This window comes from Microvirga sp., assembly GCF_014699075.1.
Taxonomy (GTDB): Bacteria; Pseudomonadota; Alphaproteobacteria; order Rhizobiales; family Beijerinckiaceae; genus Microvirga.
Window position 1 is genome coordinate 1 of record NZ_JACXAB010000007.1, and the last position, 55,597, is coordinate 55,597.

At 64.8% G+C, this 55,597-nt stretch carries 57 protein-coding genes (1 of these 57 cut by a window edge); 30 read left to right on the plus strand and 27 right to left on the minus strand.

Features of this window, described 5'->3' with window-relative positions:
- Both IC232_RS12935 and IC232_RS12940 read left to right on the plus strand, forming a co-directional pair.
- The coding region (locus IC232_RS12935) for an SDR family oxidoreductase (protein ID WP_190845399.1) at nt 1-276 on the plus strand (276 nt) is incomplete at its 5' end.
- 134 nt (nt 277-410) lie between these two features.
- The gene (locus IC232_RS12940) at nt 411-1,286 is read left to right on the plus strand and encodes a DMT family transporter (protein ID WP_190845400.1); all 876 of its coding nucleotides are present in this window, start codon (nt 411-413) and stop codon (nt 1,284-1,286) included.
- On the opposite strand, the gene IC232_RS12945 is transcribed toward IC232_RS12940, so the two are convergent.
- Nucleotides 1,258-2,022 (minus strand): GNAT family N-acetyltransferase, encoded by a 765-nt coding sequence (locus tag IC232_RS12945; RefSeq protein ID WP_190845401.1) that lies wholly within the window; start codon nt 2,020-2,022, stop codon nt 1,258-1,260. The two genes, IC232_RS12940 and IC232_RS12945, sit on opposite strands and share 29 nt — an antisense overlap.
- 87 nt (nt 2,023-2,109) lie before the next feature.
- The gene (gene gloB / locus IC232_RS12950) at nt 2,110-2,877 is read right to left on the minus strand and encodes a hydroxyacylglutathione hydrolase (protein WP_190845402.1); all 768 of its coding nucleotides are present in this window, start codon (nt 2,875-2,877) and stop codon (nt 2,110-2,112) included.
- A gap of 117 nt (nt 2,878-2,994) precedes the next feature.
- Here gloB and IC232_RS12955 point away from each other — a divergent pair, with 117 nt between their 5' ends.
- From IC232_RS12955 to IC232_RS12965, 3 genes are all read left to right on the plus strand, one after another.
- Complete coding sequence (locus IC232_RS12955; RefSeq protein ID WP_190845403.1) at nt 2,995-3,729, plus strand: class I SAM-dependent methyltransferase; 735 nt, start codon at nt 2,995-2,997, stop codon at nt 3,727-3,729.
- Nucleotides 3,730-3,978: 249 nt separating this feature from the next.
- Entirely contained in the window at nt 3,979-4,932 is a 954-nt protein-coding gene (locus IC232_RS12960) for an acetyl-CoA carboxylase carboxyltransferase subunit alpha (RefSeq protein WP_190845404.1), read from the plus strand.
- Nucleotides 4,933-5,191: 259 nt separating this feature from the next.
- Nucleotides 5,192-6,466 carry a murein L,D-transpeptidase family protein gene (locus IC232_RS12965; RefSeq protein ID WP_190845405.1) on the plus strand — a complete coding sequence of 425 codons (1,275 nt, stop codon included), beginning with the start codon at nt 5,192-5,194 and terminating at the stop codon, nt 6,464-6,466.
- A gap of 168 nt (nt 6,467-6,634) precedes the next feature.
- Here the strand turns inward: IC232_RS12965 and IC232_RS12970 are convergent, their stop codons facing one another.
- From IC232_RS12970 to secA, 4 genes are all read right to left on the minus strand, one after another.
- Nucleotides 6,635-7,342: a protein phosphatase CheZ gene (locus IC232_RS12970; RefSeq protein WP_190845406.1), complete on the minus strand. Its 708-nt coding sequence runs from the start codon at nt 7,340-7,342 to the stop codon at nt 6,635-6,637.
- Between the two features lie 5 nt (nt 7,343-7,347).
- A complete protein-coding gene (locus IC232_RS12975) occupies nt 7,348-7,731 on the minus strand; it encodes a response regulator (protein WP_036358554.1) in 384 nt (127 codons plus the stop codon).
- A 181-nt stretch (nt 7,732-7,912) separates the two neighbouring features.
- Nucleotides 7,913-9,535 (minus strand): ribosomal protection-like ABC-F family protein, encoded by a 1,623-nt coding sequence (abc-f, locus tag IC232_RS12980; protein WP_190845407.1) that lies wholly within the window; start codon nt 9,533-9,535, stop codon nt 7,913-7,915.
- A 91-nt stretch (nt 9,536-9,626) separates the two neighbouring features.
- Nucleotides 9,627-12,437, minus strand: a complete 2,811-nt coding sequence (secA, locus tag IC232_RS12985) for a preprotein translocase subunit SecA (RefSeq protein ID WP_190845408.1) — start codon at nt 12,435-12,437, stop codon at nt 9,627-9,629.
- Nucleotides 12,438-12,686: 249 nt separating this feature from the next.
- Between secA and IC232_RS12990 the strand changes: the two genes are divergently transcribed.
- Both IC232_RS12990 and argJ read left to right on the plus strand, forming a co-directional pair.
- A complete protein-coding gene (locus tag IC232_RS12990; RefSeq protein ID WP_190845409.1) occupies nt 12,687-13,580 on the plus strand; it encodes a peptidylprolyl isomerase in 894 nt (297 codons plus the stop codon).
- A gap of 187 nt (nt 13,581-13,767) precedes the next feature.
- Nucleotides 13,768-15,009 (plus strand): bifunctional glutamate N-acetyltransferase/amino-acid acetyltransferase ArgJ, encoded by a 1,242-nt coding sequence (gene argJ, locus IC232_RS12995; protein WP_190845410.1) that lies wholly within the window; start codon nt 13,768-13,770, stop codon nt 15,007-15,009.
- Here the strand turns inward: argJ and IC232_RS13000 are convergent, their stop codons facing one another.
- A complete protein-coding gene (locus IC232_RS13000; RefSeq protein ID WP_190845411.1) occupies nt 15,010-15,387 on the minus strand; it encodes a hypothetical protein in 378 nt (125 codons plus the stop codon).
- A 103-nt stretch (nt 15,388-15,490) separates the two neighbouring features.
- Between IC232_RS13000 and mutT the strand changes: the two genes are divergently transcribed.
- Nucleotides 15,491-15,913: an 8-oxo-dGTP diphosphatase MutT gene (mutT, locus tag IC232_RS13005; RefSeq protein WP_190845412.1), complete on the plus strand. Its 423-nt coding sequence runs from the start codon at nt 15,491-15,493 to the stop codon at nt 15,911-15,913.
- A gap of 8 nt (nt 15,914-15,921) precedes the next feature.
- Nucleotides 15,922-16,848, plus strand: a complete 927-nt coding sequence (locus tag IC232_RS13010) for a DMT family transporter (protein ID WP_190845413.1) — start codon at nt 15,922-15,924, stop codon at nt 16,846-16,848.
- Here the strand turns inward: IC232_RS13010 and IC232_RS13015 are convergent.
- The 4 genes from IC232_RS13015 to IC232_RS13030 form a co-directional block, all read right to left on the minus strand.
- On the minus strand, nt 16,832-17,266 hold the full coding sequence (locus tag IC232_RS13015; RefSeq protein WP_190845414.1) for an acyl-CoA thioesterase: 435 nt from the start codon (nt 17,264-17,266) through the stop codon (nt 16,832-16,834). The two genes, IC232_RS13010 and IC232_RS13015, sit on opposite strands and share 17 nt — an antisense overlap.
- A gap of 8 nt (nt 17,267-17,274) precedes the next feature.
- Complete coding sequence (locus IC232_RS13020) at nt 17,275-18,423, minus strand: iron-containing alcohol dehydrogenase (RefSeq protein ID WP_190845415.1); 1,149 nt, start codon at nt 18,421-18,423, stop codon at nt 17,275-17,277.
- Nucleotides 18,424-18,625: 202 nt separating this feature from the next.
- Complete coding sequence (locus tag IC232_RS13025; protein ID WP_190845416.1) at nt 18,626-18,991, minus strand: DUF427 domain-containing protein; 366 nt, start codon at nt 18,989-18,991, stop codon at nt 18,626-18,628.
- Nucleotides 18,992-19,072: 81 nt separating this feature from the next.
- Entirely contained in the window at nt 19,073-19,951 is an 879-nt protein-coding gene (locus IC232_RS13030; protein ID WP_190845625.1) for a methyltransferase domain-containing protein, read from the minus strand.
- A 346-nt stretch (nt 19,952-20,297) separates the two neighbouring features.
- Between IC232_RS13030 and IC232_RS13035 the strand changes: the two genes are divergently transcribed.
- The 4 genes from IC232_RS13035 (at nt 20,298) to IC232_RS13050 (ending at nt 23,366) form a co-directional block, all read left to right on the plus strand.
- Nucleotides 20,298-21,080, plus strand: a complete 783-nt coding sequence (locus IC232_RS13035; RefSeq protein ID WP_190845417.1) for a ComF family protein — start codon at nt 20,298-20,300, stop codon at nt 21,078-21,080.
- 51 nt (nt 21,081-21,131) lie between these two features.
- Nucleotides 21,132-21,389, plus strand: a complete 258-nt coding sequence (grxC, locus tag IC232_RS13040) for a glutaredoxin 3 (protein WP_190845418.1) — start codon at nt 21,132-21,134, stop codon at nt 21,387-21,389.
- Between the two features lie 624 nt (nt 21,390-22,013).
- On the plus strand, nt 22,014-22,877 hold the full coding sequence (locus IC232_RS13045; protein ID WP_190845419.1) for a carbon-nitrogen hydrolase family protein: 864 nt from the start codon (nt 22,014-22,016) through the stop codon (nt 22,875-22,877).
- 42 nt (nt 22,878-22,919) lie between these two features.
- A complete protein-coding gene (locus tag IC232_RS13050) occupies nt 22,920-23,366 on the plus strand; it encodes a DUF1178 family protein (RefSeq protein WP_190845420.1) in 447 nt (148 codons plus the stop codon).
- Nucleotides 23,367-23,405: 39 nt separating this feature from the next.
- On the opposite strand, the gene IC232_RS13055 is transcribed toward IC232_RS13050, so the two are convergent.
- Nucleotides 23,406-23,783 carry a hypothetical protein gene (locus IC232_RS13055; protein ID WP_190845421.1) on the minus strand — a complete coding sequence of 126 codons (378 nt, stop codon included), beginning with the start codon at nt 23,781-23,783 and terminating at the stop codon, nt 23,406-23,408.
- Nucleotides 23,784-23,820: 37 nt separating this feature from the next.
- A complete protein-coding gene (locus IC232_RS13060; protein ID WP_246812195.1) occupies nt 23,821-24,150 on the minus strand; it encodes a hypothetical protein in 330 nt (109 codons plus the stop codon).
- Between the two features lie 256 nt (nt 24,151-24,406).
- Between IC232_RS13060 and IC232_RS13065 the strand changes: the two genes are divergently transcribed.
- Both IC232_RS13065 and nhaA read left to right on the plus strand, forming a co-directional pair.
- Entirely contained in the window at nt 24,407-24,928 is a 522-nt protein-coding gene (locus IC232_RS13065) for a metallophosphoesterase family protein (RefSeq protein WP_190845422.1), read from the plus strand.
- A gap of 103 nt (nt 24,929-25,031) precedes the next feature.
- The gene (gene nhaA, locus IC232_RS13070) at nt 25,032-26,252 is read left to right on the plus strand and encodes a Na+/H+ antiporter NhaA (protein WP_190845423.1); all 1,221 of its coding nucleotides are present in this window, start codon (nt 25,032-25,034) and stop codon (nt 26,250-26,252) included.
- On the opposite strand, the gene ubiG is transcribed toward nhaA, so the two are convergent.
- Nucleotides 26,221-26,964 carry a bifunctional 2-polyprenyl-6-hydroxyphenol methylase/3-demethylubiquinol 3-O-methyltransferase UbiG gene (gene ubiG / locus IC232_RS13075; RefSeq protein ID WP_190845424.1) on the minus strand — a complete coding sequence of 248 codons (744 nt, stop codon included), beginning with the start codon at nt 26,962-26,964 and terminating at the stop codon, nt 26,221-26,223. The two genes, nhaA and ubiG, sit on opposite strands and share 32 nt — an antisense overlap.
- Before the next feature lie 133 nt (nt 26,965-27,097).
- Between ubiG and IC232_RS13080 the strand changes: the two genes are divergently transcribed.
- The 6 genes from IC232_RS13080 to IC232_RS13105 all read left to right on the plus strand — a co-directional run bounded on the left by IC232_RS13080 (nt 27,098) and on the right by IC232_RS13105 (nt 34,522).
- A complete protein-coding gene (locus IC232_RS13080) occupies nt 27,098-28,336 on the plus strand; it encodes an aspartate kinase (RefSeq protein WP_190845425.1) in 1,239 nt (412 codons plus the stop codon).
- Nucleotides 28,337-28,425: 89 nt separating this feature from the next.
- Nucleotides 28,426-30,693 carry a phosphoenolpyruvate--protein phosphotransferase gene (gene ptsP / locus IC232_RS13085; protein WP_190845426.1) on the plus strand — a complete coding sequence of 756 codons (2,268 nt, stop codon included), beginning with the start codon at nt 28,426-28,428 and terminating at the stop codon, nt 30,691-30,693.
- On the plus strand, nt 30,693-31,781 hold the full coding sequence (prfA, locus tag IC232_RS13090; protein ID WP_190845427.1) for a peptide chain release factor 1: 1,089 nt from the start codon (nt 30,693-30,695) through the stop codon (nt 31,779-31,781). The genes ptsP and prfA overlap by 1 nt, the downstream gene beginning before the upstream one ends.
- Nucleotides 31,778-32,203 carry a FosX/FosE/FosI family fosfomycin resistance hydrolase gene (fosX, locus tag IC232_RS13095; protein WP_190845428.1) on the plus strand — a complete coding sequence of 142 codons (426 nt, stop codon included), beginning with the start codon at nt 31,778-31,780 and terminating at the stop codon, nt 32,201-32,203. The genes prfA and fosX overlap by 4 nt, the downstream gene beginning before the upstream one ends.
- Nucleotides 32,200-33,048, plus strand: coding sequence for a peptide chain release factor N(5)-glutamine methyltransferase (gene prmC, locus IC232_RS13100; protein WP_190845429.1), 849 nt, complete (start codon nt 32,200-32,202; stop codon nt 33,046-33,048). The genes fosX and prmC overlap by 4 nt, the downstream gene beginning before the upstream one ends.
- A 382-nt stretch (nt 33,049-33,430) precedes the next feature.
- Nucleotides 33,431-34,522, plus strand: coding sequence for a DUF4167 domain-containing protein (locus IC232_RS13105; protein WP_246812196.1), 1,092 nt, complete (start codon nt 33,431-33,433; stop codon nt 34,520-34,522).
- Between the two features lie 221 nt (nt 34,523-34,743).
- On the opposite strand, the gene IC232_RS13110 is transcribed toward IC232_RS13105, so the two are convergent.
- Complete coding sequence (locus tag IC232_RS13110) at nt 34,744-35,526, minus strand: MOSC domain-containing protein (RefSeq protein WP_190845431.1); 783 nt, start codon at nt 35,524-35,526, stop codon at nt 34,744-34,746.
- A gap of 164 nt (nt 35,527-35,690) precedes the next feature.
- Between IC232_RS13110 and IC232_RS13115 the strand changes: the two genes are divergently transcribed.
- On the plus strand, nt 35,691-36,422 hold the full coding sequence (locus IC232_RS13115; RefSeq protein ID WP_190845432.1) for a Crp/Fnr family transcriptional regulator: 732 nt from the start codon (nt 35,691-35,693) through the stop codon (nt 36,420-36,422).
- A 115-nt stretch (nt 36,423-36,537) separates the two neighbouring features.
- Here the strand turns inward: IC232_RS13115 and IC232_RS13120 are convergent, their stop codons facing one another.
- A complete protein-coding gene (locus tag IC232_RS13120; RefSeq protein WP_190845433.1) occupies nt 36,538-36,801 on the minus strand; it encodes a hypothetical protein in 264 nt (87 codons plus the stop codon).
- A gap of 6 nt (nt 36,802-36,807) precedes the next feature.
- Nucleotides 36,808-37,131, minus strand: a complete 324-nt coding sequence (locus tag IC232_RS13125; RefSeq protein WP_190845434.1) for a hypothetical protein — start codon at nt 37,129-37,131, stop codon at nt 36,808-36,810.
- A 180-nt stretch (nt 37,132-37,311) separates the two neighbouring features.
- On the opposite strand from IC232_RS13125, the gene clpB reads away from it, so the two are divergent.
- Nucleotides 37,312-39,933 (plus strand): ATP-dependent chaperone ClpB, encoded by a 2,622-nt coding sequence (clpB, locus tag IC232_RS13130; protein ID WP_190845435.1) that lies wholly within the window; start codon nt 37,312-37,314, stop codon nt 39,931-39,933.
- A 62-nt stretch (nt 39,934-39,995) separates the two neighbouring features.
- On the opposite strand, the gene IC232_RS13135 is transcribed toward clpB, so the two are convergent.
- The 4 genes from IC232_RS13135 to IC232_RS13150 form a co-directional block, all read right to left on the minus strand.
- Complete coding sequence (locus tag IC232_RS13135) at nt 39,996-40,457, minus strand: Rrf2 family transcriptional regulator (protein ID WP_190845436.1); 462 nt, start codon at nt 40,455-40,457, stop codon at nt 39,996-39,998.
- A gap of 91 nt (nt 40,458-40,548) precedes the next feature.
- Complete coding sequence (locus IC232_RS13140) at nt 40,549-41,442, minus strand: NAD(P)/FAD-dependent oxidoreductase (RefSeq protein ID WP_190845437.1); 894 nt, start codon at nt 41,440-41,442, stop codon at nt 40,549-40,551.
- Nucleotides 41,443-41,625: 183 nt separating this feature from the next.
- Nucleotides 41,626-42,066 carry a ribosome hibernation-promoting factor, HPF/YfiA family gene (hpf, locus tag IC232_RS13145; protein WP_190845438.1) on the minus strand — a complete coding sequence of 147 codons (441 nt, stop codon included), beginning with the start codon at nt 42,064-42,066 and terminating at the stop codon, nt 41,626-41,628.
- A 99-nt stretch (nt 42,067-42,165) separates the two neighbouring features.
- A complete protein-coding gene (locus tag IC232_RS13150) occupies nt 42,166-43,284 on the minus strand; it encodes a S1C family serine protease (RefSeq protein WP_190845439.1) in 1,119 nt (372 codons plus the stop codon).
- Between the two features lie 182 nt (nt 43,285-43,466).
- On the opposite strand from IC232_RS13150, the gene IC232_RS13155 reads away from it, so the two are divergent.
- From IC232_RS13155 to IC232_RS13175, 5 genes are all read left to right on the plus strand, one after another.
- Nucleotides 43,467-44,741: a glycoside hydrolase gene (locus IC232_RS13155; protein WP_210335352.1), complete on the plus strand. Its 1,275-nt coding sequence runs from the start codon at nt 43,467-43,469 to the stop codon at nt 44,739-44,741.
- Nucleotides 44,742-44,820: 79 nt separating this feature from the next.
- The gene (locus IC232_RS13160; protein WP_190845440.1) at nt 44,821-45,546 is read left to right on the plus strand and encodes a DUF4142 domain-containing protein; all 726 of its coding nucleotides are present in this window, start codon (nt 44,821-44,823) and stop codon (nt 45,544-45,546) included.
- Nucleotides 45,547-45,667: 121 nt separating this feature from the next.
- Nucleotides 45,668-46,282 (plus strand): hypothetical protein, encoded by a 615-nt coding sequence (locus tag IC232_RS13165; RefSeq protein ID WP_190845441.1) that lies wholly within the window; start codon nt 45,668-45,670, stop codon nt 46,280-46,282.
- Between the two features lie 361 nt (nt 46,283-46,643).
- Nucleotides 46,644-47,735: a TRAP transporter substrate-binding protein gene (locus IC232_RS13170; RefSeq protein ID WP_190845442.1), complete on the plus strand. Its 1,092-nt coding sequence runs from the start codon at nt 46,644-46,646 to the stop codon at nt 47,733-47,735.
- Between the two features lie 129 nt (nt 47,736-47,864).
- On the plus strand, nt 47,865-48,029 hold the full coding sequence (locus tag IC232_RS13175) for a hypothetical protein (RefSeq protein ID WP_190845443.1): 165 nt from the start codon (nt 47,865-47,867) through the stop codon (nt 48,027-48,029).
- 257 nt (nt 48,030-48,286) lie between these two features.
- Here IC232_RS13175 and IC232_RS13180 read toward each other — a convergent pair whose 3' ends face one another.
- Complete coding sequence (locus IC232_RS13180) at nt 48,287-49,153, minus strand: DMT family transporter (protein WP_190845628.1); 867 nt, start codon at nt 49,151-49,153, stop codon at nt 48,287-48,289.
- Nucleotides 49,154-49,361: 208 nt separating this feature from the next.
- Between IC232_RS13180 and IC232_RS13185 the strand changes: the two genes are divergently transcribed.
- On the plus strand, nt 49,362-50,252 hold the full coding sequence (locus IC232_RS13185; RefSeq protein WP_190845444.1) for a YihY/virulence factor BrkB family protein: 891 nt from the start codon (nt 49,362-49,364) through the stop codon (nt 50,250-50,252).
- A gap of 137 nt (nt 50,253-50,389) precedes the next feature.
- Here IC232_RS13185 and IC232_RS13190 read toward each other — a convergent pair whose 3' ends face one another.
- The 4 genes from IC232_RS13190 to IC232_RS13205 form a co-directional block, all read right to left on the minus strand.
- Nucleotides 50,390-50,533 (minus strand): hypothetical protein, encoded by a 144-nt coding sequence (locus IC232_RS13190; RefSeq protein WP_190845445.1) that lies wholly within the window; start codon nt 50,531-50,533, stop codon nt 50,390-50,392.
- A gap of 159 nt (nt 50,534-50,692) precedes the next feature.
- Complete coding sequence (locus IC232_RS13195) at nt 50,693-50,917, minus strand: hypothetical protein (protein ID WP_190845446.1); 225 nt, start codon at nt 50,915-50,917, stop codon at nt 50,693-50,695.
- A 145-nt stretch (nt 50,918-51,062) separates the two neighbouring features.
- Complete coding sequence (locus tag IC232_RS13200; protein ID WP_190845447.1) at nt 51,063-53,006, minus strand: bifunctional 2',3'-cyclic-nucleotide 2'-phosphodiesterase/3'-nucleotidase; 1,944 nt, start codon at nt 53,004-53,006, stop codon at nt 51,063-51,065.
- A 267-nt stretch (nt 53,007-53,273) separates the two neighbouring features.
- The gene (locus IC232_RS13205; RefSeq protein WP_190845448.1) at nt 53,274-54,425 is read right to left on the minus strand and encodes a trans-sulfuration enzyme family protein; all 1,152 of its coding nucleotides are present in this window, start codon (nt 54,423-54,425) and stop codon (nt 53,274-53,276) included.
- Between the two features lie 73 nt (nt 54,426-54,498).
- On the opposite strand from IC232_RS13205, the gene IC232_RS13210 reads away from it, so the two are divergent.
- Entirely contained in the window at nt 54,499-55,008 is a 510-nt protein-coding gene (locus IC232_RS13210) for a TspO/MBR family protein (RefSeq protein WP_190845449.1), read from the plus strand.
- A 135-nt stretch (nt 55,009-55,143) separates the two neighbouring features.
- Here the strand turns inward: IC232_RS13210 and hpt are convergent, their stop codons facing one another.
- On the minus strand, nt 55,144-55,597 hold the 3' portion of the coding sequence (gene hpt / locus IC232_RS13215) for a hypoxanthine phosphoribosyltransferase (RefSeq protein WP_190845450.1). The gene runs 122 nt beyond the window's last position; only the last 454 of its 576 coding nucleotides appear in the window; its start codon lies off the right edge, out of view; its stop codon occupies nt 55,144-55,146.

The window sequence follows — 55,597 nt, forward strand, 5'->3', positions numbered from 1 at the left end:
AAAGCCGGCGTAATCGGCTTTGCCAAGGCGCTGGCCCAGGAGAACGCCAACAAGGGCGTCACCGTCAACGTGATCGCCCCGGGCTACATCGCCACCGAGATGGTGAAGGCGGTGCCGGAAGAGGTGCTGAAAGCCAAGATCCTGCCGCTCATTCCGGTGGGCCGTCTCGGCGAGGCGGAGGAGATCGCCCGCACCGTGCTCTTCCTGGCAGCGGACGACGCCGGCTTCGTCACCGGCTCGACCCTGTCGGTGAACGGCGGCCAGTACATGGCCTAATCGGGTAGCGTCATCCCGGACGCAGCTTCGAGCTGCGATCCGGGATCGATTAGAGATAAAGGCGCTTTCCTCGTCGGACGATCCCGGTTCTACGCTTCGCTTCGACCGGGATGACGTGTTAGGTGGCGGTCATCATGACGACTCGCACCGCCACCACCATCGGCCTCACCGCCATCCTGCTCTGGTCCATGCTCGCCCTGTTCACGGCGGCAACAGGCACGATCCCGCCGTTTCAGCTCAATGCCATGACCTTCCTGGTGGGCGGGCTGGTGGGCGTGGCGAGCTGGATCGCGCGGCCGCAGGGGCTGAAAGCGCTGCGCCAGAAGCCTGTCGTCTGGGCCTTGGGCGTCGGCGGTCTCTTTGGCTACCATGCCCTCTATTTCGCAGCCCTGCGCTGGGCGCCGCCGGCCGAATCCGGGCTGATCAATTATCTCTGGCCCCTCCTGATCGTGCTCTTTTCGTCCTTCCTGCCGGGCGAGCACCTGCGTCGGGCCCATCTCGTCGGAGCGCTGCTGGGTTTCGCCGGCGTGATCGTGCTCATCGCCGGACGCGGCGCCTTCGACGCGCGGGCGGAATACATGCCGGGGTATCTGTGCGCCTTCGTGGCCGCCTTTGTGTGGGCCGGCTACTCGGTGCTGTCGCGCCGCTTCGGCCAGGTGCCGACCGACGCGGTGGCGGGCTTCTGCCTGGTGACCTCGCTGCTCAGCCTCGTCTGCCACCTGATCTTCGAGACCACCGTGTGGCCCGAGACCACGACGCAATGGCTCGCCCTTGTGGCGCTCGGCATCGGGCCGGTGGGCGCGGCCTTCTACGTGTGGGATATCGGCATGAAGCAGGGCGACATCCGCTTTCTCGGCGTTGCCTCCTACGCGACGCCGGTGCTCTCGACCCTGCTGCTGGTGGTCGCCGGCTATGCGGCGCTGACCCTCTCGCTCGCGCTGGCCTGCGGCCTCATCGTGGCCGGAGCACTCGTGGCCACGCTCACGCCGAAGAAGAGCGTCCCGGCATGACCCGGTGGGTGTAGCGGTAGGCGGTGCCGAAACCGAGCGCCCCGTAGAGGGAGCGGGCGATCTCGTTCTCCTCCCGCACCTGGAGATAGGCCGTGTGCGCACCCTGCTCGCAGCCCCAGGCCATGAGGCTTGAGACCACGCGGCGTCCTAACCCGATGCCACGCAGGTCCGGGGCGACGACGATGTCGTAGAGGCCCACATAGCCGCGCTCCACCACCCCGAGGCCCCAGGCGACGGGCCTGTCGTCGAGGCTGAGCGTGGCGAAAGCTGCCTTCTGGCGAATGCGCGAGACGATCTTCATCAGGGTCTCGTCATCGGCCTTGTCGCCGCCATAGGAGCCCGCCGCCTCCCGCACCCAGCGCTTGGAGACCTGCGGCTCGAGCGCTACCTCGGGATCGCGCTCGCAATCGTCGCTGCTGATGGACGCGGTGAGAACATGCGTTGCCTCGATCTCCTTGAAGCCGCGCAGCTTCAGCCGCTCGTCCACATCGGAGGCTTCCACCCCGTTGAGGCGGAAGGTCGGGCGCACATTGGCCTCGACGAAGCGGGCGACCATGTAGTCGATGAGCTCGTCGTCGAGGGAGACGCCCGACCGGAACGGCGTCGCGGAATTGGCGCGCTTCGAATAGCCATCCGCAAGGCGCAGAACCCAGCCGTCATAGATCTGATAATCGAACGAGGGCCAGGCATTCACGAGGCGGCTCTCGAGCCCGATGATGAGGCTGTGATCGTTCATGAGGCTATCCGCTCCTGCAGGGTGCCGCGGTGGCGCATCGAATTGGATCCCAAAAGTGGTTTCCACTTTTGGGTCCGATGCTCTAGGTCAGAACCGGTTCTTCCATTCGCGCAAGGCCTGGAACACCTCCACGGGACTGGCCCCCTGCTTATCAACGGCTTTCGCGAGCGCCGGCTCCCCGGCACGCAGGAAAGGATTGGTCGCCTTCTCCTGGCCGATCGTCGACGGCACCAGGAAGCGTCCTTGCGCCTTGGCATCCTCCGCCTCTTCAGCTCGGGCCCTCAACGCCGCATTGTCCGGATCCACTGCCAGCGCGAAGCGTGCGTTCGAGAGCGTGTAGTCGTGCCCGCAATAGACCCGCGCCTCGTCCGGCAGGGCCGCCAAGCGCTGCAGCGAGTGCCAGAACTCAGCGTAGGTGCCCTCGAACATCCGCCCGCAGCCGAGGGTGAACAGGGTATCGCCGGCAAACAGCGCGCGGTCCGCCGCGAACCAGTAGGAGACGTGGTCGAGGCAATGGCCCGGCGTCTCCCACACATGCGCCTGCAGGCCGCCCACATGCACCGTGTCGCCCTCGCGCACATAGGCATCGGCATGAGGCACCGCCTCGCGGGCCTTGACCGGCGCCACCACCCGGCAGCCGGTGCGGCGCTTCAGGCCGTCGATGCCCTGCACATGGTCGCCATGGCGGTGGGTGACGAGGATGTCCGTGAGCTGCCAGCCCTTCTCGGACAAGGCCGCCAGGATCGCGCCTTCGTCAGGTGCGTCGATGGTCGCGCAGGCGCCCGTGTTGGGATCGTGGATCAGAACACCGATATTGTCCTGAAGGCAGAGAAAGGCGTGGATCTGGGCTGACATCGAGGAACCTTGTCTTGATGTGCTCTGAGCTATCATGGGACAGTCGGCGCGTGAAACCAGACCCCGAACCCTCGATTGCCGGTGTCGGACCGGCCCGAGAGGCAGCCTGTTGAGGTCATGAGCATCGATATCACCGATCTGCGCGGCTTCTATGCCAGCCCCCTCGGGGCGGTGACGCGCCGCTTCGTCGGCCGGGCCGTCGACCGGTTCTGGGGCCCGCTGACGGGTCTGCGCGTGCTCGGCCTCGGCTATGCGCCGCCCTACCTCTCGGCCGCAAAGGGCGAGAGCGAGCGCACGCTGGCCTTCATGCCGGCGAACCAGGGCGTGGTGAACTGGCCCAGCACCGGGGCCTCCGCGTCGGCCCTCGTCGATCCGCTGATGATGCCCCTGCCCGACGCCTCCATCGACCGGGTTCTCGTGGTCCATGCGCTGGAGACGGTGGAGAGCCCGAGCGAGCTCCTGCACGAGATCTGGCGCATTCTCACCCCGGGCGGCCGGATCATCCTGGTGGCGCCGAACCGGCGCGGGCTCTGGGCCCGGATGGACACCACGCCCTTCGGCTACGGCCAGCCCTATAGCCGCTCGCAGCTCAAAAGCCTCATGCGCCAGACCTGGTTCTCGCCGGAGGGCTGGGCCGAGACCCTTTACGTTCCCCCCCTGCGCAACCGCTTCCTGCTCCAGACCGCCCAAGCCTGGGAGCAGGTCGGCGCCGGCTTCTCCCTGCCCTTCGCCGGCCTCCATATCGTCGAGGCCACAAAGCAGCTCTACCGGCCCGGCGCCGTGCGGGCCGTGCAGCGCTCGCGCCGCTTCTCGCCGGTTTTCGTTCCGGCCCCCGCCTCGCATCTAGGCTGATTGTCCTTGATTCCGCCGCGTTTCAGGTGACTAAGCCAGGGCTCAACTTGACTTAGAGTGCCCGAAACGCCAGTGTCCGCCCCGCTTCGGCAGGGCTATCGGGCCATGCCGGTCTTCAATTCTATCAGAGCATCGTGCGGAAAAGTGGATCCGGTTTTCCGCACCGAACGATGCTCTCACTCATGGAGGAAGCATCGGGTTAGTCCCAAAAGTGCAAATCCACTTTTGGGCCCGATGCTGTAGAGTCTGATGCGCAGTTATCTCGATTTCGAAAAGCCCGTCGCGGAGCTGGAAGCCAAGGTCGAGGAGCTTCGGGCGCTCGGTGAGAACCGGGACGCCGTCTCCATCGCCGATGACATCTCCCGCCTGGAGGTCAAGGCGGCCGATGCCCTGAAGGATCTCTACGGCAGGCTCACGCCCTGGCAGAAGACCCTCGTGGCGCGCCATCCCCAGCGGCCCCATTTCATTGATTACTGCGCCGGGCTCATCGCGGAATTCACTCCGCTCGCCGGCGACCGCAAGTTCGCCGAGGACGAGGCCATCGTCGGCGGCTTCGGGCGCTTCCGCGGCCAGCCGGTCTGCGTGATGGGCCAGGAGAAGGGCCACAACACCGAGACCCGCATCCGGCACAATTTCGGCATGGCCCGCCCCGAGGGCTACCGCAAGGCCGTGCGCCTGATGGAGATGGCGGACCGCTTCAGCCTGCCGGTGATCTCGTTCGTCGACACCGCCGGCGCCTATCCGGGCATCGAGGCGGAGGAGCGCGGGCAGGCCGAGGCCATCGCCCGCTCGACGGAGATGCAGCTCTCCTTGGGCGTGCCCAACGTCTCCGTCGTGATCGGCGAAGGCGGATCGGGCGGCGCCATCGCGATCGCCACCGCCAACAAGGTGCTGATGCTGGAGCATGCGATCTACAGCGTGATCTCGCCGGAAGGCGCGGCCTCCATTCTCTGGCGCGACGCGGCCCGGGCCCAGGACGCCGCCACCAACATGAAGATCACGGCTCAGGACCTCCTGCGGCTCGGCATCATCGACGGCATCGTGACGGAGCCCGTGGGCGGCGCCCATCGCGACCCGCAGGCCACCATCCAAGCCGCAGGCAACGCCATCGAGGAAGCCCTGCACGACCTCGGCAATATGGGACCGGCCGAGATCCGCGATCACCGGGCCGACAAGTTCCTGGCCATCGGCCGGAAGCTCTGATCCGGCCTCTCCCATGACGGACGGAGTACGCTGACAAGAGCGGACTCCGGCGCCCTTGGCCTCGCTTTACCTCCAAAGAGAGGCCTGCTCTCCAAAGAGACAGGCCCAAAAGCCGCCAAAGACGGATTTTTTACCTTCCATTCACCACGACTCCATCATGGCCCCGCTTGCAGTAAGGGCGGGTTAAGGCTAACGATTTAGGGGTAAAGGGGAACTGTTCGGCAAAGGCGCCGGGCAGATCAAAAATTGCGGGGTCCCCATGATGAAGCGTATCGCATTGGCCGCGAGCCTGGTGCTCGCGCTTGCTGCCTGCCAGGACGATAATCTCTCCCGTGGCTCCACACGCCACCTTGTGCCGATTCCGTCAGCCACCATGGCGTTGATGTCGACCAAGGGCATGTCCAAGGAAGACCCGATCCTGGTCCGAGCCTATAAGAAGGAATCGGAGCTGGAGATCTGGAAGCGCGGCTCCAACGGGAAGTACGCGCTCCTCAAGACCTACCCGGTCTGCCGCTGGTCGGGCCAGCTCGGCCCCAAGAACCGCGAGGGCGACCGCCAGGTGCCGGAAGGCTTCTACACGGTCACCCCAGCGCAGATGAACCCCAATTCCAATTTCTATCTCTCGTTCGATACCGGCTATCCGAACGCGCTCGACCGGTCGATGGGCCGCAGCGGCGGCGACATCATGGTGCATGGCTCGTGCTCGTCGCGCGGCTGCTTCGCCATGACGGACCAGAATGTGGCCGAGATCTACGCCATTGCCCGCGAAGCCCTCGGCGCCGGCCAGCGCGGCTTCCAGTTCCAGTCCTATCCGTTCCGGATGACGGCCGAGAACCTGGCCAAGCACCGCCTCGACCCGAACATCGCCTTCTGGAAGAACCTCAAGGAAGGCGCCGATGCCTTCGAGGTGACGAAGCAAGAAGTTCAGGTCGCCGCCGGCCGCGGACGCTACGAGTTCAACATCGATCCCGACTCCGCCTCCGTGGTGGCGCAGAAGCGCGTCCAGGACGAACAGGAAGTGGCGGAGCTCGTGGCCAAGGGCGAGAAGCCGATCAAGCTCGTCTACCACGATGGCGACACGCACGAATCCTTCCGCACGGCGCTTGCCAACGTCACGGGCGTGACCGACACCAAGCTCGGCTATGTGAGCCGGACCGAGGGCATCTCGTCCGGTCCGCGTGTGGTCGCCCTCAACGACACCGGCAAGGAAGTGCCGGAGGCGCCCCCGACGGCCCTGGCCTTCGCGTCCATGCGGGAAGTTCCCGTCACCCAGGCGGAGACCCGCGCGGCCGTGACCGAGCAGACGGCTCCGGTGGCGGCTGCCGTAGCAGCTCCCGCGTCTGGAGAGACGCCGTTCTACAAGAAGATGTTCGGCGGCGTCGCAGACCTCTTCAGCACCTCGTCCGCTCAGCCCCTGGCTGAGACGGTGCAGGTGGCGCCTGCGGCCCCGATGAAGACCGCACCTGCCATGAAGCCCATGCCGCAGAAGCGGGCCGAGGCTGCATCGCCCGTCAAGGTCGCGAACGCGAACTGACCTCCCCAAAACAACGATATGCAAAAAGCCCGCCGATGAGGCGGGCTTTTTGTTGGGACGGCCCAATCAGCCTTGGAATGAGATACCAAGAGGCACGTCAGAAGCGGCCGCAAGAGAAAGGCCGCCCTGTGAGGCAGCGCCGGTTGTTGCGCGTCTTATCCTAGTCGATCACCCGAACAGGGCGTCGATAGCGTCCTGGGAGGTGCGGTTCGGGTCGCCGTCCAGGGCCGGTCCGTTCAGGAGAGCCTCGTCCCCTTCCCGCTCCGGCAGCTGGAAGGCTTCCACGTCGTTGAAGCTCTCCAGGCCGCCCCAGATCTGCGCCATCTGAGTCACGCGCTCCTCGATGAACTTCATGGAACCCACGACCTTGCTGATGCGCTGGCCGGTAATGTCCTGGAAATTGCAGGCCTCGAAGATCGTGATCACCCGGTCCGAAATCCGCCGCGCCATCTCGGCATCGTCGCCCGACAGGCGGGAGGCCAGCGATCCGGTGATCTCGTCGATCTCCTCGGCGGCCGCCAGGATGCTGTTGGTGGCAGCCTCCGTGCCGCAGACCACGGCTCCGAGTTCGTCGGTGACGCTCGTCACCTGCCCGCCCGGGCTGTGGGAGTGCAGGGTCGCGATCTCGCGCTTGGTGCGCTGGATCGACTCCGTGATGGCGTCGAGCTCATCCTTGAGGTGGAGCGCCTCGCGCAGGTCGGTCCGGATCTGGTCGAGAAGGGCCTTGGATGCCCCACTGCTCGGCTCGAGAGCCGCATGGATCGCAGCCATGCCCCGCATGATCTCGGCATGCCGACGGGCCGCGATGCTCTCGCGGGACTGGGCCAGGAGATCCAGGCTCAAAGGGTCGAAGGAAACAGGCGGTGGGAGACGCATGGCGGCTACTCACCCAGAACGGCGGCGATCTTCGAGCGCAGGGTATCGGCGTTGAAGGGCTTGACGATGTAGTTGTTGACGCCCGCCTGCTTGGCCGCGACCACGTTCTCGGTCTTGGCCTCGGCAGTGATCATGATGAAGGGAAGGCTGCCCAGCTCCGCGTCGGCGCGCACCTGCTGCAGCAGCTCGAAGCCGGTCATGGGCGCCATGTTCCAGTCGGAGATCACCAGCCCGTACTTCTTCTCCTTGAGCTTGCCCAGAGCCTCCGAGCCGTCCTTCGCCTCGTCGACGTCGTTGAAGCCGATCTGCTTCAGCAGGTTGCGGATAATGCGCAGCATCGTCTGATAGTCGTCAACGATGAGCACCGGGAGAGACGTGTTCAATGCCATGATGGTTCGGCCTGCAAAGTGAGAAAGGAAATGAGAGGAAGGCTTTTGACGGACGCTTCTTCAAAAAGATTGTTCGGGTCCCTGCCTTATCCCTCACGATGCTTGCCTCAAGCTGGCGTCACGGCAGCAAAAAGCCCGGCCTCTCGGCCGGGCTTCTCATTTCAGCATCGGTACCAATTGTTCAGTGCCGTAAGCCAGGCGCCTCCTGGCCGGTGCGCTCCACGTATTCGGTGTAGCCACCGCCGTACTGATGAACGCCCTCCGGGGTGATTTCCAGGAGGCGGTTGGACAGGGCCGCCAGGAAGTGGCGGTCGTGCGAGACGAACAGCATGGTGCCTTCGTACTTCGACAGCGCGTCGATCAGCATTTCCTTGGTGGCGATGTCCAGATGGTTCGTGGGCTCGTCGAGCACCAGGAAGTTCGGCGGGTCGTAGAGCATCTTGGCCATTACGAGGCGCGCCTTCTCGCCACCGGAGAGCACGCGGCACTTCTTCTCCGCATCGTCGCCTGAGAAGCCGAAGCAGCCGGCGAGCGTGCGCAGCGAGCCCTGCCCGGCCTGCGGAAAGGAATCCTCCAGGAATTCGAACACCGTGCGGTCGCCCTCCAGCACCTCCATGGCGTGCTGGGCGAAGTAGCCCATCTTGACGCTCGCGCCGACGGTCACCGATCCCTCGTCGGGCGCAGTGGCACCCGCCACCAGCTTCAGGAGCGTCGACTTGCCGGCGCCGTTGACGCCCATGACGCACCAGCGCTCCTTCCGGCGCACGCCGAAGTCGAAGCCTTCATAGATGCTGCGGCTGCCATAGCGCTTGTGCACGTTCTTCAGGCTGACCACATCGTCGCCCGAACGCGGCGCGGGCAGGAAATCGAACGCCACCGACTGCCGGCGCTTGGGCGGCTCCACCCGGTCGATTTTCTCCAGCTTCTTGACCCGGCTCTGCACCTGCGCGGCATGGGAGGCGCGCGCCTTGAAGCGCTCGATGAACTTGATCTCTTTCGCAAGCATCGCCTGCTGGCGCTCGAACTGCGCCTGCTGCTGCTGTTCGTTCAACGCACGCTGCTGCTCGTAGAACTCGTAATTGCCCGAATAGGTGGTAAGCGAGCCGCCGTCGATCTCCATGATCTTGTTGACGATGCGGTTCATGAAGGCGCGGTCGTGCGAGGTCATGAGCAGCGCGCCGTCATAGCCTTTCAGGAACTCCTCCAGCCAGATCAGGCTCTCAAGATCGAGATGGTTGCTCGGCTCGTCGAGGAGCATCACGTCGGGACGCATCAGAAGAATGCGGCCGAGCGCGACGCGCATCTTCCAGCCGCCCGACAGGGCGCCCACGTCGCCGTCCATCATCTCCTGGGAAAAGCCGAGGCCTGCGAGAACTTCGCGCGCACGGCCTTCCAGGGAGTATCCGTCGAGTTCCTCGTAGCGCGCCTGCACCTCACCGTAGCGCTCGATGATCTTATCAAGATCGTCCGCCCTGTCGGGATCCACCATGGCGGCTTCGAGTTCGCGCAGCTCCGCCGCCACGGCGCTCACGGGGCCTGCGCCCTCCATCACCTCGGCGGCGGCGCTGCGGCCCGCCATCTCGCCCACATCCTGGCTGAAATACCCGATGGTGATGCCGCGATCGACGGAGATCTGGCCTTCGTCCGGCAGCTCCTCCTTGGTGACCATGCGGAACAGCGTGGTCTTTCCCGCCCCATTGGGGCCGACGAGGCCGATCTTCTCCCCCTTCTGAAGGGTGCCCGACGCCTCGATGAAGAGAATCCGGTGGCTGCTCTGCTTGCTGACGTTTTCGATGCGAATCATGGTCTTTGAAACTTGACGATGGTGGACGGCGCAGAAAAAGCCCGGCCATGAGGCCGGGCTTTTCATGAATATGGTTCAGGGCGTGGCGGCTTTAGGCCACGAACTGCCCATGGCAGTGCTTGAACTTCTTGCCCGAACCGCAGGGGCAGGGCTCATTGCGGCTGACACGGCCCCAGGAGGAAGGATCGTTCGGGTCACGTGACGGCGTCGGCTCGGTCACTGCTGCGGCGGCGAAGCCGAGCGCCGGACCGGCCCCAAAGGCGCTCCCTTGTGCCAAGTCGAACTCGTTCTCGCCGGTGGCCGGATCGAGATGCTGGGCGAACATCGGCGGCAGCTCCTGCGGCTCCGGCTGCTGGAACACCACCTGGATGCGCATGAGCTGGCCCGTCACCTGCTCGCGCAGGTGGCCGATCAGGCCGTTGAACAGCTCAAAGGCTTCGGACTTGTACTCGTTGAGCGGATCGCGCTGAGCGAGCCCGCGCCAGCCGATAACCTGACGCAGGTGGTCGAGGGTCACGAGGTGCTCGCGCCAGAGGTGATCCAGGCTCTGGAGCAGAACCTGCTTCTCCACGTAGTTCATGACCTCGGCCGAGTTCGCCTCGATCCGCTGGGCATAGGCCTCGTCGGCCGCCTTGGTGATGCGCTCGCGGATCTCGTCGTCGGCAATGCCCTCTTCCTTGGCCCATTCATCGACCGGCAGATCGAGGTTGAGGAAGTTGAGAACGTTTGCCTTGAGTCCCTCGACGTCCCACTGCTCCGCATAGGCGTTCTCGGGGATAGCGCGGCCGACGATGTCTTCGATCACGCCATGGCGCATGTCGTCGATGGTCTCGCGCACGCTCTCCTGCGCCATGAACTCCTTGCGCTGCTCGAATACGACCTTGCGCTGGTCGTTCATGACGTTGTCGTATTTCAGGATGTTCTTGCGGATGTCGAAGTTGCGCGCCTCGACCTTCGCCTGCGCGCGCTCGATGGCCTTGTTGATCCACGGGTGGATGATGGCCTCGCCCTCTTTCAGACCGAGCTTCTGCAGCATGCCGTCCATGCGGTCGGAGCCGAAGATGCGCATCAGGTCGTCCTGGAGCGACAGGTAGAACTTGGAGCGGCCCGGATCGCCCTGGCGGCCGGAGCGGCCGCGCAGCTGGTTGTCGATGCGCCGCGACTCGTGGCGCTCGGTGCCGAGCACGTAGAGGCCGCCGGCGGCGAGCGCCTTTTCCTTGAAGGACGCCACCTCGTCGAGGATCTCCTTCTCGCGGCGCGCGCGCTCCTCGCCCTCGACGCCGGCGAGCTCGCGCTCGACGCGCATCTTGGCGTTACCGCCGAGCTGGATGTCGGTGCCGCGGCCGGCCATGTTGGTGGCAATCGTGATCGCGCCCGGCACGCCGGCCTGGGCGACGATGAAGGCCTCCTGCTCGTGGAAGCGGGCGTTCAGCACGGCGAAGTGCTTGGTGCCGCGTCCGGCGCGGGCGTCCTGGTAGAGGGGCTCGAGCGCCAGCGGATTCTCGAAGTCGATGAGGGTGTAGCCCTGCTTGACCAGCATATCGGCCAGATGCTCGGACTTCTCGATGGAGGTGGTGCCGACCAGGATCGGCTGCCCCTTGGCGGAGGCCTCCTCGATGTCGCGGATCACCGCCTGATAGCGCTCCTCGAAGGTGCGGTAGACCTCATCGTCGTCGTCGATGCGGGAAACCGGCCGGTTGGTCGGGATTTCGACCACTTCGAGGTTGTAGATCTCGAGGAACTCGTCGGCTTCTGTTGCTGCCGTGCCGGTCATGCCGCCGAGCTTGTCGTAGAGGCGGAAGTAGTTCTGGAACGTGATGGAGGCGAGCGTCTGGTTCTCGGGCTGGACCTGAACCTTCTCCTTGGCCTCGAGCGCCTGGTGCAGGCCTTCCGAATAGCGGCGGCCCTGCATCATGCGCCCGGTGAACTCGTCGATGATCACCACTTCGCCGTTGCGGACGATATAGTCCTTGTCGCGCTGGAACAGGGTGTGGGCGCGCAGCGCCTGGTTCATGTGGTGGACCAAGGTGGCGTTCTGGGCGTCGTAAAGGTCGCCCTCCTTGAGAAGGCCGATCTCCCGCAGCAGCTCCTCGATCTTCTCGGTGCCGGCCTCGGTGAGGGCCACGGAGCGCTGCTTCTCGTCGAGCTCGTAGTCGCTCTTGTCGAGGCGCGGGATCACCACGTCGATGGCGTTGTAGAGATCGGAGCGGTCGTCGAGCGGGCCGGAGATGATGAGCGGCGTGCGGGCCTCGTCGACCAGGATCGAGTCCACCTCGTCCACGATGGCGAAGTTGTGGCCCCGCTGAACCATCTGCGCCATCTCATATTTCATGTTGTCGCGAAGATAGTCGAAGCCGTATTCGTTGTTGGTGCCGTAGGTGATGTCGGCCGCATAGGCCTGGGCACGCTCCACGTCGTCGAGCCCGTGGACGATGACGCCGACGGACAGACCGAGGAAACGGTAGATCTGCCCCATCCACTCCGAGTCGCGCTTGGCCAGGTAGTCGTTCACCGTGACCACATGGACGCCCTTGCCGGCGAGCGCATTCAGGTAGACCGGGAGCGTCGCCACCAGGGTCTTGCCCTCGCCGGTGCGCATCTCGGCGATCGAGCCCTCGTGGAGGACCATGCCGCCGATGAGCTGGACGTCGAAGTGGCGCTGCCCCAGGGTCCGCTTGGCCGCCTCGCGAACCGTGGCGAAGGCCGGCACCAGGATGTCGTCCAGGGTCTTGCCTGCCGCGAGCTGAGCCTTGAAGTCCTCCGTGCGGGCGCGGAGCTGCTCGTCGGACAGGGCCTCCAGCTCGGCCTCCATCGCGTTGATGGCCGCGATCTTGGGCCGGTAGGACTTCAACCGGCGATCATTGACCGAGCCAAAGATTTTCTTCGCGAGAGAACCGAACATCGGGAGCCTTCGAAAATTCCGTAAAGGGATAAGGGGCGTTTGGGCCGCCTTATAGACCTAATCATGCCAGATTGCATCTTAAAGGCCGTGCCTTTAGTGGCGCAGCCTCAGGAGGTGCCGGAGGGGTGTTCAAGACCCCGCGAGCGGCGATGCTGTGACATAAATATGCCATCTCTTGCAAACGTAAACACATTCGGCCATCTGATCGTCGCTGTCCGTGGGCGATCACGCTCACCAGAGGAAACACGAATGCATCGCTCACTCAACGTCCGGAAGAGCCTTCTGACCCTCGGCGTCGCCCTGCCGCTCCTGGCCGGCGCTGCCCTCGCCCAGACCCCGCCCGCTCCCGCGACCTCGCCGGCTGCCGTTCCGGCCGTCGACCCCGCCAAGGTGGTGGCCCGCGTCAACGGCATCGAGATCACGGAAGGTGACCTCGCTATCGCGGCCGAGGACTCGGCCCTGCAGATGCCCAACGTCCCCGACGAGCAGAAGCGCGAGCTTCTCACCGGCTACCTGATCGACCTGAAGCTCGGCGCCAAGGCGGCCGAGGCCGCCAAGGTCGGCAGCGGCGCCGAGTTCGCCCGTAAGCTCGCCTATAACCGGGACAAGACCCTCCTCGACGAGTACCTCGAGCAGGAGTCCAAGAAAGCCGTGACCCCGGAGGCCGCCCGCAAGCTCTATGACGAGACCGTCAAGAGCGTGCCGGCCGAGCAGGAGGTCCGCGCCCGCCACATCCTGGTGGAGAACGAGGACGAGGCCAAGACGATCGCCACCCGCGTGAAGGGCGGCGAGGACTTCGCCAAGGTGGCCGGCGAGGTCTCCAAGGACCCCGGCTCCAAGACCGACGGCGGCGATCTCGGCTTCTTCACCAAGGACCGCATGGTCGAGCCCTTTGCCGAGGCTGCCTTCAAGATGGAAGCCGGCCAGATCTCCGATCCCGTCAAGAGCCAATTCGGCTGGCACGTGATCAAGGTCGAGGAAAAGCGCAACAAGCCGGCTCCGACCTTCGAGGAGACCAAGGACCAGGTGCAAACCTATCTGGCCCGCAAGGCCCAGCAGGACCTGATCCTCGGCCTGCGCAAGAACGCCAAGGTCGAGCGCCTGGACGACAAGGGCAACCTCGTCGAGCAGAAGCAGCCGTAAGGCTTTTCGGCTTCGGAAGAGTTCAGGGCGGCCTTCGGGCCGCCCTTTTCGTTTTGAGGTGCGCCTGGAGCGTCGTTCCGCGTTCCGGCAATGACGCTTCGTGAAGCTTGGACTTGACAAAAAGCCTTAAAAAACCACAGGTCGCGCTCGCAACGTCGTATCCCATCGGCTCTTTCCCGAGTTCCTCATGTCCAAGACCGTGTCTCCGCTCGCGCCCACGTCGTTTCCGACGCTTCCCTCCCTCGAGGGCGTCAGAATCGCCACTGCGGAAGCCGGTATCCGATACAAGAACCGGACGGACGTGCTCTATGTGACGCTGCCCAAGGACACGGCCGTGGCCGGTGTCTTCACCCGCTCCAAATGCCCGTCTGCTCCGGTCGACTGGTGCCGCAAGAATCTCACCAAAGGCGCCGCGCGGGCCCTGGTGGTGAACTCGGGCAATGCCAACGCCTTTACCGGCAAGAAGGGCGCGGAAGCGGTGAAGCTCACCGCCGATATCGCCGCCGAGGCCGCAGGCTGCCGCGCCTCCCAGGTCTTCATCGCCTCCACGGGCGTCATCGGCGAACCGCTCGACGCTAGCAAGTTCCAGGGCGTTCTCGCGGCCTGCGAGAAGAAGGCGAAATCCACCGGCTGGACCGATGCGGCCAAGGCCATCATGACCACCGACACCTTCCCGAAGGTGGCCACGCGCACGGCCAAGATCGGCGGCGTCGATGTGACGATCAACGGCATCGCCAAGGGCGCCGGCATGATCGCCCCCGACATGGCGACCATGCTGTCCTTCATCTTCACCGATGCGCCGATCAACGCCCCGGCGCTGCAGGCTCTGCTGAAAAAGGGCGCCGACAAGAGCTTCAACTGCGTGACGGTGGACAGCGACACCTCCACGTCCGATACGCTCCTGTTCTTTGCCACCGGTACGGCAGCGTCCAAGGGTGCGCCCACGATTTCGCTGCCGAGCGACCGGCGCCTCAAGGAGTTCCGCGCGGCGCTCGAAGGCCTCCTGTGCGACCTCGCTCAGCAGGTCGCCCGCGACGGCGAGGGCGCGCGCAAGTTCGTGACCGTGAAGGTCACCGGCGCCACGGGCGCAACCTCCGCCAAGCGCATCGCCATGGCGATCGCCAACTCACCCCTGGTGAAGACCGCCGTGGCCGGCGAGGATGCCAATTGGGGCCGCGTTGTCATGGCTGTCGGCAAGGCGGGCGAACCCGCCGAGCGGGACAAGCTCGCGATCTGGTTCGGCGACATCCGCGTCGCCGTCAAAGGCGCCCGCGATCCGGACTACGACGAGGCCAGGACCACGGCCTACATGAAGGGCGACGAGATCACGATCCGCGTGGATCTCGGCCTCGGCCGCGGCGAGGCCACCGCGTGGACCTGCGACCTCACCAAGGCCTATGTGGAGATCAACGGGGATTACCGGAGCTGACTACAGGTTTGGAACAACCGTCACTTTCCGCTTGAAGACCACGCGCATAGGGCCGCCATACTGGTCCGTTCCGATGAATACATAGGTGAACTCATCGGCACCCTGATAGCCAGGCTTTGCCATGTAGTGAGCCCGCAGATTTTCTGCCACTGCTTTGCCGACTTTCGGCATCTGCAGGATCTTGACCTCGGAAATTGCTCCTTGAATTCCACTGACGCCAAAGCTGCAACTGGTCCCTGATTTCACCCGGATCTCGCCTTCGAGTTCAGCAGAGCTTCCAGGGATCATGATCGGGGGACCGGAGCATGCCGCCTGAGCTTGTGACGAAAAAGCAGAAAGAGCCAGAAGGCTCGCTATTGTGAGAAGTTTGATTTTCATCTTAGCGCCCCCGGTATTTGAAGTAATGTAATATTATACTAAACATATATTACTACTCCCTCGGTTGTCATCAGGCAACAAATCTGCTGAGTCACAGTCTGCCATGACACCGCACTCCCCCCCTCTCAAGCTCACCCTTGTCGTTGCCGTCGCGTTGATCGACACGGACAACCGCATCCTTCTGGCGCAGCGCCCAGAGGGGAAGCAGCTGGCGGGTTTGTGGGAGTTTCCCGGCGGCAAGGTGGAGCCGGGCGAGCGGCCGGAGGAAACCCTGATCCGGGAACTGCGGGAGGAGCTCGGGATCACCGTGAAGGAGCCCTGCCTCGCGCCGCTGACCTTTGCGAGCTACGGTTACGAGACCTTCCACCTGCTCATGCCGCTTTATGTCTGCCGTCGCTGGGAGGGCTTCGTGCAGCCGATGGAAGGACAGGGGCTGAAATGGGTCAAGCCGCAGGAGCTGCGCGCCTATCCAATGCCGCCGGCCGATGAGCCGCTGATTCCCTTCCTCGTCGATCTCCTGGTCTGAGATCGCGCATGTCCGCCACACAAGGAGAAGCCGCCGCGCTTCCCGCAGCCCCGACCCCGGTCTTCCTGGCGGCGAACCTCCTCGTCTGCTCGATGCTGTGGTCCACGTCGTTCCTGTTCATCAAGCTGAGCGGAGACATAAACCCCTTCGTGCTGGCTTCCATCCGCGGCCTCATCGGCGCGTCGGCCCTCGCCCTGTGGTTCGCCGTGCAGGCCAAGAGCTTCCGCCCCGACAACGGCCAGTGGCACCATTGGGTGGTTCTCGGGGCGCTTAACGGCTGGATCCCGAACGTGCTCGTGGCGCATGCGCTGACCCAGATCGGAACTGCTCCGGCGGCCATGATCCAGGCCTCGGGGCCGCTCATCGTCGCGATTCTGTCGCACCTGCTTTATGCGGACGAGCGGCTGACCGCGCGGCGCTTCGTCGGCGTCATCGTCGGCCTTGCGGGAATGGGAATCCTCATCGGACCGGCCGCCCTGCCGGACAGCGGCATCAGCCCCTGGGGCGCAGGGGCCATGGTGGCGACCGCCCTCAGCTATGCGAGCGCGAACCTCTATGTCCGCTCCATCAAGCACGCGGACCCGGCCCGCCTCGCCCTCGGTCAGCAGATCTGCTCCGCCATTCCGGCGACCGCGCTGGCGCTCATCGTTGCAGGCCCTTCCGCCTTCGCCGCCGTGCCGGGCAGTGCGCCCTCACTCCTGGCGCTCGGCATCGTCTCGACCGCCCTGCCGATCCTGCTCTTCATGCGGCTCATCCGCCGCGCCGGTCCGACCCGGGCCTCGATGGTCGGTTATCTCCAGCCGGTCTGGACGGCGGTCTTGGCCGTTCTCTTCCTGAACGAGCAGATCGGCCTGCGAGAGATCGTCGGCGGTGGCGTGGTGTTGACCGGCGTGGCGCTGGTGTCGCTGAGCGGGCGGCTCAGATCAGCTCGCTGAGCATGGCGCGCGTCTCCCGCGGGATCTCCACCGGCTTCTGGCTCTCGCGGTCCACATAGACGTGGACGAAATGCCCCTGCGCGGCCGCCGCTTGCGCGCCCTGCTTGAAGATGCCGATCCGATAGCGAACGGAGGAGCGCCCGAGATGCGCCACCGCAATCCCCGCCTCCAGCGCATCGGGAAAGGCGACGCTCTCGAAATAGGTGCAGCCCGACTCGACCACGAGGCCGATGACAGGGCTTTCGGTAATCGTGAGCAGCCCCTTCTCCACAAGCCAACCGTTCACCGCCGAGTCGAAATACGAGTAGTAATGCACGTTGTTCACGTGCCCATAAGCATCGTTGTCCATCCAGCGTGTGGCGATGGGGCGAAAAAGCTTGAATTCCGATCGGGCGGGGCGCAAAGGACGATCTTTCATGGCGCGTCTCACCAAGCCGCTTCGTAGATCGCGCGCGCATCGTCCAACGTGAGCGGACGCGGATTGTTCACCAGAAGCCGCGTCTGCTTCATGGCATCCTCGGCCATCATCGGCACGGCCTCCTGCGGGATGCCCACGTCGCGCAGGCGCGGCTGCAGGCCCACCTTCGTGCACAGGGAGGCCAAAGCCTCGACGAAGGCCGATCCCGTCGCGCGGCTTTCGAGTTCCGGGAAGGCATAAGGAACCAGTTCCGCATATGCCGCCTCGCAGGCGCTCGCATTGAAGCGCAGCACATGGGGCAGCACGAGGGCGTTGGAGAGCCCGTGCGGGATGCCGAAATGCCCACCAATGGGATAGGCCAGCGCATGCACGGCTGCGACCGGCGAGTTGGCGAAAGCCTGGCCCGCCAGCATGGAGCCCAGAAGCATGGCGGAGCGCGCCTCCACATCCTGCCCCTGATGCACCGCGCGCTCGATGTTGCGGCCGAGCAGGCGCAGCGCCTCCTTGGCAAGCGCCTGCGAGACCGGGTTGTTGTTGGCGCTCGTCGAGGTGAAAGCTTCGATGGCATGCACCATGGCGTCGATGCCGGTGGCTGCCGTCACATGCGGCGGAAGGCCGAGCGTGAGCTCGGGATCGAGCAGCGCGATATCGGGAATGATGAGAGGCGACACCACGCCCTTCTTCTCATGGGCGCCGGTGGTGACGATGGAGATCGGCGTCACCTCCGATCCCGTGCCCGCCGTAGTGGGAATGGCGAGCAGCGGCAGACGCGGTCCCTTTGCAACGCCGACGCCGTAGATGTCGGCAAGTGTCTCGCCGCTGGCGGCCAGCAGCGCCACGAGTTTTGCTACGTCGATGGACGAACCGCCGCCGAAACCGATCACGGCCCGCGCGTCGAACGCTTTCGCTTTCTCAACCGCAGCCAGCACCACGTCTTCAGGCGGATCGGCCACAACCGCATCGAACACGTCGACGGCCACGCCTGCTTCCTCCAGGGCGCGGAGAGTCGGCGCGATGAGCCCGGCTTTCACCAGACCGGCATCCGTGACGAGCGTCACCCGGGGCCCGAGACGCTGGGCGACGATCTCGCCGAGGCGCGCGATGCTGCCGGAGCCGAAGACGAGGGACGGAGCGGTGTTGAAGGTGAACGGCGACATGGATGCTTCCCGAGATGGGATTTGTGTGCGCCGAAGATGCCTCGTGCGTGCCGAGGCAGCAACCCGGATCCCTTACACCCTTAGGAGAACGCCCCAGAGCATCGGACCCAAAAGTGGAGCCCACTTTTGGGTCCGATGCTTATCTTCTTGAGCAGCGCATCGTGTGGACCGGAAAGCCGGGTTCACTTTTCCGCACGATGCGTTAATCCGTGAACTCCTCGATCGCATCCACCTTGTTCGGATAGAAGGCGAGATGCTCCTTGATGGTGGCGACCGAGGGGGACGGCTGCTCATAGCTCCAGGCCGCATTCTCCCGCACGAGCCCCCCGCCGTTGACGGTGAAATAGGAGGCCTCGCCCTTGTAGGGGCAATGGGTGTGGTGATCGGTCGAGTCCAGCAGGTCCATGTGCACATCCTCACGGGGGATGTACTGCACCGGTGGGTAATTCGCCTCCTGCAGGGTGAGCGCCTGCGTGGTCTCCGCGACGATGAAGCCGCCGAGCATGACCCGGATGCGGTTCGGGTTCTGCGTGATGGTGATCGGATGATCCGGGCCGGGCTCCTTCATGGCGCTTCCTTTTCCAAGACAGGGTCTCTGGAGAATGAAGATAGGGCAACCTGGTTGCACCCCAAGGCGCGAGCCGGCCAGCTACTCCTTCTCAGGCTTGGACACGCCTTCCTTAACGCCCAGCGCATCCGCGAGCCGCACCTTGGCGGAGCCGGGGCGCAGGGGCTTCTGCTGGCTCTCATGGGGTGTCCAGCCGGAGAGCCACACGATCTCGAAGGTCGCGGAAATCCGACCGTCGGGCTCGCTGAAGCGTTCCGCATAAATCTCCGCCGCCCGGATCAGGGTGGCGCGTCGCAGCGGGGTCCGACGGCGGTCGTTCAGCGCATTGGTCAGCCCCATCTGGCGCAGGTCGCGCATGAGCGCGAAGGCATTGGCATAGCGCACCCGGACGATATCGGAATCCGTCACCGGCAGGGCAAAGCCCGCGCGCTGGAGCAGGCCGCCGATCTCGCGAAGATCCGCGAAGGGCGCCACCCGGGGACTGACGCCGCCCTCCACCTCCGCTTCGGCCTGCGTCAGCGACTGGCGAAGCTCGGTGAGCGTGCTGCCGCCGAGCAAAGCCCCGACAAAGAGGCCGTCGGGCTTGAGGGCGCGGCGGATCTGGATGAGGGAGCCCGGCAGGTCGTTGACGGAATGCAGCGACAGGAGCGACACGGCGAGGTCGAAGCGCTCGCCGGAGAACGGCAGCCGCTCCTCGTCGCCCAGGATGCTCCCCGGCTCCGGCACCGGTGAGAGGCGGATCACGGTCTCAGCGCGCCCGCTCCGGCGCAGAGCGTCCGCGGCGGCAGGCGTGGGAGTGCCCACGTCGAGGGCGAGGGGAAACTCCCGCAGCACGGTCGTGAGCCGCTCCTCCAGGTCTTCGACAGCGCGGACCAGCAGGAAATCGGCATAGCCCTGGCGCACGGCGCGGGCCAAGCGGCGGCGGACGAGGGGGCGGTCGAAGACGAGAGGCGTGCTCATGAGGCGCTGGATATGGCGTGTGCCGGGCGAAGGTCCAAGGGATTTTTGGAGCACGCCTTGTCATCCCCGGCGAGCGGAGCGAGGGAAGGGGGTCCACGATCACGCGCGGCACAATGGATTCCCTTCCCCTCCGCTGACGCTCCAGCCGGGGATGAGACTCTCCTTGTCCTGAAACCCTCCCCGTCATCCCCGGACTTGTTCCGGGGATTCACGTCTTCTGGAACGCCGCGGTTTCCAAAGACGTGGATGGCCGGGACGAGCCCGGCCATGACGGGAAAGGGCTCACCAGACAGTCACAGGGTAACTCCTCCTCGTCCTTCGCGAACTCATCGGCTAAGCTTTGCCCATGAGCGAGCCCCTCGACGTTGAGCCCCTTCAGCTCCGCGCCCGCCTCCACCGCGGAGCGCGGGAGGCCTGGCGCTCGGCTCTCGGCCTCGTCTACCCGCCGACCTGCATCGCCTGCCAGGCCGCCACCGGGGAGTCTCACACCCTCTGCGCCGCCTGCTGGTCGGGCGTTCGCTTCATCGAGCGCCCCTATTGCGAGCGGCTCGGAACGCCGTTTGCGGTCGACCTCGGCCAGCCGCTGCTCTCGCCGGCTGCCATCGCCGACCCGCCGGTGTTTCAGCGGGCCCGGGCCGTCGCCGAATACGACGGCACCGCAAGCCTTCTCGTTCACCGCCTCAAATACAACGACCGCCTCGAACTCGCCCGGGCGCTGGGCGGAATGATGACGCGGGCAGGCGCGGAGCTCCTAGTGGACGCGGACGTGATCGTGCCGGTGCCGCTCCACCGCTGGCGGCTCTGGTGGCGGCGCTTCAACCAGGCGATGGCGTTGGCAAGAGTTGTCTCCGCCGAGAGCGGCGTGCCCTGCGATCCGTTCCTGCTCGCCCGCGTCAAGCGCACCCGGCGGCAGGTGGGACTCACCAAGGCGCAGCGGCAGGAAAACCTCCAGGGCGCCTTCCGCGTCCCCCTGGAGGCGAAGGCGCGGCTGCAGGGCAAGCGCGTGCTCCTCGTGGACGACGTGCTGACCACCGGGGCCACGGCCAACGCTGCCTCACGGGTGCTTCTGCGCGGCGGCGCGGCTTCCGTCGACGTTCTGGCCTTCGCCCGGGTGGTGAAGGAGTTGTGACTGAGGCGCAAAGCTTCCTATATCCTCCCCACCACAGGAGACATTCCGACGATGCCTGCCATCACGATCTATACGAAAAGCTGGTGCCCCTACTGCTCGGCCGCCAAAAAGCTTCTCACAGAGAAGGGCGCCGCGTTCACCGAGATCGACATCGAGAAGAAGCCCGAAGCCAGGGCCGAGATGATCCAGAAGGCCAAGGGCCGCTCGACCGTGCCGCAGATCTTCATCGGCGAAAAGCATGTCGGCGGCTGCGACGACCTGTATGATCTTGATGACAGAGGGGAATTAGAGCGTTTGCTAGTGGCTTGACGGCGATCAAGAGGTGATGCAATCGCGCTACATCCCAACCGATCCTGACACAGGACCATTTAAAAGACTTGCGCAATAGTGTTTCTATAGAAAAATACTCCTGATCACTTTCCGGGAGTATTTATGCGCACCAATAGTCTGCTCGCCTTGGTCGGTACATTGGCCTTATCGGGATGCAATGCAACCAGCCCTGTATCGGCTCCCCTTAAGGTTGCGATTTCTGGAAAGCCCTTGAAGGTAGATATTTATTCTTCAATCAATCCAGATTGCACCTCTCGCGGTTCAACAACGATCCGCATCATCGAGCGGCCCAAGCACGGTACAGTAGAGTTTCGAGAAGCAACCGATTTCACGGACTACAAACAGGGAGATAATCGGGCTCACTGCAACACACGTAGGGTTCCAGTAACGCAGGTTATCTATACCCCTGCACCAGGCTATACGGGCGCGGACAGTTTCCAAACGGACGCCGTGTTTCCATCCGGCAACACTCGAACCGTCCAATACAAGGTAGAGGTTCGCTGAGTTGCAATAGCCGGTAAGGTGAACACCATTTCGATGCTGTAGCGCTAAGTAAGCACTATATGCATATAGGTATGGTGTGCCCTTACCGGAGACTCACGTATGAACCAGCCCCGCTTCACCGCCGCCTGCATCCAGATGCGCTCCGGGCGCGACGTCCTGAAGAACCGCGACGCCGCCGTGGCCCTCGTGCGCCAGGCGGCCGATCAGGGCGCGCATTTCGCCCAGACGCCGGAGATGACGTCGCTCGTCTGCCGCGACCGGGCGGAGCTGTTCGACAAGGTCGGGCCGGAGGCGCAGGATCCGGTGCTCGCGTCCTTACGCGACGTGGCGCGGGAGCGCAGCATCGTGGTCCAGATCGGCTCCATCGCCGTGAAGGAGGGCGACAAGGTCGCCAACCGGGCCTTCCTGATCGACCGGGACGGCGAGGTCATCACGTCCTACGACAAGATCCACCTCTACGACGTGGACCTGCCGAACGGCGAAAGCTGGCGCGAATCGGCCACGTACACAGGCGGGGCATCGGCCGTGGCCGCCGAGACGCCCTGGGGCTATCTCGGCATGACCATCTGCTACGACGTGCGCTTCGCCGCTCTCTACAAGGCGCTGGCCGATAATGGAGCCTCCTTCCTGTCGGCGCCGGCCGCCTTCACCAAGCAGACGGGCGAGGCGCACTGGCACATCCTGCACCGGGCCAGGGCCATCGAGACGGGCTCCTTCATGATCTCCGCCGCGCAAGCGGGGCTCCACGAGGACGGCCGCGAGACCTACGGCCATTCGCTGATCGTCGATCCCTGGGGCCGCATTCTGGCGGAAGGCGGCACGGAGCCCGGGGTGTTCCTGGCCGAGATCGACACCGCCCTCGTGGCGGAGGTGCGCGGCCGCATCCCCACTCTCAAGAACGCCCGGCCCTTCAGGGTCGAGGTCGTGCCCACCATCGAAACGGACCGGGCGGCTACCGCCTGATCCCCTTCCCTTTCCAAGCCCGAATCCTTACGTCTCAAGGACATGATCAAGTACGCACTGGCCTGCGAGCAGGCCCACGAGTTCGAGAGCTGGTTTCCTTCAAGCGACGCGTTCGAGACGCAGCGCAAGCGCGGCTTCGTGACGTGCCCGTACTGCAACTCCGCCAAGGTCGAGAAGCAGATCATGGCCCCGTCCGTCGCGCGCACGGATAAAGCGCCGATTGCAACGGCTCCGGAGCCGCAGCCCATGGCGGTTCTCTCGGACCGGGAGCGCGAGTTGCGCGCGGCTCTGCGGGCCTTGCGCGAGCACGTGATGAAGAACGCCGAGAACGTGGGCAAGAGCTTCGTCGAGGAAGCGCGCAAGATGCATTTCGGGGAGACGGAGGAGCGCTCGATCTACGGCGAGGCGGATCTCGCCGAAGCGCGAGCGCTCCTGGAGGAGGGTATCGACGTGCTGCCCTTACCGATCGTGCCGGACGATAGGAATTAGGGACGGCGCTCCAGCCGTCCCCGCAGCTAACACGACAGGCTATTTCTTCGGCGTGATCAGTTCGACGCCGAGTTGGGTCTCACCCTTGAAGGCCCAAATGCTCTTATAGCCGCCCTTGTTCTCGTCATCTTCGACGAGAAGAGCCGTCCCGCTGGAGCCTTTGCTGGTAAAGCTCGCTGCGAGAAAGCGCTCGTCGCCGATGGCGAAACCATCGTACTTTTCGCCGGCGATGTTCCAGGTGAGCTTGAACGTATCCTTGCTCGTCTGAACGATGGTCAGTGTTCCCGTGTAGTCGCTGTCTGGTTCGCCGTTATTGCCCTTGACCGCATAGACGCCAGGGCCGCCGGCCTCGGCCGGAAGGCTCACGCCCATGGCAAGGCCCATGAGGGCCAGTCCGAAAAGCTTGGATTTGATCATGTGTTGTCTCCCACTAGGGATGCTTGGAGCCACAGGCTCAGCGCTGATAGGTGAATGTCGAGATGGAGCAGACATTGACGGCGCGCCTCACATGGGAGGAGCCATCGGTAAAGACTGCCTTGAAGTCGAACTTGCACGCTCCAGAGCCGTCGTCGATGTCGACGTCGAACACTTCTCCATTCGCCAAGGTGTCCGAGCCGAGGATGTCTTCTTCCCAGTCGTCGGTTCCCGTGGCAGAGGCATAGAACTCCGCCATGGTCATTCCCGTATCGTTGACGATATCGACATGCCGGTTGGCAGCATTCGCTGAGCTGAAAGCAGACACGGCAAGAAAGCCGGCCATCATAAGGCTGGTGATGATCTTCAAGATTTGCCCCTCAAAGTTGCAATGATGGCAAGATTGCCCTGCCGAATGCATCTCAGTTACAGCGAGCCTAGCTGTTGGGGACTTTTATTGTCTCGATTTAGCAGGATGCGGATCCGACATAGCACAACTTACGTTAAGGAAGAATTTTCAGTGGGATAGACCGCTTCGGTTCTTCATGATCGGACTGAACTCTGTTCCAGGGTCAACGTTTCAACCTCCGGGATTCACTTCAGAGAGACCAGTTACAGGGGCTGATTTGGCGGTTTTCTTCACCAGCGACACCCATTTCGGCGACCCCAGGGTGCTGCGCATCGACAAGCGTCCGTTCAGGACGATCCCAGAGCACGACGAGGCGCTGATCGCCAACTGGAACGCGGTTGTCTCAGCCGACGACGAGGTCTGGCATCTGGGCGACTTCGCCCTGCATGTGCGCCCGGAGCGGATCGACGAGCTCCTGGGCCTGATCAACGGACGCAAGCACCTGATCACCGGCAACAACGATGGTGCGGCGACCCTTGCGGCCAAGGGCTGGGAGAGCGTGCAGGCTTACGCCGAACTGATGCTCGACGGTCATGCGATGGTGATGTGCCACTACGCCTTCCGCACCTGGAAGAACATGGGCCGCGGCTGGATCGACCTGCACGGCCATTCCCACGGCAAGCTCAAACCCCAGACCCGGCAATTCGATGTGGGCGTGGATGCTTTCGACTACCGCCCGGTTACGCTTGAGACGATCCTTGGCACACGGCGCCGGCGCATGGCCGTCAAGACTGACTGATCCAGCAGAGTTGCTCCTGGTTTTGTGAGTGGACGTAACCGTTTTCGGACGCTTAACCCGAACCATTCCCCGTAAGACAGGTTGGGCCTGAGAGGAGTTACGGATGGATCTGCCGAAGAACGACGTGAGGCCGACCCGACGCATCTCGCTGATGCGCCGGTTCTTCGACAGCGAGGCCTCCGGCGGCATGATCCTCATGGGCGTGACGGTAATCGCCCTCGTGATCGCCAACTCACCTCTGACCGATGCCTATTTCGGCCTGCTCAAGACCTATGTCCTGGGCCTGAGCGTCCTGCACTGGATCAACGACGCGCTCATGGCCGTGTTCTTCCTGCTGGTGGGCCTTGAGATCAAGCGCGAGATGCTGGACGGGCAGCTCTCCACCTGGCCGCGGCGCATGCTGCCGGGCATCGCGGCGTTCGGCGGCATGGTCGTGCCGGCGCTCGTCTATCTCGCCATCACCTGGAACGAGCCGCATCTCCGCTCCGGCTGGGCGATTCCGGCCGCCACAGACATCGCCTTTGCGCTCGGCGTTCTGGCGATCCTTGGCTCCAGGGTGCCGACTTCCCTCAAGATCTTCCTGACCGCGCTGGCGATCCTCGACGATCTCGGCGCGATCATCATCATCGCCCTGTTCTACACCAGCGACCTGTCGCTGATGATGCTGGGCGCCGCCGCCCTCTGCCTCGTCGTGCTGGTGGCCTTCAACCGCTTCGGAATCGTGTCGCTCCTGCCCTATCTCGCGGTCGGTGCGGTGCTGTGGTTCTTCGTCCTGAAATCGGGCATTCACGCCACGCTGGCCGGAGTCGCCCTTGCGCTCACCATTCCGCTTCAGGCCGACCCGAAGAAAACCCGCGCCGAGGATGCGCCCCTCCACCGGCTCGAGCACGCTCTCCATGGGCCTGTGGCCTATGCGATCATCCCGATCTTCGGCCTCGCCAATGCGGGCGTGTCCCTGTCCGGGCTTTCTCTCGATGCAATCCTGAGCCCCCTGCCGCTGGGCATCGCCCTGGGCCTCTTCATCGGCAAGCAGGCAGGTGTCTATGCCTTCTCGGAGCTGGCGATCAGGTTCAACCTCGCCGATGTGCCGGCAGGCGCAACGCGCGCCCAGTGCTACGGCGTGGCGCTCCTGTGCGGCATCGGCTTCACCATGAGCCTGTTCATCGGGGCGCTCGCCTTCCCGGGCCAGCCGGAGCTGGGGGATGCCACCAAGATCGGCGTGCTCATGGGCTCGGCCCTCTCGGCCCTGGCAGGCTATCTGGTGCTCAGCATCGCCCCGCGGGAGCAGCCGCTCAAGCCTTCGAGGCCAGCAGCATATAATTGACCGCTGTGTCGCGAGACAGGGACCAGCTGTCCCTCAAGGGGCTGTAGGCGACGCCCTTGAGGTCATCCACACGGAAACCTGCCGCCTCAATGGCGGAGGTCAACTCCTCGGGGGTGACGAACTTGTCCCATTCGTGGGTGCCCTTGGGCAGCCAGCCCAGAATGTACTCGGCTCCCACGATGGCGGACGCGAAGGAGCGCAGGGTTCGGTTGATCGTCGCCATGGCAAGCGTACCGCCCGGCTTCACCGCCTGGGCGCAGGCTTGCACGAAGGCTTCCCGGTCGGCCACATGCTCCACCACCTCCATGGCGAGCACCATGTCGAAGGTCTCACCCCTGGCGACCACAGCCTCCACGGTCTCGTTGCGGTAATCGACCGCCACCCCGGCGCGCTCCGCATGGAGCCGGGCGACGGAGATGTTCGTGGGCGCGGGATCGAGCCCCGTCACTGTTGCCCCAAGGCGCGCGAGCGGCTCTGAGAGCACGCCCCCGCCGCAGCCCACATCCAGGATGGAAATCCCCTCAAGCGAACGCGCCGAACGCGGGTCGCGCCCGAAGCGGCGGCAGGCCTCGTCGCGGACATAGGCCAGACGTACCGGATTGAACTTGTGCAGGACTTTCATGGGGCCCTTCGGGTCCCACCACGTCTCGGCGATCTTGTCGAAACGGGCGACCTCGGCGGGGTCGATGGTGGTGGAGGCGCCGTGGGTCATCGAAGCCTGATTCCTTAGGACAGAGAATTGATTCCCGCGCGTTGACAGGGCGCGGCCCTACCGTCATGTATACGCGCCTTTCGCGCCGCGAAGGGCAAAATTTTCCCTGAACCCTTAACGGCCTTCCTCGACCATGCCCCGTCTCGTCATGAAGTTCGGCGGAACATCCGTCGCCACCGTAGAGCGCATCCGCAACGTGGCCCGGCATGTGAAACGCGAGGTCGAGGCCGGCTATGACGTGGCCGTGGTGGTGTCCGCCATGGCAGGCAAGACCAACGAGCTGGTCGGCTGGGTGAAGGAAGCATCAAGCCTTTACGATTCCAAGGAATACGACGTGGTCGTCGCCTCCGGCGAGCAGGTCACCTCCGGCCTCCTGGCGCTCGCCTTGCAGGAGATGGGCCTCAAGGCCCGGTCCTGGCAGGGCTGGCAGATCCCGATCATGACCTCGGAAGCCCATGGCTCGGCCCGCATTGCCGCCATCGACGGCACCGGGATCATGAAGGGCTTCACGGACGCCAAAGAGGTCGCCGTCGTGTCCGGCTTCCAGGGCATGCATCAGCCTTCGGGTCGCATCACGACACTCGGCCGCGGCGGCTCGGATACCAGCGCCGTGGCGCTGGCCGCCGCCATCCAGGCCGAGCGCTGCGACATCTATACGGACGTTGACGGCGTCTACACCACTGACCCGCGCATCGTGCCCAAGGCCCGGCGCCTGGATAAGGTTTCCTACGAGGAAATGCTGGAGATGGCCTCGCTCGGGGCCAAGGTGCTGCAGGTGCGCTCGGTGGAGCTCGCCATGATGCACCGTGTCCCGACCTATGTGCGCTCCAGCTTCGACGATCCCGCCGATCCCAAGCTCGGCACCCTCATCTGCGACGAGGAAGACATCATGGAACAGCAGATTGTCACGGGCATCGCCTATTCGCGCGACGAAGCCCAGATCACGCTGCGGGACATCGCCGACAAGCCGGGCATCGCGGCTTCGATCTTCGTGCCCCTGGCCGACGCCAACATCAACGTGGACATGATCATCCAGGTCGTGTCCGACAACGCGGCCACCACGGACCTGACCTTCACGGTGCCGACCGCCGATTACGAGCGGGCCTGCGCGATCCTGAACGAGCGCCGGGACGAGATCCGGTTCCAGGATCTCCAGGGCGCCACGGACGTGGTGAAGGTCTCGGCCATCGGCGTCGGCATGCGCAGCCATGCGGGCGTCGCAGCCCGTGCCTTCAAGGCCCTGGCCGACAAGGGCATCAACATCCGGGCGATAACGACCTCTGAGATTAAATTCTCGGTGCTGATCGAATCGGCCTATACGGAGCTTGCGGTTCGCACGCTCCACTCGCTATACGGCCTTGATCAAGCCTGATTGACGAGGGATTGGTCGGGCTGCGACAGTGAACATGCCGGCCGCCGGTCCGCCCTGCCGGCCCTGATAGGACGGGAACAGAGAAGCTCATGCCAAGCGCTCCCGGCGGTCCGCGCCTTCTGCTGCGCCGCCTCCGCGAGATCATGGCGGAGCCGGTCGGGGCGCAGGACCGTCTCGACAAGATCGTCACCCAGATCGCCGCCAACATGGTGGCGGAGGTGTGCTCCGTCTATGTGATGCGTGGCGATGGCGTGCTCGAGCTGTTTGCGACCGAGGGCCTGAACCGGGAGGCCGTCCACCTCACCGTCATGCGCTCGGGCGAGGGCCTCGTCGGCCTCATCGCCGCGACGGCGGAGCCCTTGGCCCTGTCCGACGCTCAGACCCACCCGGCCTTCTCCTACAAGCCCGAGACCGGCGAAGAAATCTACCACGCCTTCCTGGGCGTGCCGCTGCTGCGCGCCGGCAACACGCTCGGCGTTCTCGTCGTCCAGAACCGCACCTATCGGGTCTACGCCGAGGAGGAGGTCGAGGCCCTTCAGACCACCGCCATGGTGGTGGCCGAGATGCTCGCCACGGGCGAGCTGCAGGCGCTGGCTCCGGTCGAGACCGGCATTGCGCTGCGCCGCCCCGTCTATCAGAAGGGCGTCGCCCTGGCCGACGGCGTGGGCCTCGGCCATGTGGTGCTCCACGAGCCTCGGGTGGTGGTCAAGAACCTCATCGCCGAGAACATCGAGGCGGAGCTGAAGCGGCTAGATGCCGCCATCGGCGAGGTGCGCCTGTCCATCGATGAGCTCATCGAGCGCGGCGACGTCGCCCATCACGGCGAGCACCGGGAGGTTCTGGAGACCTTCCGCATGTTCGCCCACGATCAGGGCTGGCTGAGGCGCATGCGCGAGGCGGTGACCTCGGGCCTGACGGCGGAGGCCGCCGTCGAGCGGGTCCAGTCCGACAACCGCGCCCGCATGCTGCGCCAGACGGATCCATATCTCCGCGAGCGCCTGCACGACCTGGACGATCTCGCCAACCGCCTGCTCCACCGGCTGGTGGGCCGGGAATTCGTCACCGAGCGCGAAAACCTTCCCGAGAACGCCATCCTCGTGGCCCGCTCCATGGGCCCGGCGGCCCTCCTCGACTACGACCGCTCGCGCCTGCGCGGCCTCGTGCTCGAAGAGGGCGGACCGACGAGCCACATCGCCATCGTGGCCCGGGCGCTCGGCATCCCGGCCGTCGGCGAGGTGTCGAACGCAACCTCGCTCACGGAACCGGGCGATGCCATCATCGTGGACGGTGCCGCGGGCGAGGTGCAGATCCGGCCCAACCCGGACGTGGAAGCCGCCTATGCCGAGAAGGCGCGGCTGCGCGCCCGCCGGCAGGAGCAGTACCTCAAGCTGCGGGACGTGCCCTCCGTCACCAGGGATGGGGTCGAGGTCAACCTGCAGCTCAATGCCGGCCTCGTGGTCGACCTGCCGCATCTGGCCGAGACGGGTGCTGCGGGCGTGGGCCTGTTCCGCACCGAGCTGCAGTTCATGATCGCCGAGCGCATGCCCTCGGCCTCCGAGCAGCAGGCGCTCTACAGCACCGTGTTCGCGGAAGCCGGCGACCGGCCCGTCACCTTCCGCACCCTCGATATCGGCGGCGACAAGATCCTGCCCTACATGCAGTCCGTCGAGGAGGAGAACCCGGCCCTCGGCTGGCGTGCCATCCGCATCGGCCTCGACCGTCCGGGCCTGCTGCGCGCCCAGATCCGCGCGTTGCTGAAAGCCGCCGCCGGACGGCCCCTGAAGATCATGTTCCCCATGGTGGCGACCTGCGACGAGTTCGAGCGCGCCAAGCAGTATGTGGAGCGCGAGAAGGTCCACCTAGCCAATCACGGCCACCCGCTGCCGTCGGACCTGAAGCTCGGCGTGATGCTGGAGGTGCCGTCTCTCCTGTTCCAGCTCAAGGAAATCTGCGCGAGCGCCGATTTCATCTCGCTCGGCACCAACGACCTGATGCAGTTCCTCTTCGCCAGCGATCGCGAGAACCGGCGCGTGGCCGATCGCTTCGATCCGCTGAGTGCGCCCATGCTGCGGGCCCTGAACATGGTGGCCGAGCATGCCGAGGCTTCCGGCTGCATGGCGACCGTCTGCGGCGAGGTGGGCGGACGGCCGCTTGAAGCCATGGCCCTGATCGGCCTCGGCTTCCGGTCCCTGTCCATGTCCCCGGCCTCCATCGGCCCGGTGAAGGCCATGCTGCTGGAGATGAACGTCGCGGAGGTCAGTGCCCTGATCCGCGAGGAACTCAAAACTGCCGGGGGCGGCCAATCGCTGCGCCCGAAACTCGCCCATTTTGCGGAAACGCATGGTATTCCCGTCTGATGTCGATTGCCCCTCCCTCTGATCGCCTGAACGCTATCCTCGCCCGCCATGACATCATCACGGCGACGCTCAATGCCGGGCCCGACCCGGAGACCTTCGTGTCGCTCTCCCGCGAACTCGCAGAGCTCGACGGGGTGGTGGAGGCGATCCGCGCCTACCGGGCCATGGAGGACAACCTGCATGGCCTCCAGGCCATGCTCGATGATCCTGCGATGGATTCGGAGATGCGCTCGCTCGCCGAGGACGAGCTGCCCCAGGCCCGGGAGGACCTGGAAAAGGCAGCCCAGGACCTGCGCCTGATGCTGCTGCCCAAGGACGAGGCGGACGAGAAGAGCGCCATTCTGGAAATCCGCGCCGGCACCGGCGGCGACGAGGCCGCCCTCTTCGCCGGCGATCTGCTGCGCATGTACACCCGCTATGCCGACCTCAAGGGCTGGAAGGTCGAGATCGTGTCCGAGAGCGAGGGCACGGCCGGCGGCTACAAGGAAGTAGTGGCCGAGATCAAGGGTCGGAGCGTGTTCGCCCGGCTCAAGTTCGAGAGCGGCGTCCACCGGGTCCAGCGCGTGCCGGACACGGAAACGCAAGGCCGCATCCACACCTCTGCGGCCACCGTGGCCGTGCTGCCGGAGGCCGAGGATGTGGACATCGTGATCAGCGACGCGGACCTGAAGATCGACACCATGCGGGCGCAGGGAGCGGGCGGCCAGCACGTGAACAAGACCGAGTCGGCGATCCGCATCACCCATATTCCCACCGGAATGGTGGTGTTCGTTCAGGACGAGCGCTCCCAGCACAAGAACCGCGCCCGGGCCATGGCGCTCTTGCGCGCCCGCCTCTATGACGCCGAACGCACCGCCAAGGACGCAGCCCGCGCCGCCGACCGCAAGGCCCAGGTGGGCTCCGGCGACCGGTCGGAGCGCATCCGCACCTACAACTTCCCGCAGGGGCGCGTGACCGACCACCGCATCAACCTGACCCTCTACAAGCTGGAGGAAGTGATGGCGGGCAACGCCCTCGACGAGATGATCGACGCGCTTGTGACCGAGCATCAGGCAGCTCAGCTCGCCGACCAGGATCAGGCGGCATGATCGAGGGCAGGGTTGAGGGCTTAAGCCACATTACGCTCATCACCCGTGACCTTGCCCGTATGACCGCCATCGTCGAGGGGGCGCTCGGCGGCCGGGAAATCTACTCGTCCGGCGACGACACGTTCTCCATATCACGCGAAAAATTCTTCGATGTGGGCGGGCTCTGGATCGCCGTGATGGAGGGCGAGAGCCTGCCCAGCCGGACCTACAATCACATCGCCTTCAAGATCCCCGCCTCCTCCATCGGTGAGTACCGGGCAAGAATCGAGGCGCTGGGACTGGAGATCCGCGAATCCCGGCCTCGGGTCGAGGGCGAGGGGCATTCGCTCTATTTCTACGATGACGACAACCATCTGTTCGAGCTGCATACCGGCACCCTAGAGGAGCGGCTGGAACGCTATCGGCGGGGCCGAAATCGTTGAAAACCCGCGCCGAGGCCTTGCTGGAGCTGCGCCGGACCCTCACCGAGGCCGGGTTCGAGACCGCGGCCCTGGACGCTCGCCTGCTTCTCCTGGAAGCTCTTGGCATCTCAGCGACAGATCTTATCACTTGGCCTGACACATCCCTTACCTCAGAGCAGGTCGACACCCTCGCCGCCTTCACGAACAGGCGCCTCGCCCACGAGCCGGTGGCCCGGATCGTCGGGGAGCGGGAGTTCTGGGGCCTGCCCTTCCGCCTCTCCCCAGAGACCCTGGTGCCCCGGCCGGACACCGAGACCCTGGTCGAGACTGCCCTCGATCTGCTTCCCGACCGTCAGGCACCGTTGAAGGTCGTCGATTTCGGCACCGGCTCCGGCTGCATCCTGGTCGCGCTCCTGCATGAGCTGCCGAACGCCGCCGGGCTTGGGGTCGACCTATCGTTTGGCGCCCTTGTGACAGCCCGTGCCAATGCTCGTGACAACCAGGTTGGCAACCGCTGCCATTTCGCCCTGTCGCGCTGGGCCGATGCGATTTCAGGCCGGTTCGACCTGATCGTCTCGAACCCGCCCTACATCGCCTCCGGGGTGATCCCAGGTCTGGACGAGGAGGTGCGCGAGCACGACCCGAGGCTTGCCCTCGATGGCGGCCCGGACGGGCTGGAGCCCTACCGGGTTCTCCTGGCCGAAGCGGAGCGGCTGCTGGCTCCCGGTGGGCTGCTGGCGGTGGAGATCGGCTATGATCAGGCGGAGGCCTTATCGAGCCTGGCCAAGCTTCATGACCTTGAAATCCTGCGGATCGCACACGATCTATCAGGCAACCCGCGCTGCATCGCCATGAGGCGATTGTGACCGCCCGGGTGAGGCTTTCTTGTCCCAGGATGGGATAAAGTCGGAAATAGCCCTTGTTGGACCGAGAGGAACCCGCTAGATTCAGGGTAGAGATCGTCCTCGGTCTAAACAAATCGGTGGTCCCTTGGGGACATGCCGGAAGACCAAACGATATCAATCGCGCAGGCAGGGGCTTTTGAACGAAACGGCCTGGCGCGATCACCTGAACCCGACACTGAAGGATGGCCAAGCCTCTGAAAGGCTGTGGCTGAACGACAGACGGTTTGCCACGCGAACGGTGGGCGTTAAGCCCGTTCGTTGAATATTGGCTTGCATATCGCGTGGGCTTTAAAGAACCAGCGAGGCTCGTAGAGCGAAAATGAGACCAGGACAAAACAGGCGTATGCGCGGTCGTAACAACAACAACCGCAGTAACAACAACAAGGGGCCCAATCCCCTGACGAAGAGCTACGAGTCGAACGGCCCGGACGTGAAGATCCGCGGCACGGCTCAGCATATCGCCGAGAAATACAGCCAGCTCGCCCGCGACGCGCAGTCCAGCGGCGACCCGGTGGCGGCCGAGAACTATTTCCAGCACGCCGAGCACTATTTCCGCATCATCGCGGCCGCCCAGGAGCAACTGCGTGAGCAGTACGGCTACCAGCAGCAGCGTTCCTTCGATGAGGACGGCAACGAGGAAGAAGGCTTCACCCAGGGTGAGCGCCCGAGCTTCGAGCGTGCGGGCGGCGGCCAGGACTTCGGCAACGGCGACGAGGCGGATTACGGCTCCCAGCCGCAGCCTTATGAGAACCGGGCCGAGCGCCAGCCGCGCTTCGACCGCGGGGACCGCAACGATCGTCAGGATCGTGGCGATCGTCCCGATCGCGGGGACCGCCAGGATTACCAGCCTCGCGGCGATCGTCCCGATCGCGGCGAGCGTCAGGACCGCGGCGACCGTCGCGAGCGCTTCCAGCCCCGCGACCGCGGCCCGCGCCAGGACTTCCAGCCCCGCGACGAGCAGCCCTTCGAGGCGCGCCAGGACAACGGCGAGCGCCCTGAGCGCAATGAACAGCGTCCTGCGCGCTTCGACCGTGGGGACCGCCCCGAGCGCAACGATCGCCAGGATCGTGGTGGCCAGGATCGCGGCGATCGTCCCGATCGCGGTGATCGTCCGGAGCGCAATGATCGCTTCGAGCGCGGCGACCGTCCGGAGCGCCGCGAGCGCTTCCCGCGCGAGCGCCGCCGGGACGACGAGACATCCGATCAGGGCACCCTGCCGGCCTTCCTGACGAACCCGGTCCGCACGCCCGCTCCCGTGGCTGCCGAGACGGAGGCTCCGGCCCCCGCACCGGTGGTGATGCAGGAGGCCGCCAACGACGAGGCCGTGGCCCGTCCGCGCCGCCGCCGCCGCACCCGCCAGGAGATGATCGACGCGGCCAATGCCGAGAACGGCGGCTTCACCCCGGATCCGGCCGAGACCCCGGCCGCCGAGTAAGGCGCATCAGACCTGCGGTAATGAAAAGGGAGAGCTCGGCTCTCCCTTTTTTGTTGGCGAAAACACGTTATCGCTTTCGCAGACGCCGTCGCTTCAGTGTCATTCCCGGCCGGAGCGTCAGCGGACGGGAAGGGAATCCATAGCGCTCCGCCTGATCGTGGATCCCCTTCCCTCGCTCCGCTCGCCGGGGATGACACCGAGGCAGCTTGGCCGCCTCTCTTCTACAGCGCCAGTTCCGCCTGCTCCGGCTCCAGGGTCTCGCCGGCTTCGAGAGAACCGTCACCCACCACCTCGGCATAGATGCCGCAGTCGAAGTGTCCGTAGGCCTTCATCAGGCTTTTCGGGATCTCCAGATCGCGGATGCCGGTGTCCGGGTCCACGTTGGTGGCGGCACAGCGCTCGATGCGCTTGGTGACCTTCAGGCGGGCGCCGGAGGGTGCCGTGAGCACCTTGCCCACCAGATCGAACTCGGCCCAGGGCTCAAGGCCTTCGATATGGATGTTGCCGCGAAAGCGGAGAGGATCGATGGCTGAGCCGACCATAGTCTCCAGCTCCCGCACGCTGGCGAGATTGATGAGTGAGACGAAGCCGCGCCGGGAATCGGTGAAGCGGAAGCCCTGTGGGGCCGCGAGCACCTTCGGCGGGCCGCGCAGTTCTTTCGGCATGAAGCGGCGGAAGTAGGCCTCTATGGCGAGCCGGCCCTCAGGGGTCGAGAGATCGCCACGGGCCACCTGACGCCCGCCCTCCTCGATGAAGAGCGTCGTGATCGAATCGATGTAGCGGGTTTTCAGCCGCGCCAGGCTCTCGTTGCGCATGAGCATCAGGAACTTGATTTTGGGCTGATGCTGCGGGTTGCCCGGCTTGAACCCGGCCGGTCCGTTCTCGACGGCAAACAGCCGGTCGCCGGGAAAGTAGTCACCCTTCGTGAGGGTGACGGAGGACAGGGTCTCGGGCGAGAGGCCCTTCACCGGATAGCGCTGGAGGGAGGCGATGCGGATGGTCATGCAGCCATGGATACGGTTTCAACGGTAGACGAGCAAGGTGGGTGCACGTGTCATGCCTGAATCCCAAGCCCGATACCTTGCAAATCCTTGCATTCGTGGAGCATAGCACCCCTCTGACGCGTTACACCGCATGGGGCTTTTTCGGATGGATCGGAGCCTCTGCCATGGCACAGGTTCAGAGAACGCCGCAGCATCGAGACAACCGGATTCTAGCAGCGCTGGCGCCTGAGGATTTTGCCTTTCTGGAGCCGCATCTGACCTTCGTCGATCTGCCGCGGGGTGAGATCCTCTACGAGGTCGGCGAGACCATCGCCTATACCTACTTCCCTCACGATGCGATGGTGTCCCTCGTCACCATCATGCATGACGGCAAGTCCGTCGAAATGGCGACGTTCGGCTGCGAGGGGTTGTTCGGTCTGGTAAGCGCGTTTGTAACCCGCCAGTCGTTCGGGCGCTACATTGTCCAACTGAGCGGTACGGCATCGCGAATCGAACTCGGCACAATGCATAAGGCCATGGCGGCCCGACAGGCCATCCAGCACCTTGTCATGCGCTTTACCGAGGCGCTCATGGCGGAAACGCTCCAGGCTGTGGCCTGCAATGCCGTTCACAACGTGGAAGCCCGCTGCTGCCGCTGGATCCTCATGAGCCATGACAGAGCAGGCCAGCCCGATCTTCCCCTCACCCAGGAGTTCCTGGCGGAGATGCTCGGGGTTCAGCGCTCGACGGTCAGTGACGTTGCCCGGGCCATTCAGGACAAGGGCCTGATCCGCCAGGGCAGAGGCATGATCACAGTCACGGATCGTGCCGGTCTCGAGGCCGCTTCCTGCGAATGCTATCAGATCATCAGGCAGAAATTCGAGCAGCTTTTGCCGAACACCTATGAGCGGGGCTGAACAGGAGTGCCCTGCCGCCATGGCAGCAGATCTTGGTATCATTCGGCAGCCATAACCATGAAAAAGCCCTGCCGGGTGGCAGGGCTTTTTCGCTTCCAACGGAGCAAATCCGGGCTTACGAAGCGTCCCCCGAACGGGCGACCCTGGAGCGCTTGAGTTCGGGCGTGTTGAACCCTTCGCGGGCCGGGATGTGATCCTCGTTGGTGGTCTTGGGATTCATGCCCCCATGAGCGGTCTGGTGCTCAGGGATGCTGGTCTGAGGACCGGCCTCCTGCTTCATGCGCAGTGCCTTCTCGGCATTGGCCACGAGTTCCTCGCGGGCCTTTTCGGCCTTGCGCTTCTTGGGGCTGAACATGGAGAAGATATCGGAAAGGGCCATGCTGTCTTACTCCTTGGCACGGGAGAGGACGCCGTCCTCTTCGTCGCTGCGATGGGTCGGCGGGGCTTTGACGTTCTGACGCGAGACGGGAATGTCGCGGGAGGTCGCGATGGTGCCGGTGGAATCGCCAATGTCGCGGCCGGTCTCGTTGGCCGCCGGCCCCTTGTCGTCCCGGATCACCCGGCCGTTCTCGGTGGTGTCGCCGAAGGTCTCGGGCGTCACGGAGGGCTGCTCCTCGGCCGGGCTTTGCGGCACGCCCAAGCCCATCTCCGCGTTGCGGGCGAGAGCGGCACGGGCTTTTTCGGCCTCCGAGCGCGGGTCGCGTGTCATGGGAACCTCCTCAAACTGTCGTGGGGTCAATGCCAGGACGGGAAGCGGGTTCCCCCTCTTGTTGTGTCCAAATGGACACACCATCTTGGAGTTCAGGCGGATGCCTCGAGATGAGGGTCCGACATCGCAGGATCTGCCTGTGCCTCCAAGAGGGCGGGCAGATCCGAGGAGGGATGATTGATGAATTTCGAAAAATACACCGAGCGTGCCCGGGGCTTCGTTCAGGCGGCGCAGAATCTCGCCATGCGGGAAGGCCATCCGCAGCTGTCGCCGGGCCATGTGCTGAAAGTCCTGCTGGACGATCCGGAAGGCCTCTGCGCCGGACTCATCGACCGGGCCGGCGGGCGCTCCCGCGATGCCCATGCGGCGGTCGAGCAATGGCTCGCCAAGCAGCCGAAGGTTTCGGGCTCCGCCGCGCAGCCGCAGGCCACCCGCGACCTGATGCGCTTCTTCGACACCGCCGAGAAGGCCGCCGAAAAGGCGGGCGATTCTTACGTCACCGTCGAGCGGATGCTGCTGGCGCTGGCCGTCGAGAAGGACTCGGACGCCGGAAAAATTTTGGCCCAGGCCGGCGTGACCGCCCAAGGCCTCAACACCGCCATCAATACCCTGCGCAAGGGCCGCACCGCCGACAACGCGACGGCGGAGAACGCCTATGACGCGCTGAAGAAATATGCCCGCGACCTCACGGAAGCCGCCCGCGACGGCAAGCTCGATCCGGTGATCGGACGCGACGAGGAAATCCGCCGCACGATCCAGGTTCTCTCGCGCCGCACCAAGAACAACCCGGTGCTCATCGGCGAGCCCGGCGTCGGCAAGACCGCCATCGTCGAAGGCTTGGCGCTTCGCATCGTCAACGGCGACGTGCCGGAATCCCTCAAGGACAAGCAGCTGCTGGCGCTCGACATGGGCGCGCTGATCGCCGGCGCGAAATATCGCGGCGAGTTCGAGGAGCGCTTGAAGGCCGTGCTCAGCGAGGTCACGTCGGCCGAAGGCGGCATCATCCTGTTCATCGACGAGATGCACACGCTGGTCGGCGCCGGCAAGGCAGACGGCGCCATGGATGCGTCGAACCTGCTCAAGCCAGCGCTCGCCCGCGGCGAGCTGCACTGCGTCGGCGCGACCACCCTCGACGAATACCGCAAGCACGTGGAGAAGGACGCGGCGCTGGCCCGCAGATTTCAGCCGGTCTTCGTGAGCGAGCCCACGGTGGAGGATACCGTGTCGATCCTGCGCGGCTTGAAGGAGAAGTACGAGCAGCATCACGGCGTGCGCATCACCGACTCGGCGCTGGTTGCAGCCGCCACGCTGTCGAACCGCTACATCACCGACCGCTTCCTGCCGGACAAGGCGATCGACCTCGTGGACGAGGCTTCCTCGCGCCTGCGCATGCAGGTCGACTCGAAGCCGGAAGAGCTCGACAACATCGACCGCGAGATCGTGCGCCTGAAGATCGAGCAGGAGGCCCTCAAGAAGGAGACGGATGCAGCGTCCCGTGACCGCCTCGAGCGCCTCACCAAGGAGCTGGCGGAGCTCGAAGAGCAGTCCGCTTCCATCACGGCGCGCTGGAAGGCCGAGAAGGACAAGCTCGGCACCGCGGCCGACCTCAAGAAGAAGCTCGAGGAGGCGCGCAACCAATTGGCTTCCGCGCAGCGCGCGGGCGATTGGGCCAAGGCCGGCGAGCTCTCCTACGGGGTCATTCCGGGGCTGGAGAAGCAGCTCACGGATGTGGAGGCCCATGCCGACGGCGGCGGGCTGATGGAAGAGGCCGTGACGCCCGACCATGTGGCCGGCGTCGTCTCCCGCTGGACCGGCGTGCCCGTGGACAAGATGCTGGAGGGCGAGCGCGAGAAGCTGCTGCAGATGGAGCAGGCGATCGCCAAGCGCGTCGTCGGCCAGGCCGAGGCCGTGGCGGCGGTGTCCACTGCCGTGCGGCGCGCCCGCGCCGGGTTGCAGGATCCGAACCGGCCCATCGGCTCGTTCATGTTCCTGGGCCCCACAGGCGTCGGCAAGACGGAGCTGACGAAGGCACTGGCGAGCTTCCTGTTCGACGACGACACCGCCCTCGTGCGCCTCGACATGTCGGAATACATGGAGAAGCATTCGGTCGCCCGGCTCATCGGCGCGCCTCCGGGCTATGTGGGCTACGAGGAGGGCGGGGCGCTGACCGAAGCCGTCCGCCGCAGACCCTATCAGGTGGTTCTGTTCGACGAGATCGAAAAGGCGCATCCGGACGTGTTCAACGTGCTCTTGCAAGTGCTCGACGACGGGCGCCTCACGGACGGCCAGGGCCGCACCGTGGACTTCCGCAACACGCTCATCATCATGACCTCGAACCTGGGCGCCGAATATCTGGTGAACCAGCAGGAAGGCCATGACACCGACGAGGTGCGCGACGAGGTGATGGGCGTGGTGCGCCAGCACTTTAGACCTGAGTTCCTCAACCGCGTGGACGAGATCATCCTGTTCCACCGGCTGAAGCGCTCGGAGATGGGTGCCATCGTGGACATCCAGCTCGGCCGCCTGCAGAAGCTGCTCACGGATCGCAAGATTACCCTGGAGCTCGACGAGGAGGCGCGGGCCTGGCTCGCCGACAAGGGCTACGATCCGGCCTATGGCGCGCGCCCGTTGAAGCGCGTGATCCAGAAGCACGTGCAGGATCCGCTGGCGGAGCTGATTCTCTCCGGCGAGATCAAGGACGGCGAGACCGTGCCGGTGCATGCCGGCCCCATGGGCCTGATGATCGGCGACGTGACGGTGAGCGGAACGGAGCGCCCGCCGCAGGGTGTGCGGTTGAATTAAGACCTACAGAATGGTCGGGTGCTGAACCCGGCCTTTTTCTTTTCGCGATGAGGACGCGTCGGTCAGGCCACGTGCTTCACCTTGCAGGTCCCATGTTTCGAGCGTGCGGCGCGATGCTCGAAATCGGCAGCGATCTCTGACAGCTTCACCTGACCGAAACCCGCCAGAAGCTGACGTTCGGCCTCTTCCAGGCTGCGCCCGAGGGCCGTGTTCACAGCCTGCTCCACGAGGCAGGTTGGCGCATCCGTCGCAAGGCCGAGGGCGAACAGCTCCGGTGCGCCGAGCGCCTTGTAAACGTCGAGCAGCGTCATCTCGGAGAGCGGCCGCGCCAGGGTCCAGCCGCCGCCGTGGCCCTTCACCGAGCTGACATATCCCGCCTCGCGCATGCCCGCCATCGTCCGGCGCACCACGGTCGGGTTGGTGCCCAGCATCTGGCCGATCTGCTCCGAGGTCATGGGATCCCGATGCTGGTCCATGTGGAGCAGCACGTGGAGAATCCGCGAGAGGCTTCCGTTCTGTCGCAAAGGGAATGCTTCCTTCAAACCGCCTGTCACTAGCACATTTCGCGAACCATCGTCACGCAACGCTCCTTGGCGTCGCTGAAGCACGGATGCCTCAGGCCTCGAAGATCAGAGACTGATGGGCCGCCATTCCGGCCATGGCGCCGTCCCCGACGGCGAGCGTCACCGATCCGGCCATCCGGGCGGCATCGCCGCAGGCGAAGACACCCGCGACGCTCGTTGCCTTCATGGCGTCGGTGCGGATGACAGCCCCCGTCGGTCCTTCATCGAACGCGCAGCCGAGCTGCTCGGCAATGGGACTCGCAATACTCGTGCGCGGCATGACGAACAGACCGTCGAGGGGAACGATGCGCCCGTCGCGCATGACGAGCGTGGCCCCCTCGCCGTCGAGATGCTCGACGGTCCCGTCGTCGACGATGACGCCGCGCCGCTGAAGCTGCTCCCGCTGCTCGGGATCGGGCATGAAGGCATTGTTGAGGAAGAACGTCGTCGCTCCCCAGTCCGGCAGCATCAACGCGTGATGGATGGACTTGGGCGATGTGGCGAGGACGCCGATGCGCCCCCGGTCGAGTTCATAGCCATGGCAGTAGGGGCAATGAAAGACGCTCTTTCCCCAGCGCTCCTCCAGCCCCGGAACGGGGGGCAGCTCATCCTTGACGCCCAGCGCGAGAATGAGGCGCCGGGCGGTCACCTGTCGCTCCGCAGCTCCGATCGACACGCGAAAGCCTTGTGCTGTCGCCTGTGCATGAGTGACCTGGCCGGACACCCACTCAACGGTGTCATAGGCGATGAGCTGCGCGCGGCCCTTGGCGGCAATATCCGCAGCCGGGGTTCCGTCCTGGGTCAGGAAACCGTGGGAGGCGCCGGCGAAGCGATTGCGACGCATGCCGGCATCGACCACCAGAACGCGCCTGCGCGCACGGGCGAGCTGAAGTCCCGCCGCCAGTCCGGCATAGCTGCCCCCGATGATGATCACGTCATAGCTCATGGCTTACTCCTCTGCATATCATGTGACTTGATATGGCACATGATTGGTCGCACGGGAAGAGTCACGAGACTTTTAATGTATCGTGATCGGTCGAGAGCTACGGCGCGAGGTGATTTGGGGTGTTCAAAAACCAGAATGGCCGGCACAAGGCCGGCCATGATGGAGATAGGGATTGGATGAAGATTACTCCGCAGCCGCGCGGTAATCGCCCTCGTCGGTCATGGGCAGACCGGCATCGTCGATGTCGCGGTCCGGAGCGGGTGATCGGGCGCCCTCGCGCAGGAGCCTGTCCTTGTCGGTGCGCTCGCCCTTGTCCTCGCGCAGCTCGCGCTTCATGCGGCGAAGCTGCTTGGCGGTTTTCTGCAGGGCGGACCGGAAGGCCGTGTAGAGATCCTTGTCCTTGGCCTCGCCGCTCATCATCTTGAGCGCGCCCATCTGCATGTTGACCGTGCACCGATAGGTGATGCCCTCGCGGGTGACGTGCACGGAGGCCGTGCTCAACCGCCCGAAATATTTTCCGGCGACCTGACGGATGTTCGTTTTGGCATATTCGGGGAAGTTGTCGCCCAGATCGACAGTCGAGCTTTGCACCAGGATGTTGTTATCGGCGCCTTCGAGATCCATTCGCTCCTCCTTGGTGAAGGTTCGATGGCTAACGGCGGGACTGGAAGATGGTTTCGCCGCTCATGAAACAAAACCCATCCTGCCAAGGTTGTATGCTGTTCAGGGTCTGCGGGCTCGCCCGCCCTGCTGCTCCACATCGATGACGCTGACCTCGACGGTCTCGGACCGGTTGTTGCGAACGATCTGAAGCCTGACCGTGTTGCCGACGCCGACGCGCTCGAGCCTGTCGGTCAGGTCGGACAGGCGGCGCACGGGCGTATCCTCGACGCCCACGATGACATCGCCGACGATGCCGGCGCGCGGATCCACGCCGCGAAGCCCCGCACGATCAGCGGGCGAGCCCGGCACCACGTCGGCCACCACCACGCCGGTGACGCCAAGCTGAGCGGCCAGCGTCTCGTCGCCCGCGAGGATGCCGATGCCCGGCGTCGGCACGCGGCCGGCGCGGATGAGCTCCGGCACCACCCGGTTCACCACGTCGACGGGAATCGCAAAGCCGATGCCCGCGCTGGTGCCCGAAGGCGAATAGATGGCCGTGTTCACGCCGATCAGGCGGCCGGCTGAATCGAGCAGCGGGCCGCCGGAATTGCCCGGGTTGATGGCAGCATCGGTCTGGATCACGTCGGCGACTTCGCGCCCGCCGCTGGTGGGCAGGCGGCGCTTGAGCGCGCTGACCACGCCTGTGGTGAGCGACTGGTCGAGGCCGAACGGATTGCCGATGGCATAGGCCGTCTGCCCGACCTTCAGATCGGCCGAGCTTCCCACATTGAGCGGTGCCGGCAGGGCGCCCTGCCGCTGGAGACGCAGGACCGCGAGGTCGTAGTTCGGCGCGCGTCCGACCACCTCGGCGGGCCGCACCTCGCCGGAGGCCAGACGCACGGCAAACGACGTGCCGTTTTCCACCACGTGATGGTTCGTCACGATGTGACCGGCGGCATCCCAGACGAAGCCGGTCCCCGAGCCTGACGGCTCGGCCTCGGTCGTGCGCCCGCGCCCTGCCCCGCGCCCGGACAGGCTCACCACCTGCACGACGGAGGGCGCCACGGTCTCGAACACCTGGATCGTGGCGCGCTCGAACTCCGCCAAGTCGCCACGCGCCGCAACAGGCCGCGGCTCACGGGCCGATGTGAAGTAGGTGTTCACGTAAGGCTGCAGCACCAGGATCGCGAGCAGCACCGCCACGACCAGCATGATGATTCGCGTCGCCCGGTCCTGCATTGTGCCTCCTGTGGCTGATCAATCCCTGTCACAACGGACACGCTTGGACGAAGTTCATCTCACATCGCTGCGAACCAGTAGAGGAACCCCAGGACTGTCATCCGCTTGTCCCTGCTGAGGTTGAGCTTGTCCGATGAAAGGCAAGCCCTCAACCCATCTGCTTGGTCCGGGAGGATGCTGCCTTGCATGATCCGTCACCGTCAGGGAGCCGTCCCGCCGTTCATGCGGGCATCTTCCCCACCTTCTTCCTGTCGGGGTTCGAGTGCTCCACCTTCATCTGGAAGGATCAAGGCCGCCGGGACCTCGTGGCCGAGACCCAGCATCGCGAGCATGTGGACGAGGATTACGCCTTCCTGCGCTCGCTCGGCATCGCGGTGGCGCGGCAGGGCATTCCCTGGCCCTTCGTGGACAAGGGCGGCGCTTATGATTTCTCGGGGCTCGATCCGTTCATCGCGGCGATGAACCGCCACCAGATCCTGCCGATCTGGGACCTGTGCCATTACGGCTATCCCGATGACGTCGATCCCTTCGCCGACGATTTCACCGAGCGCTTCGCGGCTTATGCCAAGGCAGCGGCGGAATACGTGACGCCGCGAATCCGGGGGCCGCATTTCTTCACGCCTATCAACGAGATCACCTTCTTCGCCTTCATGGGCGGCGAATGGGCCTGGACCGCGCCGTTCCGCAAGACCGACGAAGACCGCCGCCGCCTGCGCCTTGCCCTGTGCCAAGCCGACATCGCGGCGGTCAAAGCGATCCGCGAAGTCGATGCGCAAGCGCGCATGGTCCATATCGACCCGCTCATTCTGGTGGTCGCGCCGCGTGATCGCCCCGACCTCAAGGACGAGGCGGAGCATGAGACCTACGAGGACACCTTCTATGCCTGGGACGTGATCGCCGGGCGGCGCCACCCGGAGCTTGGCGGCTCGCCGGAGGTGCTCGATATCGTGGGCGTCAACTGCTACTCGTTCGGCCAGATGGAGTATCGCGAGAACGGCCCGCACGCCTCGCTGGAGCCGCATGACGAGCGCATCCGCCCGCTCGGCGATCTTCTCACCTTCGCGTGGGAGCGCTACCGCCGCCCGATGATCGTGGGCGAGACCAGCGGCCTGCGCGAAGGCCGGCCCGACTGGCTGTGCGACATCGTCGAGGAATCGCTCGCCGCCGTGCGCAAGGGCATCGACCTGCACGGGGTGTGCCTGTTTCCCGCCGTCGACATGCCCGACTGGCACAAGGGCAACTGGCTGCACAATGGTCTCTGCGATCTGGTGGAGGAGAACGGACGCCTGAAGCGCGTCCCGTACCAGCCCTATATCGACGAGCTGCGGCGCTGGCAGAAGCGCCTGAACCGGGTGACGGAGCTCGACGAGGATCCGTTCAGCGATCCCGTCAATCTGGACGACATCAAGCACGCGGCCGACACGATGCAGATGAGTTCGGACAAGGATTGGCACTGATCGTCGCATCACCGGGATGCCTGAACCAAACTTTCCCGCAAACGTTCGCTCTCACAGTCCCTTTGCAGGAGAGTTCTTGATGTCACGCCGTCTCGTGATCGCCGGCCTCATGGCCGCCATCGCCGTTCCCGCCTTCGCCCAGCAGCAGAACCAGGCCATTCCCCAGGCGACCACGCCCCAGCCTGCGGAGACGCAGACCAATCCGGCGCTCGGGCAGAACGCGCAGCAGCGCCAGCAGCGCACGCAACAGGGCGGCGCGCCGCAGGATACGCAGACTCCCGCCCGCCAAGGTCAGGCCAACAGCGCACCGGCCGCCATGGGCCAAGAGCAGTCGCAGACCGACAGGCAGTACATTCAGCAGGCTCTGGCGCTGAGCACCGTGTCGCTGCAGCAGTCGAACTTCGCGCTCACCAAGGCGCAGAATCCGCGCGTGAAGCAGTTTGCGGAGTTCGAGGTGGGCGAGCAGAACCTGCTCGCCGAGATCATGCATTCCTTCGCCGATCCGAACGCCACCGCGTCCACCACCCGCGGCGCGCAGGCTGCGGCATCGACCGCACCCGAACTGCCGGCCAAGGACGCGCAGGCGATGGAGCGCCTGTCGAAAGCCGCGGGAGGTGCTGCCTTCGACAAGGATTACGTGACCCTCCAGATTCAGGGGCACCAGGAATTGCTGAAGCTGCAGGATGACTACCTCAAGCAGGGATCCGGCAACCGCGAGACCACGAACGTGGCCAAGCTCGCACGCGGCCAGATCCAGGAGCACCTGACCATGCTGCAGGACATGCAGAAGGAGCTTGGCCGCTAGCATCTTCAGCATCGTCCGGCCCTGCCGTTTCACTGTCGCAGGGCCGGAACAGCCATCATGAACAGGACGTTGGCTTTGCAAGACTTCTAGCCTGCTCAAACCCCAAGAAGAGGAATAGCCCATGGCGCAAGACAAACGAGGCCGCCCTCCCGAGCCGCCGGTCGATGAGGTGCTGAACGAGGTCACGCAGGAAGAAACCGGCGACGACTTCGTTGCAGGTCCGACCCAGCGCAACGATGTGGGCAACACCAAGCGTGCGGCGGCCAAAGCCACCGGACAGATGGGCGCCTCGAAGAAGCTCGACCCTGATCTCGACATCGGCCATGTGGACGACAATCGCGTGAAGAGCGGTTCCAAGGCCGGCCTCCATTCCTTCAAGGAGGTGCCGGAGGAGGAAGACGACGATGCCGGCTTCCAGATGTCGAACGAGGAGATCGCCGAGGGCGTCAACACCACGGCGAACAAGAGCCCTGCTCCCCGCCCGGCCCGCACGGAGGCGACAGCCGGCAACGGCAGCATGAGCGGCGGCGCGGCCTCCCGGGCCCGTGTACCGGCCCCGGGCAACGCGGTGGACGTGCCCAAGGGCACCCTGGTGCGCGGCCATCCGACGGCCAGCCAGTCCGGCGGAAAGTCGACCTCCTCGACCGGCGACGAGAATCCGCCGAAGCGCTCGGCCCGCGCGCATAGCGGCGAGCAGCAACGGCCGCTGTCGAAGGGCGGCAACGAGGAGCGGTAATTCCATCCGCGCACGCGTCATCCCGGACGGCGCAAGCCGATCCGGGATCGCATACAGGATGAGGCGCTGGTCTCCCTCTCCCTGAGGGAGAGGGTTGGGGTGAGGGGTTCGTGTCCTCTCCGGATAGACCTCTAACCCCTCACCCGCGCCTGACGGCGCGACCTCTCCCACCGGGAGAGGTGAGCCATCGCCACACTCGTCTGACGATCCTGGATCTGCGCTACGCTTCGTCCGGGACGACCCAATGACCCCACTGCATAGCTGTCTCTACGGAAGATGGAGTGACAGCCCCGTGCCTCCCGCTTTATGGATTGTTCAGCCGAACCGGCAGTGACGACATAAAACGGTTGAGGAAACGCTCATGGACAGAAGAAAAGTTCTCAAAGGCGCAGGCTTGGCAGCCGCAGCAGGTGCGGTCGCGTCCCCGGCCATTGCGCAGGCGCAGCCGGACGTCCGCTGGCGCATGGCGTCCGCCTATCCGAAGAGCCTCGATACCCTGTTCGGCGCCGGCGAGATGATCTCCAAGCGCGTGGCCTCCGCCACCGACAACAAGTTCCAGATCCAGCCGTTTGCCGCGGGCGAGATCGTCGGCGCGCTCCAGACCCTCGACGCCACCCAGAACGGCACGGTCGAGTGCTCCTACACCCTGTCGAGCTTCTTCATCGGCAAGGACCCCACCTTCATGTTCGACACCTCGGTGCCGTGGGGCATGAACGTGCGCCAGCACAATGCCTGGATGTATTACGGCGGTGGCCTCGACCTCATGCGCGAGTTCATGAAGGACTACAACGTCTATCCGATTCCGGCCGGCCAGACCGGCGCGCAGATGGGCGGCTGGTTCCGCAAGGAGATCAAGTCGATCGCGGACCTGAGCGGCCTGAAGATGCGTATCGCCGGCATGGGCGGCCAGATCATGCAGAAGCTCGGCGTGGTGCCCCAGGTGCTCGCCGCCGGCGACATCTACCCGGCCCTGGAGCGCGGCACACTCGATGCGGTGGAATTCTCCGGCCCGCATGACGACGAGAAGCTCGGCTTCGTAAAGGTGGCCCAGTACTACTACTATCCGGGCTTCTGGGAAGGCGGCGCGCAGCCCTCGCTCTACGTGAACATGAACAAGTGGAACGAGCTGCCCGCCAACTACAAGGCCATTCTCGAAGCGGCCTGTGCCGAGGCCAACGCCATGTGCGTGGCGAAGTATGACGCGCAGAACGCCGACGCGATCCGCCGCCTCGTGGGTCAAGGCGTGCAGCTGCGGCCCTTCCCGCGCGACGTGATGGAGCAGAGCTACAAGGAAGCCTACAAGCTCTATGGCGAGCTTGCGGCTTCCAACGCCAAGTTCAAGAAGGTGTTCGATTCCTGGAACGCTTTCCGCGAGAAGGAGCTCACCTGGTTCCGCATCGCCGAGCTGCCCTTCGACTACTTCGTCAACCAGCAGCAAGGTCAGCCGCGCTGATCATCGCAGTTGTCGGAAACGGCGCCGAAAGGCGCCGTTTTCTTTTGGTCATTCATCGAGCGGATCGAAGCTTGGCGCCTTGCGTTGTCTCTCTGACACCGATGAGCAATCCAGCACAGGAGGCAGGCCATGAACGACAAGAACCGCCCTGACGAAAAATCTCAGGACAAGAACAACGCCAAGGACGACAAGCAGGCTGAGAACAACAAGAAGCACCAGGAAGAGCTGCTCGACGAGGGCGTGGAAGAGACCTTTCCCGCCAGCGATCCGGTTTCGGTGAAGATCACGAAGTAAGCCGATTTCAGAGGCCGTTCTTACAACCTCTCACCTCATCCTAGGGGAGTCGTGCAAGCGATCACCTCGACAGAGCTTCCTTACGTCATCACCGGCCTTGTGCCGGTGATCCCGACCTGAAAAGCACAGCGCTTCACATGATCGGGATGGCCGGGACTGATCCCCGGATCAAGTCCGGGGACGGCCATGACGGCAAGGGGCGCGAACGGCGAGCCAGGCTCTCAGGATGATGTTTAAGGCATGAGCTTCTGTCCGTGTCAGTTCCTGCTTGCCACCGCAACGCCCAACGCCGCGAGCGCCATCCCGGCGAGCTGGATCAGGCTCAGGGTCTCGCCGAAGAGCGCAAAGGCCATGAGCGCCGCAACAGGCGGCACCAGATAGAGCAGCGTCGCCACGCCCACCACGGCGCCCTGACGGATCAGGAACAGCAGCAAGCCAATGGCCCCGATGGAGAGGCCGAACACCGCCCAGGCGAGCGCGCCGAGGAGCGGCGCCGTGAGCTCCATGTGCCCCTCTTCCAGCAGCAGCATCAGCGGCAGGGTCACGATGGCGGCCCCGATATACTGGATCGTCGCATTGACCCGCAGGTCGAGATTGCTGCCGGTGCGCTTCTGCCAGATCGTCCCGAAGGTGATGGAGAGCATGCCGAGCACGCAGATGAAGAGCGCGAGCGGCGGCACGCCGCCATCGCCGAGCTTCGGCGCCACCACAAGCGCAGCCCCCATGAATCCGATGCCGATGCCGGCCCAGCGGCGCGGCGACACCCGCTCGCCCAGCAGGGACCCGGCGAGAAGGCCCGTGGCCAGCGGCTGGAGACCGGCCACCAGGGCCGAGATGCCGGCGGGCAGCCCGTGCTTGACGGCCCAGAACACGCCTCCGAGATAAAACCCGTGCAGAAGAACCCCGGCGATCATGCTGTTGCGCCAATCGCTCCACCGGCGCGGCCAGGACACCCGCGCCACCACGACGATGCCGGCCAGAACCAGAGTGGCGAGCACATAGCGCACGAACAGGAACGTCAACGGCTCGGCATAGGGCGCCACGAGACGCGCCACGACGAAGCCGGTGGCCCAGATGAGCACGAACAGGGGCGGCGCGAGGCGGGCGAAGAGAGTTGGGCTCATGGCAGGACGGGACTGGAAACCGCGAGAGAGGAATGGCCTTGTAGGCCCGAGCGTCAGCCTTTGTCGATCCATTTGGCCTCATCCATACGTTGATCGGCGAATCACGACAGGATGGCCTCGGCTTCCTGCAACCTGATCGCCTGATCCAAGTCCTTTCCTTGCCCTCACCCCCCTGCCGCACCATCTCCAGCCTCCTGGAGACCCGCCGTTGAACCGCCTTCGCCTCTGGCTCGAACTCGTCGCCATCGCGTCCACCCGCTTCGTGCTGCACGACGCCTGGGCGATCGCGAGTCATATCGCCCTCTCGGTGCTGACCTCCATGTTCCCCTTCCTGATCCTGGTCACGGCACTGGCGAGCCTGTTCGGCACCGGGACCCTGGCGGACGAGGTGGCGGATATCATCCTGGAGGCATGGCCGCGGGAGATCGCGGGTCCCATTGCGGGCGAGGTGCACACCATCCTGTCGGTCAAGCGCAGCGACGTGGTAACCCTCGGCCTCGTGCTGGCGCTTTATTTCGCGTCGAGCGGCGTCGAGAGCCTCAGGGTCGGGCTCAACCGCGCCTATGGGGTGCGGGAGACCCGCGCCTGGTGGCTGACGCGGCTCGAATCCATCGCCTTCGTGATCGCCGGCGCCCTCATGCTGCTGGCGCTGGCGCTGCTCGTGGTGCTCGGCCCCTTCCTCTGGCGGTTCGTGCTGTCCTGGGTGCCGGCGCTGCAGCCTTTCGACGGGCTTATCGCCTTCCTGCGGATCGGCGTCGCCACCATCGTCATCGTGGCGGGCCTGCTGCTGGCCTACAAGCTCGTCCCGTCAGGGCGGCGCAGCTTCCGCGCCGTGCTGCCGGGGGTGGGCGTGACCCTGGCGCTGTGGCTTCTCGGCGGCTTCGCCTTCAGCTGGTATCTGGAGTTCTATCCGGGAGCCTACGCGTCCACCTATGGGGGACTGGCCACCGCCATGGTGGCGTTGATCTTCCTCTACACGCTCTCCGCCATCTTTCTGTTCGGTGGCGAGCTCAACGGCACGATCATCCTGGCCAAGCGCCGCCGCCTCGGCCGGGAGCCGAAGCCCGAGCACCTGAACGACCTGATCGCCCTGCCCTGACCGGGCCATCCGTTGAAGCGTTCAGGGGGTCAGGATCACCATCAGGACGAGCCCGAACAGGCCGAGGGCGGCAATGCCGACGAGGCTGAGCCAGGGGTATCTGCTGTCACGATCCGGATCCAAGCGCCGGGCTCCCTTCACGCGCCGAGGGTGACGATCCAGAGGCAGAGACCGAGACCCACAACCACGGCGAGCCAGTTCAGGGAGCGGTCGAACACCAGGTTCCATGAGGCCGGAACGGTCTGGGCGAGTTTCTTCTGCGGGGGGAGATCGACGGGCATGGCTGATGCTCCAGAGCCTGAGGAGCTTCAAGACGCATCATGCGCCCAAAAGGGCAGCGGCCGACTAAGGAGTCGCTGGTGGAAGGACCATACAGGTCTAATGCGTCATTTGTAAGTGAGGCCTGAACCGATGCCTAAGCCCGCTCATTGATGAACTCGTCAGATGATCGTCGAGCCGTCCGTTCTCACCCGCTCGTCCCCAATCTGACGCACAAGCTTGTCGGCTGCCTCGGCGCTGACATGGATGCGCACCAGGGTCCACTCGTTCTCCGATTTCCACATGCGGAACGAGAGCATGAAACCGTCGCCGTCCCTCCTGGCATCGGCATGGGTGGCGTCGGGCAGGTCATAGGGGCCACGGCCGTCGAAGGTGATCTGTCCCACGGGGTTCTCCGATTGTCGGTAACGACCTTCCAACGGATAACAGCGTGACAGGTTCAGGCCATCATCGTTTCTTCACTGACGCGACTACGGAAATGAAAACGGCCGGGCGTGAGCCCGGCCGCAATCTCTCGCGATGATGTGAGGATCAGCTCACGATCTTGTACTTCACGAAGCCTTCCGGCGCGTCGCCCATCTTCTCGACCTTGATGCCGGCCGGCTGATAGTTGGCGGCGTTCGGGCCGGTGGTGAAGGTCATGGTGACGCCGGCCGGAACCGCGAGCGACCAGGAGCCGTCCGCCTTCGGGGCCACTTCCTTCTTCTCGATGATGAAGCGCATGATGGCGTCGCGGGTCAGGTCCGGAGCCTCGAACACGATGGTGGTGCCGTCGGCGCCCGGGAAGTTGCCGCCGCCGCCCGCACGGTAATTGTTGGTCACCACGAGGAACTGCTGGTCGTCCGTCACGGGCTTGCCGTTATGGGTCAGGTCCTTGATGCGGCGGGTATTGGCATTCACGACCTTGCCGTTGTCGTCATAGCGCGAGGCTTGCGTCGGGTCGATCTTGTACTGCACGCCCGCGATGACGTCGAAGTTGTAGGCCGGGAACTTCGGATTGACGAGTTCCTGCTCTCCCCCCTTCGCCACGTCGATCTGGTTATAGATGCCGGCCGAACGCTCGAGCCACTCGCGCACCTGCGCACCGGTGATCTTCACCACGCGAATCGTGTTCGGGTAGATGTAGATGTCCGCCATGTCCTTGATGGCGAGCGGGCCGGGCTTGATCTCGGTGAAGTAGTTCGGGCCGCCGCGGCCACCGGCCTTGAAGGGCGCGCCCGCGGAGAGGATCGGCAGGTCCTTGAAGGCCGAGGCCTTGAGCTGGTCGGCCACGTACCAGGCCTGCGCCTCGGTCACGAGCTTCACGGAGGCGTCGTCCGACACGAGCGAGAAGTAGGAGTGGATCGGAACTGCCGTGGTACCGACCGGCTCGCGCACGTATTTCAGCGTCGCCTCATGACCTTCCTTGGCGGCCGCCATCACGGCCGCGTCGGATTCCACCTTGGCCACCACTTTACGATCGACGCGGTCGTAGATCGGGCGCGCCTCGGTGCGGAAATTCGCGACCTTCCAGGCATTGCCTTCCTTGGTCAGTTCCAAGTCGACGAGGCCGAGATGGCTGCCCCAGAAGCCGGCCATGACGGCGGGCTTGCCGTGCAGCGTGCCCTTCTGCGCGTCGACGCCGGGAATGTTGGCGAATTCCTTGCCGCCCGGGAACGTGAAGTGCTGGTGGCCGGTGAGGATCACGTCGATGCCGTCGACCTTGGCGAGGTGCAGGGCCGCGTTCTCCTCGCCGCCTTTGCGCTCGCCGCCGGCGATGCCGGAATGGCAGAGCGCCACGACGATATCGGCGCCGGCTTTCTTCAGGTCGGGCACATGCTTGTTGGCCGCATCGACGATGTCGATCGTGGTGGCCTTGCCGTCGAGGTGCGACTTGTCCCACTGGACGATCTGCGGCGGCACGAAGCCGATCACGCCGACCTTGATGGTTTGCTTGGCGCCGGATTCATCGGTGAACTCGCGGTCCAGCACGATCCACGGCTTCTGCAGGGTCTCGCCGTTGGCCTTCAGCACGTTGGCGCAGACGAGCGGGAATTTCGCCGTGCCCATGGCGTTCTGCAGGAACTCGAGGCCGTAGTTGAACTCGTGGTTGCCCAGCGTGCCGCAATCGTAGTTGAGCTCGTTCATGGCGGCGACCATGGGATGCACGTCGCCCTTCTTCATGCCGCGGCGATAGGCGATGAAGTCACCGAGCGGCGAGCCCTGGATCAGGTCGCCGTTGTCGAACAGCATGGTGTTCTTGGCTTCCGCACGGGCACCCTTCACCAGGGTGGCGGTGCGGGCGAGACCCACCGTTTCGTCGGCCGCGTCGCGGTAGTAATCGTAAGGGAAGACATTCACGTGAAGGTCCGTGGTCTCCAGGATGCGGAGCTTCACGACCGGGCCGGCGGCCCAGCTGACCGGGGACATTCCGGTGAGAGCGGCAGCGGCCACGCCGGTCTGCAGGACACGGCGGCGGGTGATGGATTGGGTCATGATCTTCCCTTTGGTCTTGTTGTGCAGTGAAACTTAATTCGCCTCTACACGACAGAAGCACAGGTTTTGTGACAGAATCAATATAGCTGGCAAAGGAGGCGCCTAATTAGTTTTGATGCGAACTCCCTCTCCCGTTTGGGAGAGGGTCGGGGTGAGGGAAGGCCTGTGCCGGAGGAAGTGCAGCAGGGGAGATGAACGCGCTTGGCTGGTTAAGCCGCATGCCCTCACCCCTGCCCCTCTCCCAAACGGGAGAGGGATAACAGAACGTCAGCCCCGCAGCGCCTCATCAAGGTCGCGGTAGAGGTCCTCGACATCCTCGATGCCGGTGGAAAGCCGCAGGAGATCCGGCGGGCACGGGGTGCCCGGCCCCTCGATGGAGGCGCGGTGCTCGATCAGGCTCTCGACGCCGCCAAGCGACGTCGCCCGCTTCCACAGGCCGACTCGCGCCGCCGTGCGGATGGCAGCGGCCTCGCCTTCCGAGACCTGGATGGAGAGCATGTAGCCGAAGCCGTTCTCCATCTGCCGGGCGGCGATGTCATGGCCGGGATGCTGCGGCAGGCCGGGATAGAGAACGCGGGCGACTTTCGGATGATTGGAGAAGCGCTGCGCGAGATCAAGCGCGCTCTTGGCCTGGGCTGCCGTGCGCACATGGAGCGTGCGCATGCCGCGCATCAGGAGATAGGCCTCAAACGGGCCGAGGATCGCGCCCTGCATCTTGCGGATATTGACGACCCGCGCCCAGAACGCATCCGCCTTGGCGCCTGCAAGCGCGCCGGCCACCACGTCGGAATGGCCGTTCAGCACTTTCGTCGCCGCATGCATGACGATGTCGGCGCCAAGATTCAGCGGCCGCGTGTGAATCGGCGAGGCGGTGGTGGAATCGACCGCGAGCTTTGCTCCGGCCGCATGAGCGATCTCGGCGGCGCCGGCGATGTCCGTGATGGTCCAGAGAGGGTTGGAGGGCGTCTCGATCCAGACCAGCTTGGTCGCGCCGGGCTTCACAGCCTCGCGCAGGGCATCGAGGTTGTCGGTCTCGACGAAATCGACCTTGAGGCCCCAGCGCACGGCTTCCGTCATCAGCCAGTTGCGCAGGGCCCAGTACATGACCTTGGACGCCACGATGTGGTCGCCCGGATCGAGGGCCTGGAACACCGCGGTGGCGGCCGCCATGCCGGAGGAGAACAGCAGCGCGCCGGCCTCGGCCTCCTCGAGCATGGCCAGTACTTCCTCGGCTTCGCGGATGGTGGCATTGTCCGGCCTTCCATAGACGAAGCCGGACGAATAGGCATTGTCCTCATCGCGGATATAGGTGGTCGCCACATGGATCGGCGGCACGACCGCCCTGGTGATCGGATCCACATGGCCCATGGCCTGGGCGGTCAGGCTGCGCTTCGACCATGGGGAACGCGATGACGGCATGGGGAACCTCCGGAGAGCGTGACAGGTTGCGTCACGAGAGAAATGACGCAACGTCCTTAAAGGGATTTCAGGGATGCATACAGAGCAAACTGCGCCGGGCAGCCATGCCATGCCACCGCTGCCACGTTTTCTCGTGGCCGTGCTGCCGGTGGTCGCGGTGGCGGTGTCGGCCAGCCTGATCACGCAGCCGAACATCCCGGCCTGGTATGCGGGCCTCCAGAAGCCCGGCTTCACGCCGCCGAACTGGGCCTTCCCGGTCGCGTGGACAATCCTTTACGCCATGATGGCCTACGCGCTCTGGCGCGTTCTCTCGCTGCCCGAGAATCGTCCCGGACGCGCATCGGCGATTGTCGCGTTCTTCGTGCAGCTCACTTTAAACGGAACGTGGTCCTTCGCGTTCTTCGGCGGCCAGAGCCCGCTTGCGGGCCTCGTGGTCATCGCGGCCCTGATCGTGGCGATCCTCGCCACGATCGTCACCTTCTGGAGGCTCGACCGCGTCGCTGCCGGGCTGCTCGTGCCCTATCTCGCCTGGGTAGCCTACGCGACCCTGCTCAACGGCACGATCTGGCGGCTCAACGGCTAGACCTGCAAGCCATAAGCCTCATCCTGAGGAGCGGAGCGTCTCGAAGGACGAGGTGCTTCCAGAGAGCACTGGATCCTCCTTCGAGACGCCGCTGACGCGGCTCCTCAGGATGAGGGCTGTGTTTGGAGGCGCGTGCTATTGGCCGGGTTTGTCGAACAGGTCCGGGTCCTTGTCGTGATGATCGAGGACGCCGACGAAAGGCAGCTGCCGGTAGGAATGGGCCACGTCCATGCCGTAGCCGATCACGAACACGTCCGGGCAGGTGAAGCCCACATAGTCCGGCTGGATCTGCACGGCGCGCTTGCCGGGCTTTTCCAGCAGCACGGCCGTCTTCACGCTCTTGGCGCCACGGGCCATGATCAGGTCCTTGGCGAAGGTGACGGTGCGGCCCGACTCCAGAATGTCGTCCACGAGCAGCACGTCGCGCCCGCGCACGTCGCTCTCGATGTCGCGCAGGATGGTGACGTTGCCGGTGGAGACGGTGCCGTCCAGGTAGCTCGACAGGTGCACGAACTCGACCTGCGGGGTGAGCCCGGCCCGGTGCAGGGCGCGGATCAGGTCGGCGGCGAACATGAAGCTGCCCTTGAGC

Coding starts and splice junctions, on each gene's coding strand:
- IC232_RS13050 (WP_190845420.1), top strand. CDS start 22,920: ATGATCAAGTACGCACTGGCCTGCGAGCAGGCCCACGAGTTCGAGAGC.
- IC232_RS12970 (WP_190845406.1), bottom strand. CDS start 7,342: ATGCGTCTCCCACCGCCTGTTTCCTTCGACCCTTTGAGCCTGGATCTC.
- abc-f (WP_190845407.1), bottom strand. CDS start 9,535: ATGATTCGCATCGAAAACGTCAGCAAGCAGAGCAGCCACCGGATTCTC.
- IC232_RS13030 (WP_190845625.1), bottom strand. CDS start 19,951: ATGAGCACGCCTCTCGTCTTCGACCGCCCCCTCGTCCGCCGCCGCTTG.
- IC232_RS12990 (WP_190845409.1), top strand. CDS start 12,687: ATGCATCGCTCACTCAACGTCCGGAAGAGCCTTCTGACCCTCGGCGTC.
- IC232_RS13210 (WP_190845449.1), top strand. CDS start 54,499: ATGCATACAGAGCAAACTGCGCCGGGCAGCCATGCCATGCCACCGCTG.
- IC232_RS13000 (WP_190845411.1), bottom strand. CDS start 15,387: ATGAAAATCAAACTTCTCACAATAGCGAGCCTTCTGGCTCTTTCTGCT.
- IC232_RS13120 (WP_190845433.1), bottom strand. CDS start 36,801: ATGGCCCTTTCCGATATCTTCTCCATGTTCAGCCCCAAGAAGCGCAAG.
- IC232_RS13045 (WP_190845419.1), top strand. CDS start 22,014: ATGAACCAGCCCCGCTTCACCGCCGCCTGCATCCAGATGCGCTCCGGG.
- IC232_RS13015 (WP_190845414.1), bottom strand. CDS start 17,266: ATGAAAGATCGTCCTTTGCGCCCCGCCCGATCGGAATTCAAGCTTTTT.
- IC232_RS12945 (WP_190845401.1), bottom strand. CDS start 2,022: ATGAACGATCACAGCCTCATCATCGGGCTCGAGAGCCGCCTCGTGAAT.
- IC232_RS13025 (WP_190845416.1), bottom strand. CDS start 18,991: ATGAAGGAGCCCGGCCCGGATCATCCGATCACCATCACGCAGAACCCG.
- IC232_RS12960 (WP_190845404.1), top strand. CDS start 3,979: ATGCGCAGTTATCTCGATTTCGAAAAGCCCGTCGCGGAGCTGGAAGCC.
- ubiG (WP_190845424.1), bottom strand. CDS start 26,964: ATGACCCACGGCGCCTCCACCACCATCGACCCCGCCGAGGTCGCCCGT.
- IC232_RS12955 (WP_190845403.1), top strand. CDS start 2,995: ATGAGCATCGATATCACCGATCTGCGCGGCTTCTATGCCAGCCCCCTC.
- IC232_RS13035 (WP_190845417.1), top strand. CDS start 20,298: ATGAGCGAGCCCCTCGACGTTGAGCCCCTTCAGCTCCGCGCCCGCCTC.
- secA (WP_190845408.1), bottom strand. CDS start 12,437: ATGTTCGGTTCTCTCGCGAAGAAAATCTTTGGCTCGGTCAATGATCGC.
- IC232_RS13200 (WP_190845447.1), bottom strand. CDS start 53,006: ATGACCCAATCCATCACCCGCCGCCGTGTCCTGCAGACCGGCGTGGCC.
- IC232_RS13180 (WP_190845628.1), bottom strand. CDS start 49,153: ATGAGCCCAACTCTCTTCGCCCGCCTCGCGCCGCCCCTGTTCGTGCTC.
- IC232_RS13020 (WP_190845415.1), bottom strand. CDS start 18,423: ATGTCGCCGTTCACCTTCAACACCGCTCCGTCCCTCGTCTTCGGCTCC.
- IC232_RS13190 (WP_190845445.1), bottom strand. CDS start 50,533: ATGCCCGTCGATCTCCCCCCGCAGAAGAAACTCGCCCAGACCGTTCCG.
- nhaA (WP_190845423.1), top strand. CDS start 25,032: ATGGATCTGCCGAAGAACGACGTGAGGCCGACCCGACGCATCTCGCTG.
- IC232_RS13125 (WP_190845434.1), bottom strand. CDS start 37,131: ATGACACGCGACCCGCGCTCGGAGGCCGAAAAAGCCCGTGCCGCTCTC.
- clpB (WP_190845435.1), top strand. CDS start 37,312: ATGAATTTCGAAAAATACACCGAGCGTGCCCGGGGCTTCGTTCAGGCG.
- IC232_RS13175 (WP_190845443.1), top strand. CDS start 47,865: ATGAACGACAAGAACCGCCCTGACGAAAAATCTCAGGACAAGAACAAC.
- IC232_RS13115 (WP_190845432.1), top strand. CDS start 35,691: ATGGCACAGGTTCAGAGAACGCCGCAGCATCGAGACAACCGGATTCTA.
- IC232_RS12940 (WP_190845400.1), top strand. CDS start 411: ATGACGACTCGCACCGCCACCACCATCGGCCTCACCGCCATCCTGCTC.
- argJ (WP_190845410.1), top strand. CDS start 13,768: ATGTCCAAGACCGTGTCTCCGCTCGCGCCCACGTCGTTTCCGACGCTT.
- IC232_RS13170 (WP_190845442.1), top strand. CDS start 46,644: ATGGACAGAAGAAAAGTTCTCAAAGGCGCAGGCTTGGCAGCCGCAGCA.
- IC232_RS13105 (WP_246812196.1), top strand. CDS start 33,431: ATGCGCGGTCGTAACAACAACAACCGCAGTAACAACAACAAGGGGCCC.
- grxC (WP_190845418.1), top strand. CDS start 21,132: ATGCCTGCCATCACGATCTATACGAAAAGCTGGTGCCCCTACTGCTCG.
- IC232_RS13165 (WP_190845441.1), top strand. CDS start 45,668: ATGGCGCAAGACAAACGAGGCCGCCCTCCCGAGCCGCCGGTCGATGAG.
- ptsP (WP_190845426.1), top strand. CDS start 28,426: ATGCCAAGCGCTCCCGGCGGTCCGCGCCTTCTGCTGCGCCGCCTCCGC.
- IC232_RS13055 (WP_190845421.1), bottom strand. CDS start 23,783: ATGATCAAATCCAAGCTTTTCGGACTGGCCCTCATGGGCCTTGCCATG.
- IC232_RS13110 (WP_190845431.1), bottom strand. CDS start 35,526: ATGACCATCCGCATCGCCTCCCTCCAGCGCTATCCGGTGAAGGGCCTC.
- hpf (WP_190845438.1), bottom strand. CDS start 42,066: ATGGATCTCGAAGGCGCCGATAACAACATCCTGGTGCAAAGCTCGACT.
- gloB (WP_190845402.1), bottom strand. CDS start 2,877: ATGTCAGCCCAGATCCACGCCTTTCTCTGCCTTCAGGACAATATCGGT.
- prfA (WP_190845427.1), top strand. CDS start 30,693: ATGTCGATTGCCCCTCCCTCTGATCGCCTGAACGCTATCCTCGCCCGC.
- IC232_RS13140 (WP_190845437.1), bottom strand. CDS start 41,442: ATGAGCTATGACGTGATCATCATCGGGGGCAGCTATGCCGGACTGGCG.
- IC232_RS13010 (WP_190845413.1), top strand. CDS start 15,922: ATGTCCGCCACACAAGGAGAAGCCGCCGCGCTTCCCGCAGCCCCGACC.
- IC232_RS12975 (WP_036358554.1), bottom strand. CDS start 7,731: ATGGCATTGAACACGTCTCTCCCGGTGCTCATCGTTGACGACTATCAG.
- IC232_RS13080 (WP_190845425.1), top strand. CDS start 27,098: ATGCCCCGTCTCGTCATGAAGTTCGGCGGAACATCCGTCGCCACCGTA.
- IC232_RS13205 (WP_190845448.1), bottom strand. CDS start 54,425: ATGCCGTCATCGCGTTCCCCATGGTCGAAGCGCAGCCTGACCGCCCAG.
- IC232_RS13160 (WP_190845440.1), top strand. CDS start 44,821: ATGTCACGCCGTCTCGTGATCGCCGGCCTCATGGCCGCCATCGCCGTT.
- IC232_RS12965 (WP_190845405.1), top strand. CDS start 5,192: ATGATGAAGCGTATCGCATTGGCCGCGAGCCTGGTGCTCGCGCTTGCT.
- IC232_RS13150 (WP_190845439.1), bottom strand. CDS start 43,284: ATGCAGGACCGGGCGACGCGAATCATCATGCTGGTCGTGGCGGTGCTG.
- mutT (WP_190845412.1), top strand. CDS start 15,491: ATGACACCGCACTCCCCCCCTCTCAAGCTCACCCTTGTCGTTGCCGTC.
- fosX (WP_190845428.1), top strand. CDS start 31,778: ATGATCGAGGGCAGGGTTGAGGGCTTAAGCCACATTACGCTCATCACC.